We start from the raw sequence: 57,671 nt of genomic DNA, 5'->3' as shown, positions 1-57,671 counted from the left end.
TTCCACCACCTGCCCAATCCGCTGGAGGTGGTCCGCTACCACTCGCTCGCGGTCACCTCCCTCTCCTCTGCCCTCGAACCGATCGCCTGGGCCACCGACGACGGGGTGGTGATGGCTCTGCGCCACCACGAACTCCCCATGTGGGGCGTACAGTTCCACCCCGAGTCGATCGGTACCGAGGCGGGCAAGCAGCTGCTCGCGAACTTCCGCGACCTCACCGAACAGCACGGCCGCCGGCGCCGCGCCGCTCCACCGCACCCCCGTACCTCTCCCGAAGCCGACGCCGCACCGCGGCCGGACACCCGCCACCTGGCTGTCCGGACCCGGCGGATCGACACCGAGTGGGACGCCGAGACCATCTTCGACCGCGTGTTCCGCGCCGGCAGCCACCCCTTCTGGCTCGACAGCAGCCGCCCGGGCGGCCGGCTCGGGCAGATCTCCGCGATGGGCAACGCCTGCGGGCCGCTCGCCCGCGTCGCCACCGCCGACGTGCAGCGCGGCACCGTCACGGTGACGGCCGGCGGCATCACGCAGGTGCTGGAGGAGGAGTTCCTGCGCTGGCTCGACGAGGACCTGAACTCGCTGGACGTCGACGTGCCCGAGCTGCCGTTCGACTTCGCGCTCGGCTGGGTCGGCTACCTCGGCTACGAGCTCAAGGCCGAGTGCGGCGGCGAACGCGCCCACAGCTCGCCCGACCCGGACGCCGTCATGGTGTTCGCCGACCGCGCGGTCGTCGTCGACCACCACACCGGCACCACGCACCTGCTCGCCCTCACCGAGGATGGCCGGGACGCCTCCGCCCGGGCCTGGCTGGACGACACCGCCGCCCTGCTCACCGGGCCCGCCCCTCACGCCGGCCCGCCCTCGCACACCCGGCCCGACCCCTCCTCGCCCGCAGGGCGGCCCGGCCTGCAGCTGCGCCACCACCGCGAGTCCTACCTCAAGCTCATCGACGCGTGCCAGGACGAGATCGCGGCCGGCGAGACCTACGAGGTCTGCCTCACCAACATGATCGACGCCCCCGCCGATCTCGACCCCTGGCAGGCCTACCGCGCCCTGCGGCGGATCAGTCCGGCCCCGTTCGCCGCCTTCCTCGGCTTCGGCGACCTCGCCGTGCTCAGCTCCTCCCCCGAGCGCTTCCTGCGGATCGGCCCGGACGGCCTGATGGAGTCCAAGCCCATCAAGGGCACCCGGCCGCGCGGCGCCACCCCGCAGGAGGATGCCCTGCTGGTCGCCGACCTGGCCACCAGCGAGAAGGACCGGGCCGAGAACCTCATGGTCGTCGACCTCGTCCGGCACGACCTCGGGCGGTGCGCCGTGACCGGCTCCGTCGTCGCCGACCCGCTCTTCGACGTCGAGACCTACGCGACCGCCCACCAGCTCGTCAGCACCGTACGGGCCCTGCTGCGCCCCGAGTGCAGCACGGTCGACGGCGTCCGGTCGGCGTTCCCCGGCGGCTCGATGACGGGCACACCCAAGCTGCGCACCATGCAGATCATCGACCGGCTGGAGAACGGGCCGCGCGGCGTCTACTCCGGCGCGATCGGCTACTTCTCGCTCACCGACGCCGCCGATCTGAGCATCGTGATCCGCACCGCCGTGCTGAGCGGCGGCCGGCTGCGCTACGGCGTCGGCGGCGCGATCATCGCACTGTCGGACGCCGAGGCCGAGTTCGACGAGACAGTGGTCAAGGCCCGCCCGCTGCTCGCCCTGCTCGACGCCACGCTCCCGCAGGAGGAGCAGCCCACCCCGCGTCGGCGCCGTACGTCTAGGGCTTTCCCCGCCGTCTCCGGCTGAGGATGGCCTCCGCAGCCGCCCAGCAACGTCCTCGGGAGTGAACGTGCCCATCCACAGCGATGACTACGCGATCGATCCGGTCGCCGGCTCCCCCCGCGCGCTGGGCGGCCACACCCTGCCGGGGGTGTTCGCGGCGGCGGTGGCCCGCGCACCGGAGGCCGTCGCCCTGGTCGACGGCGAGCGGGAGCTGACCTGGCACCAGTGGGCGGACGACGTCGCCGCACTGGCCCGAGCGCTCCAGGAGCTGGGCGTCGTGCCGGGCGACGTGGTCGCCGTCCAGCTGCCCAACTGCCGGGAGTACCAGACCGCGCACGTCGCCGTCGCGACCGTGGGCGCGGTGCTGCTTCCGGTCCACGCCGGGCACGGCGCCGCCGACGTGCGGGCGCTGCTGGCCCGGGTGGACCCGGTGGCCGTCCTGCTCCCGCCGGAGGCGGCGGACACCGCGCCGGAACTGCTGGCTCACGTGCCGTCCCTGAGGGCGGCGCTGGTGGCCGGTCACCCGGACGAGCTGCCACGGGCGCCGCACGTCCACACGCTGGACCGGCTGACGGCCGACTGGGCGGGCCACGCACCGCACCCGGTCGAGGTGCGGCCCGAGGACCCACTAATCCTCATCCCGTCCTCCGGCACCACCTCGGCCCGGCCGAAGATCTGCCTGCACAGCCACGACGGGCTGCTCTCCAACACCGCGTCCGTCGCCCAGGAAGGCGGCGCGGCCTTCGCCGACGCGATCCTGACGGCCTGCCCTCTGACCCACCTCTTCGGGCTGCAGTCCCTGCACACCGCGCTGTTCCGGGCTTGCCGGCAGGTACTGCTGCGCGGCTGGGACCCGGAGCGCTTCCTCGCCCTCGCCCGCGCCACCGCGCCGAGCGCCGTCTTCGCCGTCCCGGCGCAACTCCACGACGTCGTCGCCACCCTGGCCCGCAGCGGGCAGCCGGCCGGCTTCCGGCCGCACCAGGTGCGCACCGCTGGGGCGGCGATCCCCGCCGCGCTGGCCGCGGACGTGCGGGCGGCGCTCGGCGGCGAGCTCGTGGTCGTCTGGGGCATGTCCGAGCTCGGCACCGGCACCCGGACCTCGGCTGCCGACCCGGCCGGCACCGCAGTGCGCAGCGTGGGCCGGCCCGCTGTCGGAGCGCGCGTGCGGATCGTCGGCGAGGGCGGACGGGAGCTGCCGCCCGGCGAGGCGGGCGAACTCCAGTACCGCAGCCCGAGCATGTTCCGCGGCTACTACCGGGATCCCGAGCTGACCCGCGCGGCGATCACACCGGACGGCTGGCTGCGCACGGGCGACCGGGCGAGCCTCGGGGAGGACGGGCTGCTGCGCTTCCACGGGCGTGCGGCGGAGCTGATCAACGTGGGCGGGCGGAAGTTCGACGCGACAGAGGTCCAGGAGCTCCTGGCGGCGATGCCGGGCATCGGCCCGCTCGCGGTGGTCGGGCGGGCCGACGCGCGCCTCGGCGAGATCCCGTGCCTGGTGCTCACCCGCGCGGCGGACCCGGCCATCGGTCTGCGGGCCGTGACCGGCTTCCTGCGGGAGCGCGAGGTCGCCGAGTACAAGATGCCGCTGGAGCTGGTGACCGTCGACGACCTCCCGCGCACCCCGGCCGGGAAGCTGCACCGGCGGTCGCTGGAGGAGCTGGTGGCCCAGGAGGCGTCCGTCCCCGGTCCGTCCGCGCTCGACTACGGCGACGCGCTGGACCTCGTGCGCTCGTGCGCGGCCGAGGTCATGGACCGCGGCCCGGACGGCGGCGAATCGATCGGCGCCGACACGGCGTTCCGCGCGTACGGGCTGGACTCGGTGCGCACCATCCGGCTGCGCAACCTGCTGGCGGAGGCGACCGGCCGTCCGCTGCCGGTGAGCCTCGGCTTCGACCACCCCACCCCGGCCGCCGTCGCGTCCCTGCTGTCGGGCGCAACGCCGGACCGACCGGACGAGGGCCCGTACGACGCCTCCGACGAGCCGGTCGCGATCGTCGGCATGGCCTGCCGCCTGCCGGGTGGGGTCTCTTCCCCCGACGACCTCTGGACACTCGTCGCCGACGGCAGCCACACCGACTCCGCGTTCCCCGCCGACCGCGGGTGGGACCTCGACGGCCTCTTCCACGACGACCCCGAGCACCCCGGGACGTCCTACGTCCGCCGGGGCGGGTTCCTGGACGGCGCAGGGCGGTTCGACGCCGCCTTCTTCGGCTTCTCCCCGCGCGAGGCCCTGGCCGCCGACCCGCAGCAGCGGCTGCTCCTGGAGACCGCCTGGGAGGCGCTGGAGCACGCCGGCATCGACCCGACCGGGCTGCGCGGAAGCCGCACCGGCGTCTTCACCGGTGCGATGTACCACGACTACGGTGCCGGCGCCCCTCCGGAGTTGGAGGGACTCCTCGGGATCGGCACCGCCGGCAGCGCGCTCGCCGGGAGGATCTCGTACTGCTTCGGCCTGGAGGGGCCGGCGCTCACCGTCGACACCGCGTGCTCCTCCTCGCTCGTCGCCCTCCACCTCGCCTGCCGCTCGCTGCGCTCGGGCGAGTCCTCGCTCGCCCTGGCCGGCGGCGTAGCGGTGATGGCCACGCCGGGGTCGTTCGTCGAGTTCTCCCGGCTGCGCGGCCTGGCCCCCGACGGCCGTTGCAAGTCCTTCTCGGACGACGCCGACGGCGCCGCGTGGGCCGAGGGCGCGGGCCTGCTCGTCCTGGAGCGGCTGAGCGACGCGCGGCGCAACGGGCACCCGGTGCTCGCCGTCGTCCGCGGCTCGGCCGTCAACCAGGACGGCGCCTCGAACGGCATCACCGCGCCCAACGGCCCCGCGCAGCAGCGCGTGATCCGCCGCGCACTGGCCGATGCGGGGCTCGCCCCCGGCGACGTCGACGCCGTCGAGGCGCACGGCACCGGAACCGCTCTAGGCGACCCGATCGAGGCGCAGGCGCTGCTCGCCGTCCACGGCGGCGCGCGCCCTGCGGACCGGCCGCTGTGGCTGGGGTCCGTCAAGTCGAACATCGGGCACGCCCAGGCGGCGGCCGGCGTGGCCGGGGTGATCAAGACGGTGCAGGCGCTGCGGCACGGCATCCTGCCGAGGACCCTGCACGTCACCGAGCCGACCACCCGGGTGGACTGGTCCTCCGGCGCAGTCCGGCTGCTGACCGAGGCGCAGCCGTGGCCCCGGGAGGACGGGCGGGCGCGGCGGGCCGGCGTGTCGTCGTTCGGGATCAGCGGGACCAACGCGCACGTCGTGCTGGAGGAGGCGCCGGCGCTGCCCGAGGCAGTCAGCGGTTCCTCCGGCGGGCCGGTGCCGCTGGTGCTCTCGGCCCGCAGCGAGCCCGCTCTGCGGGCCCAGGCCGGGCGGCTGGCCGAGCACGTCGCCACCCGGTCTTCGTACGCCCTGCCCGATCTCGCCCACGCGCTCGCCACCACCAGGGCGGTCCACGGCCACCGGGCGCTGCTGGTCGAAGCCGAACGGGGCGAACTCGTCGACGCGCTGAGGCAGTTCGCCGCCGGGCAGCCCTCGCCGGCCGTTCCGGCGGCGGGCCGGCGCGACAGCGGCGGGCGCCTCGCCTTCGTGTTCGCCGGGCAGGGCAGCCAGCGGCCCGGGATGGGGCGTGAACTCGCCGCCGCTTTCCCACAGTTCGCGGCTGCGCTGGACGAGATGTGGGCCGGCCTCGACCCGCTGCTGGAACGGCCGCTGCGCTCCGTCCTGTGGGATGTCGACGGGCACCGGCATCCCGAACCGCTCCTCGACCGGACGGAGTTCGCGCAGCCCGCGCTCTTCGCCCACGAGGTCGCCCTCTACCGGCTGCTGGAGTCCTGGGGCGTGCGGCCCGACCTGCTGGCCGGGCACTCGGTCGGCGAGATCGCCGCCGCGCACGTGGCCGGGGTCCTGTCGCTGACCGACGCGTGCGCGCTGGTCGCCGCCCGGGGACGGCTCATGCAGTCCCTCCCGGCCGGGGGCGCGATGCTCGCCGTCCGGGCTGCAGAGGACGAAGTGCGGCCTTTTCTGGGCGAGTTCGTCTCGCTCGCGGCGGTGAACGGTCCGTCGTCCGTCGTCGTCTCAGGCACCGAGGACGCCGTCGCGGCGATCGAGGCGCACTTCGCGGACCGGCGGACGACACGGCTGCGCGTGTCGCACGCCTTCCACTCGCCGCTGCTGGAGCCGATGCTGGCGGAATTCCGCGGCGTGCTGGAGGGGTTGTCGTTCGCCGCGCCCGCCGTGCCGCTGGTCTCCGGCGTGACGGGGCGCCCGCTGACCGCCGTCGAGGCCCGCGACCCCGGCCACTGGGTGCGGCAGGCCCGGGAGCCGGTCCGCTTCCGGGACGCCGTGTCGCGGCTGGAGGCGGAGCGCGTCGACGCCTACCTCGAACTCGGGCCCGCCGCCGCGCTCGCGCCCATGCTCGGTGAGTGCCTGGCCGCCGGGGACGCCGGACCGTCGGCCGCCGTCATCGCGAGCGGCGCGGCGGACCAGGCGGACGAGACGCGTGCCCTGCTCGCCGCCGCCGGTCGCCTCCACCTGCACGGCGTGCCGGTGGACTGGGACGCCGTCCTGCCCGGCGCCCGGCCCGTGCCGCTGCCGACGTACCCGTTCCAGCGGCAGACGTACTGGCTCGCGGCCGCCGCCCCGACACCGCCGGCCGTAGCCGTTGCCGACGTACCGATCTTCGACGACCGACTCGCGACAGCGAGCCCCGAGGAGCGCGACGCCCTCCTCCTCGAACTCGTCCTCGCCGAGACCGCCGCCGTAGTCGGGCGCGGCGCCGACGACCTCGATGCCGCCCACGCGTTCTCCGACCTCGGCGTCAACTCCGTCAACGCGATCGAGCTGCGCGAACGCATCGCCGCCGCCACCGGCACCGCCCTCCCTGCGACCCTCGTCTTCGACCACCCGTCCCCGGCCGCCGTCGTCCGCGCCCTCGGTGCCCGGCTCGACCGGGGAGCCGCACCGGAGCCCACCGCCGCCGACCTGGTCGACCGGCTCGCCGCGCTGCTCTCCGCCGGCACCGCCCTCGACCCGGCCACCGCCACCCGGCTGCGCGACCTCGCCCGGCGCTGCGCCGCACCCGCCGGGCCGGCCCGCCCGGGCCCAGGGCCCGACCTCGACGCGGCCACTGACGAGGAGCTCTTCCGCCTGATGGACGCCGTCGACTGACCCCGTCGGCTGACAGCCCCGCGTGCCCCTGCCGATCCCCCGTACGGAGACCCGACCATGCCCGCCCGCACCGCCCCGCCCCCGCCAGCCGCGGCCGACGACGACCTCGTGATCGAGGCGGTCGACGTCGGCATGACCTTCGGCACCGTCCGCGCCCTCGACTCGGTCAGCCTCGCCGTCCCGCGCGGCACCGTGCTCGCCCTGCTCGGCCACAACGGCGCCGGCAAGACCACCCTTGTCGGCGTCCTCACCACCGCCCTCGCGCCCACCACCGGCCGGGCCCTCGTCGCCGGGTTCGACGTCCGGCGCCGCCCCGCCGAGGTCCGCCGCCGGATCGGCCTCACCGGACAGTACGCCACCGTCGACGGGCGGCTCAGCGGGCGCGACAACCTCCTCCTGCTCGCCGGACTGCTGGGCGCCGGGCGCCGCGCCGCCCGGACCCGCGCCGACGAGCTCCTCGACCTGTTCGACCTCGGTCACGTGGCCGACCGGCCCGCCCGCGGTTACTCCGGCGGCCTGCGCCGCCGCCTCGACCTCGCCGCGAGCCTGGTCGGCCGGCCCGAGGTGGTGTTCCTCGACGAGCCGACCACCGGTCTCGACCCGGTGAGCCGGCTCGGTCTCTGGGAGATCGTCGAAGGCCTCGTTGCCGAGGGCACCACCGTCCTGCTCACCACCCAGTACCTCGACGAGGCCGATCGGCTCGCCGACGCCATCACCGTGCTCTCCGGCGGTAGCGTCGTCGCCCACGGCACCCCGGCCGAGCTCAAGGCCCGGGTCGGCCGGCGCACCGTCACCGTCGTCCTCGACGGGCCTGCCGGGAGCGACTCCGAGCGCGCCGCCGAGGCACTGCGCCGAGCCGGGCTCGCCCCCGTCACCGGCCGCGAGGGCGCAGCCCTCGTCGTCCCGATCGAGGCCACCCGGGACATCGCCGCCGTCGTCCGGGCGCTCGACGGGGTCGGGATCGAGGCCGCGGAGCTCACCTTCGGCGAGCCCGGCCTGGACGACGTCTACCTCGCCCTGGCGCACCGCGCCGACGGCGCCGACCGCCCCGCCCGCCTCGGCAGCCCGGAAGGACCCGCTCGGTGACCACCACGCTCGACACCGGCCGACCGCCCCGCACGTCGACGGCCACCGCGCCCGCCTGGCGCGGCAGTTCGCGGCTCACCCAGGTCCGCATCCTCACCGGCCGGTCGCTGCGCGCGCTCGTGACCGACCCCGCGGTGCTGCTCTTCGGCCTGCTCCAGCCCGTCATCACGCTCGTGGTGCTCTCCCAGGTGTTCAGCCGGATGGGGCTCCCGCCGCACTTCCCGCCGGACGTCACGTACCTGGACTTCGTCCTGCCGGCCGTCCTGGTCGACAACGCGGTGCAGTCCGCCGTCCAGTCCGGGGTCGGCCTCGTCGAGGACCTGCAGAACGGCATCGTCGCGCGGCTGCGCTGCCTGCCCGTCGCGCCGAGCTCGCTGCTGGTCGCCCGCAGCCTCACCACGCTGGTGCGCGCCGCCGTCCAGGCCGTGATCATCCTGCTGCTCGGCATCCTCGTGCTCGGTTACAACCCCAGGGGCGGGGCCGGCGCGGTCGTGGCCTCCATCGGGCTGACGCTGTTCATGAGCTGGGCACTCGGCTGGCTGTTCATCGCGGCGGCGGCCTGGCTGCGCCGCGCCGAGCCCATTCAGAACCTCGCGATCATCGCCGTGCTGCCCCTGATGTTCGCCTCCAGCGCCTACGTCCCGACCGCCGACCTCCCCGACTGGCTGGCCGCCGTCGCCCACGTCAACCCGCTCACGTACGCCATCGACTCCACCCGCGCCCTCGCCCTCGGCCTGCCCGGAACGAGCACCGCCGTTCCGGCGCTGCTGCTCGGCGCGGCGGTGGCAGGGGTCGGCGCGTGGCTCGCAGTGGCCGGCTTCCGGCGGCCTTTGACACCCCGCTGAACACGACCGGCCGGGTCCCCTTCCGCATCCGTGGAAGGGGACCCGGCCGTCTGCCGGTCAGGAGGAAGGCGCATCGGCCCCGGTACGGACGGCCGTCGAGTACAGCGGCCAGCCCTCGTGGTCGGGCCGGCAGGACACCTCGGGGAAACAGCCGGACTCCCGTAGCAATGCCGGAACCGTCGCGCCGTGCAGGTGGCCGTGCTCGACGACCAGCGTGCCGCCCGGCCGCAGCAGCCCCGCCGCCGCCTCCACCACCTGGCGGACGACCCGCAGGCCGTCGGCTCCGCCGAACACGGCCTGGCGGGGCTGGTAGCGGCCGAACTCGTCCGGCACGGCGGCCGCGTCCGGCATGAACGGCGGGTTCGCGAGCACCAGGTCCGCGTCGCCCGCCAGCCCGGTCAGCGCGCCCGCCCGGCCCGCCACGCCCTCGTGGACGGAGATCTCGGTGTCCCCGAGCGCGGCACGTCGGGCCGCGTTGCGGCGGGCGAAGTCCGCGGCAACCGGGTCGAACTCGACCGCGTGCACCCGGGCGTCCGGCCGGGCGTGCGCGAGGGCCAGCCCGATCGCGCCGGAGCCGGCGCACAGGTCGACCACCGTCGGCCCGGCGGTGCCCGCGAGGGCCTCCAGGCCGGCCGCCAGCACGAGCTCGCTGTGCACCCGAGGAACGAACACGCCAGGCCCGACGAGGAGTTCGAGGCCGGCGAACACGGCCCGCCCGGTCAGGTGACCGAGCGGCACGCCGTCGGCTCTTCTGCCCACCAGGTCCCGCAGCCGCCGTACCGATCTGCCGTCGACGTCCCGCCGCGGGTTCAGCCCGGTCGGATCCACTCCGAGCACCCGTGCGGCAAGTTCCTCCGCTTCCTGCCGTGCGTCCGTGCTCCGAAGTATCAGCACCGCCTCGTCGAGCAGGTCCCCAAGCACCATCGTTCCCATCCGTCGCCTCCCGGCCCGTGGTGCGGCGCCCTCGGCCGCACGATGCCGCCAACTGTGTGGCCGGGGAGGCTAGGGGAGTGCCCAGAACTGGTGTCAGAAAGGGCGGGTCGAGCCCCGGCGCCGACGGTTGGGACCGTAGAAGGGGAGGTCGCGGGAGCCCAGGGTTCGGGCTCCCGCGACCCGGGGAGGGGCGGGGCGGGTCGTCAGTCGGACAGGCCCAGTTCGTTGTCCAGGAGGTCGAACATCTCGTCGTCCGAGGCCGACTCGAAGTCGAAGACTCCGGTGCCCGGGAGTCCGTCGGCGGCAGCGGCGTTCCGGGCGGCGAGCCACTTCGAGCGCAGCACCTCCAGGCGGGCAGCCACCTGGTCGAACAGCGCCTCGTCCGATCCGTCCACCTCGGTCGTCCCGAACGCCTGCTCCAAGCGATCGAGTTCGGCCAGCAGCACGGCTGCGCCCGCGGTGGGCTCGGGCTCCAGGCCGAGCCGCTCGAACAGGTGGTCCGCCAGCTCGGCCACCGTCGGGTGGTCGAAGACCAGGGTGGCCGGGAGGCGCAGGCCCACCAGCCCACCCAGGCGGTTGCGCAGTTCGACTGCCGTGAGGGAGTCGAGGCCGAGGTCCTGGAAGGCCCGCTGCGGATCCACCCCGGATGCGTCGGTGTGGCCGAGAACCGCGGCCACCTGGCGGCGGACCGCCTCCCGCAGCGCCTCGCGCCGTTCGGTGCCCGGCAGTTCGGACAGCCGCCGCACGAACTCGGCGCCGCCGCCCGCCCCGCCGTCCGCGCCGGCGGCCGAGCCGCGCCGCACCGGCGCGCGCACCAGGCCGCGCAGGAGCGGCGGGATCTCGCCGCGCCGGCTCAGGGCGGCCGGGTCGAGGCGGAGCGGCAGGACGGCGGGTGCCGTGCCGGCCGTGGTCGCGTCGAGCAGTGCGAGGCCCAGTTCCGGCGTGAGCGGCGGCATGCCGGCCCGGGCCAGTCGTTCGGCCTCGGCCTCGGTGAGGGTGCCGGTCATGCCCCCGGCGCCGGTCCACGGACCCCACGCCAGGGAGACGGCGGGCAGGCCGAGGGAGTGGCGGTGGCGGGCGAGGGCGTCCAGGAAGGCGTTGGCCGCCGCGTAGTTGGCCTGGCCGGGGTTGCCGAGCGTGCCGGCCGCCGAGGAGAACAGGACGAAGGTCTCGACGCCTTCGGCAGCCCGGTGGAGGTTCCACGCCGCGTCCGCCTTCGGGCGCAGGACGGCGCCGATCCGCTCGGGCGTGAGCGAGCCGATCGTCCCGTCGTCCAGGACGCCCGCGGTGTGCACCACCGCGCGGACGTCGTGGCGGGCGAACAGCCCGGTGACGGCGGCCTCGTCGGCCACGTCGCAGGCCTCGACGGCCGTCTCGGCGCCGAGCCCGGCGAGTTCGGCGACCAGCTCGGCCACACCGTCGGCGGCGGCGCCGCTGCGGCTGACCAGAAGCAGGCTGCGCACGCCGTGCTCGGCGGCGAGGTGCCGGGCCACCAGGCGGCCGAGGCCGCCGGTGCCGCCGGTGATCAGCACCGTGCCCTCGGCGGGCCAGCTCGGGGCCTCGGTCGCGAGCCCCTCCCTCGCGAGGCGGGCGGCGAACAACTCGCCGTCACGCAGGAGAAGTTGCGGCTCGTCGACGGTGAGGGCGGCGGGGGTCAGCGCGGTCTCGGCGGTGGCGAGGTCGAGCAGGCCGAACCGGCCCGGCTCCTCCGAGGCTGCCGAGCGCACCAGGCCCCAGGCCGCGGCGCCCGCGAGGTCGGCGCCGGACACCGCGCCCCGCGTGACGAACACCAGACGCGAGGCGGCGAACCCGTCGTTCGCGAGCCACGTCCGGAGCATCTCCACGACGGCAGCCACCCGGTCGTACACCGACTCGGCGCCGCCGACGGGGAGTTCGGCCAGCACCACCGGCGGCACGTCGGACCGTGCAGCGAGCTCGGTCAGCGCCTGCGCGGTCGGCTCGACGGCGACGGACGCCACGTCCGCGTCGGCGGGCGCCTGCACCGGCACCCAGTCGAGGCGGAACAGCGCGTCGTGGCCCACCGGGCGGGCGGCGGCGCCGAGCTGCTCGGCGGCGATCGGCCGGACGGTGAGCGAGCCCACCGACGCGACCGGCCGGCCCCCCGTGTCGGCCGCGGCGAGCGCCAGCCCGCCGGACGCCGACGGCGCCAGCCGGACCCGCAGCGCGGACGCCCCGGAGGCGTGCAGCGCGACGTCCTCCCACGCGAACGGCACCCCGGCACCGCCCTCGCCGAGCCCGCCGCCCACGGCGAGCGTGTGCAGGCAGGCGTCGAACAGGGCCGGGTGCAGACCGTAGGCGCCGCCCTCGACGCCCTCGGGCAGGGCGACGTCCGCGAAGAGCTCGTCGCCCCGGCGCCAGACCGTCCGGAGGCCCTGGAAGGCGGGGCCGTACCCGAACCCGGCCGTCGCCAGGCCGTCGTAGAGGCCGGTCAGGTCGACCTGCTCCGCGTCGGCCGGCGGCCACACCGAGGCGTCGAACGCCGCCGGTGCCGCGCCCGTGCCGAGCACGCCGCTGGCGTGCAGGGTCCACGGGTGCAGGCCGCCCGAACCGGGCCGGGAGTGCACGGTCACAGGCCGGCGGCCCGCGTCGTCCGGCACCCCGACGGCGACCTGGAGCTGCACGGCTCCCGTCCCCGGAAGGACCAGCGGCGCCGCGAGCGTCAGCTCCTCGACGATGTCGCAGCCGACCTCGTCGCCCGCGCGCACGGCCAGCTCGACCAGCGCCGTGCCCGGCACCAACACCGAGCCCATGACGACGTGGTCCGCCGCCCACGGGTGGGACCGTGCCGACATGCGGCCGGTGAACAGGAGGCCATCGCTGTCGGCCAGCTCCAGCGAGCCGGTGAGCAGCGGGTGCTCGGCGTTCCTGAGCCCGGCGGCCTCGGCGCCGCGGCCGAGGCCGCCGGGCAGGCCGGTCGGCCAGTAGTCCCGGTGCTCGAACGGATAGGTCGGGAGCTCGCCGAGGTGCCGGCCCGCTCCGGCGAGCAGCGCCCGCCATTCGACCTTCGCGCCGTGGACGTGCAGGCTCGCGAGGGCCTGGAGGAGGCTCGCCTCCTCGGGGCGGTCCTTACGGAGCGCGGGGGTGGCCACAGTGTCGGCGTCGTCGGGCAGCGCGCTCGCGGTGAGCGCGGTGAGGACGGCGTCGGGGCCGAGTTCGAGCACGCGGCGGACGCCGGCCTCGTGGAGGGTGCGGACGCCGTCGGCGAAGCGGACGGCCTCGCGGACGTGGCGCACCCAGTAGTCGGGGGTGCGGAGGTCCTCGTCGCCGAGTTCACCGGTGAGGTTGGAGACGACCGGGATCGAAGGGGTGCTGTAGGTGATCCCGTTGAGGACCTCGCGGAAGTCCTCCAGCATCGGGTCCATCAGCGGGGAGTGGAAGGCGTGCGAGACGCGCAGGCGCGTGGTCCGGCGGTCGGAGATGTGCGCCTCGATCGCCGCGACGGCGTCTTCCGCGCCCGAGACAACGATCGAGCGCGGGCCGTTGACGGCGGCGATCGACACGAACTCGCCCAGCAGGGGCAGCACTTCGTCCTCCGTCGCCTGCACGGCGAGCATCGCACCGCCGGACGGCAGCGCCTGCATGAGACGGCCGCGGGCGGCCACCAGGGCGCAGGCGTCGGCCAGGCTGAACACTCCGGCGACGTGCGCCGCCGCGATCTCACCGATCGAGTGCCCGGCCAGGAACTCGGCGCGCACGCCGAGGGATTCGACGAGACGGTAGAGCGCCACCTCGACGGCGAACAGCCCGGCCTGGGCGTACGCGGTCTGGTTCAGCTGCTCCTCGTTCGAGCCCCACACGACGTCCCGAAGCGGAAGCTCCAGAGCCCCGCACACCTCGTCGAAGGCACCGGCGAAGACCGGGAACCGGGCGTACAACTCCCGTCCCATGCCGAGCCGTTGCGAACCCTGCCCGGAGAACAGGAACGCCGTCTTGCCGTCGGCCGCGACCCCTCGGGCCACCGCCACGCCGTCCACGAGCACCGTGCGGTGCGGCAGCGCCGACCGCCCGGCCAAGGTGAACGCCACGTCCGCGGAGGGCAGTTCCCCGGCATTCGTGAGCCGCGCGAGCTGTGCATCCAGCGCCGCCTCGGACTTGGCGGACACCACCCACGGCACCAGGCCGGGTGCGGCCTCGTTCTCCGGCTCCGCCGACTCGGGCAGCTCCAGGATGACATGCGCGTTGGTGCCGCTGATCCCGAAGGACGACACGCCCGCGCGGCGCGGTCGGTCGGTGGCCGGCCAGTCGGTGCGCTCGGTGAGCAGCTCGACGGCGCCGGCCGTCCAGTCGACGTGGGTGGAGGGCTGGTCGATGTGCAGGGACTGCGGGAGCACTCCGTGCTGCATCGCCAGCACCATCTTGATCACGCCGGCGACACCGGCCGCGGCCTGGGAGTGGCCGATGTTCGACTTGATCGAGCCCAGCAGTAGCGGGACTTCGCGGTCCTGGCCGTACGTCGCGAGGAGCGCCTGAGCCTCGATCGGGTCACCGAGCGTCGTGCCCGTGCCGTGCGCCTCGACGGCGTCCACGTCGCCGAACGACAGCCCGGCACTCGCCAGCGCCTGGCGAATCACGCGCTGCTGCGACGGACCGTTCGGCGCGGTGAGGCCGTTGGACGCACCGTCCTGGTTGACGGCACTTCCCCGCAGCACCGCGAGGACGCGGTGCCCGTTGCGGCGGGCGTCCGACAACCGTTCCAGCACCACCATGCCGACGCCCTCGCCCCAGCCCACGCCGTCCGCCGCCTCGGCGAAGGCCTTGCTGCGGCCGTCCGCGGCCAGGCCCCGCTGCCGGGAGAACTCGACGAACGTCGCCGGGGTGGACATCACCGTCACGCCGCCCGCCAGTGCCAGCGTGCACTCGCCGGTGCGCAGGGCCTGGGCGGCCAGGTGCATCGCGACGAGGGAGGAGGAGCAGGCCGTGTCGACCGTCACGGCCGGGCCCTCCAGGCCGAAGGTGTAGGACACCCGGCCCGAGGCCACGCTCCCGGCGCTGCCGCTGCCCTGGTGGCCCTCGAACTCACCGCCGCCGAGCAGGTTCGCGTAGTCGGCGTACATCACGCCCGCGAACACGCCGGTCCGGCTGCCGCGCAGGGACACCGGGTCGATGCCGGCCCGCTCGAAGGCCTCCCACGAGGTCTCCAGCAGCAGACGCTGCTGCGCGTCCGTCGCGAGCGCCTCGCGCGGGCTCATCCCGAAGAAGCCCGCGTCGAACGCCGCCGCCTCCCGCAGGAACCCGCCCGTCCGGGTGGAGGACGTGCCGCTGTGGTCCGGGTCCGGGTTGTAGAGGGTCTCGACGTCCCAGCCGCGGTCGGCCGGGAACTCCGACACCGCGTCCACGCCGTCGGCCACCAGGCGCCACAGGTCCTCGGGCGACGCCACGCCGCCGGGGTAGCGGCAGGCCATCCCGACGAGCACGATCGGATCGTCGGACGGGACGGGCAGGGCCGCCGGGAGTTCCACGGTCTCCGCAGTGCCGAACAGGCCCTCCAACAGGAAGCCGGCGAGCGCGTGGGCGGTCGGGTAGTCGAACACCACGGTCGCCGGCAGCTGGAGTCCGGTCACGGTCCGCAGCCGGTTGCGCAGTTCGACCGCCGTCAGCGAGTCGAAACCGAGGTCCTGGAAGGCCCGCGACGAGTCCACCGTCGACCGGCCCTCGTGGCCGAGCACGAGCGCGATCTGGTCGCGCACCAGGTCCAGGAGGGCCTCGCGCCGCTCCTCACCGCCCAGGCCCGACAGCTGCCGGGTCAGGTCGGTCGCGGCGGGGGCCGCGGCCGCCCGGCGCGCCGGGGTCCGGACCAGGCCGCGCAGGAGGGCGGGGACGTCGCCCCGGTCCCGCAGGGCGGGCAGGTCGAGCCGGACGGGCAGGACCGCCGGCTCGGCGCCGGTGGCGACCGCGTCGAACAGCGCCAGCCCGTGCTCCGGGTCGAGCGGCGGCACGCCGGCGCCGGTCATTCGCTCGCGCTCGGCGTCGGTGAGCGTGCCGGTCATGCCCGCCACGTCGGACCAGGGGCCCCAGGCCAGCGAGACGGCGGGCAGGCCGAGCGAGCGGCGGTGGAGCGCCAGGGCGTCGAGGTAGGCGTTGCCCGCCGCGTAGGCGGCCTGGCCCGCGCTGCCGAACGTGCCGGCCACGGAGGAGAAGAGGACGAAGACGTCGAGGTCGAGGCCTTCGGTGGCCCGGTGCAGGTTCCAGGCCGCGTCCGCCTTCGGGCGGAGGACGGCGCTCACGCGCTCGGGGGTCAGCGAAGCGACCACACCGTCGTCGAGCACGCCGGCGGTGTGCACGACCGCGCGGATGTCGTGGCGGGCGAACAGGTCGGCTATGACGGCCTCATCGGCGACGTCGCAGGCCTCGACGGCGGCGTGCGCCCCGCATTCCGCCAGCTCGGCGAGCAGCGCCTCGACGCCCTCGGCGTCCGCACCGCGACGGCTCACCAGCAGCAGGCTGCGCACGCCGTGCTCGCCCGCGAGGTGCCGGGCGACCAGACGGCCGAGGCCTCCCGTGCCGCCCGTGATCAGGACCGTGCCCTCGCTCGGCCACACGGCCGCGTCGGCCGCAGCTTCCGTCCGGACGAGCCGGGCCGCGAGAATCGCCCCGTCACGGACGAGCAGCTGCGGCTCGTCCAGGCCCAGGGCGGCGGACGGCAGCTCCGCCTCCCCCGCCAGGTCCACCAGGCCGAAGCGCCCCGGCTCCTCGGTCATCGCCGACCGCACCAGACCCCACACGGCTGCGCCCGACAGGTCCTCGCCCGCCATCGCGCCGCGCGTCACGAACACCAGCCGCGAGGTTGCGAAGCGCTCCTCCGCCAACCAGGCCTGGGCGAGCTCCAGTGCCTGCGCCGTTCGCGCGTGCACCTCGGCGGCGGCCATCTCGATCACGACCACCGGCGGGACGTCCGCCGGCACCTCCGCCAGCGAGGCGACCTCGACGAACTCCGCGGAGCCAGGAGCCTTCACCGGCACCCAGTCCAGCCGGAAGAGCTCGTCCCGGCCGACCCGCGAGCCCGCGGCCAGCTGCTCGGCGGCGATCGGGCGCACCGTCAGCGCGCCGACCGAGGCCACCGGCCTGCCGTCGGCGTCGGCCACGGCGAGCGCCAGCGCGCCGGCAGCCGACCGCGTCAGGCGCACCCGCACCGCCGACGCGCCGGAGGCGTGCAGTGCCACGTTCTCCCACGCGAACGGCACGCCGCCGCGCTCGCCGGAGCCCGCCAGGGCGAAGCCGTGGAGGCAGGCGTCGAACAGCGCGGGGTGCAGGCCGAAGCCGGTGCCCTCGGTGCCCTCGGGCAGGGCGACCTCCGCGAAGAGCTCGTCCCCGCGCCGCCAGGCCGCGCGGAGGCCCTGGAACGCCGGGCCGTACCCGAACCCGGCGTCCGCCAGGCCCTCGTACAGTCCGGTGAGGTCCAGTTGTTCGGCTTCGACCGGCGGCCACACCGAGGCGTCGAACTCCGCCGCTGCCGCGCCCGAGCCCAGCACGCCACTCGCGTGCAGGGTCCAGACCGGCTCCGGACCGGTGTCCGCCGTGGAGTGGATGCCGACGGCGCGGCGGCCGGTGTCGTCCGGCTCGGCCAGCCGCACCTGGATCCGGACGGGCCCCTCCTCGGGCAGCACGAGCGGCGCGGCCAGGGACAGTTCCTCGACCAGGTCGCAGCCGACCTCGTCGCCGGCGCGCACGGCCAGCTCGACCAGCGCCGTGCCCGGAACCAGCACCGAACCCATGACGACGTGGTCCGCCAGCCACCCGTGCGACCGGGCCGACAGCCGGCCGGTGAACACCAGCCCGGCGGAACCGGCCAGTTCGAGCGATCCGGTGAGCAGCGGGTGCTCGGCGTTCCTGAGCCCGGCGGACTCGGCCGTGGGGAAGAACGCCGAGGCGTCCGTCCAGAAGCGGCGGTGCTGGAACGCGTAAGTCGGCAGGGCGACCCGGCGGGCGCCCGTCCCGGCGTGGAAGGCGGACCAGTCCACCGGCACACCCAGCACGTGCAGGCGCGCCAGCGCCTCGACGACGGTCCGCTCCTCGTCGCGTCCGCGGCGCAGCGCCGGGGTCGCTTCGGCCTCATGGTCGGCCAGCGCGCTCGCGGTGAGGGCGGTGAGGACGGCGTCGGGGCCGAGTTCGAGGTAGCGGCGGACGCCGGCCTCGTGGAGGGTGCGGACGCCGTCGGCGAAGCGGACGGCCTCGCGGACGTGGCGCACCCAGTAGTCGGGCGACGTCAGGCCATCGGCCAGCCCGCCCGTCAGGTTGGAGATCACCGGGATCGAAGGCGCCTGGTACGTCAGCCCCGTGAGGACCTCACGGAAGTCCTCCAGCATCGGATCCATCAGCGGCGAGTGGAACGCGTGGGACACACGCAGGCGGGTCGTCTTGCGGTCCGCGAAGTGCGCCTCGATAACCGCGACAGCCTCCTCCGTGCCCGAGACGACGATCGATGTCGGGCCGTTGACGGCAGCGATCGACACGAACTCGCCCAGCAGCGGTAGGACTTCGTCCTCCATCGCCTGCACCGCTAGCATCGCGCCACCCGAAGGCAGCGCCTGCATCAGACGGCCACGGGCCGCCACCAGGGCGCAGGCGTCCTCCAGCGAGAACACCCCGGCCACGTGCGCCGCAGCCACCTCGCCGATCGAGTGCCCGGCCAAGAACTCAGGTCGCACGCCCAGCGATTCAACGAGACGGTAGAGCGCCACCTCGACGGCGAACAGCCCGGCCTGGGCGTACGCCGTCTGGTTCAGCAACTCCTCGTCCGAACCCCACACGACATCCCGGAGGGGCAGGTCGAGCCGCGAGCACACCGCGTCGAACGCCTCCGCGAACACCGGGAAACGCACGTACAACTCCCGGCCCATGCCGAGCCGTTGCGAGCCCTGCCCCGAGAAGAGAAAGGCCGTCCGGCCGCTCGTCGCGATGCCGCTCGACGCCTCGCCGTCCGCCACCGCCCGCAGGCCGGCCAGGAGTTGCTCGGTCCCGTCGCCGACCACGGCCGCGCGGTGTTCGAGCGCGGCGCGGGCCGTCGCCAGCGAGTACGCGACGTCCACCGGCCGGGCATCGTCGGCGACGACGGCGAGCAGCCGCTCGGCCTGCGCGCGTAGGGCCTCCGGGGTCGCGGCGGACAGCAGCCACGGCACGACACCGGGCTCGACCTCAGGCGACTCCGTGGGCAGGTCCGCCGTCGGAGCCTCCTCGATGATCACGTGGGCGTTGGTGCCGCTGATCCCGAAGGACGAGACGCCGGCGCGCCGCGGACGCTCGCCCGCAGCCCACGGCCGGGGCTCGGTCAGGAGCCGGACCACCCCCTCCGACCAGTCCACCTTCGAGCTCGGCTCGTCCACGTGCAGCGTCGAGGGCAGCTCGCCGTTGTGCATCGCGAGCACCATCTTGATCACGCCGGCGACACCGGCCGCGGCCTGGGTGTGGCCGAGGTTCGACTTCACCGAGCCCAGCCAGAGCGGCCGGTCCTCGGGGCGGTCCTGGCCGTAGGTGGCGAGGAGGGCCTGCGCCTCGATCGGGTCGCCCAGCGTCGTGCCCGTGCCGTGTGCCTCGACCACGTCGACCTGGTCGGCGCCGAGGCGGGCGCTGGCGAGCGCCTGCCGGATCACCCGCTGCTGCGACGGACCGTTCGGCGCCGTCAGGCCGTTCGACGCGCCGTCCTGGTTGACGGCGCTGCCGCGGACGAGCGCCAGCACCGGGTGCCCGTTGCGCAGCGCGTCCGACAGCCGCTCGACGACCAGGAAGCCCGCGCCCTCGGCGAAGCCCGTGCCGTCGGCGGCGGACGCGAAGGACTTGCACCGTCCGTCGGGGGCGAGCGCGCCCTGCCGGCCGAACTCGGCGAACACCCCGGGTGTGGCCATCACCGTCACGCCACCGGTGATCGCGAGCGAGCAGTCGCCCTGCCGCAGCGCCTGGACGGCCAGGTGCAGCGCGACCAGCGAGGACGAGCAGGCGGTGTCCACGGCGACCGCCGGACCCTCCAGGCCGAGCTTGTACGAGACACGGCCGGCCACGACGCTGCCGTTGCCGTCGCTGCCCGGGTAGTCGTGGTACATCACGCCGGTGAAGACGCCGGTGCGGGTGCCGCGCAGGCCGCTCGGGTCGATGCCGGCCCGCTCCAGGGCCTCCCAGGAGAGCTCCAGCGTGAGCCGCTGCTGCGGGTCCATCGCCAGGGCCTCGCGCGGGGAGATCCCGAAGAAGCCGGGGTCGAACTCGGCGGCTCCGTCGAGGAATCCGCCTGCGCGGGTGTAGTACGAGTCCTCGGTACGGAGCGTCGAGAGGTCCCAGCCGCGGTCGGCGGGGAACGGGGAGATCGCGTCCGCGCCGGACGTCACCAGCTGCCAGAGCTGCTCGGGCGTGGTCACCCCGCCCGGGTAGCGGCAGGCCATGCCGACGATCGCGATCGGGTCGTGGCGGACCTCCGTCGCCACCGGAACGTCCGTCTCGGCGTCGATGGAACGGACCCGGTCGTCGGCCAGGTCGAGCAGGGCGTCGACCAGGCCAGCGTCACGGAGACGGCGGGTCGGGATCGACTGCAGCGCGGCACGCAGGTCGGCCTCGGCGCGGGACGCCTCGCCGCTCGCGGCCTCCGTCCGCACGCCGAGCTCGGTGACGATGTGGTCCGTCACGGCCTCGGCGTTCGGGTGGTCGAAGGCGAGGGTCGCGGGCAGGCGCAGGCCGGTGAGGGTGTTGAGCTGGTTGCGCAGGTCGGTCGCGGCGAGGGAGTCGAAGCCGAGCTCCTGGAACGCGCGGTCCGGCTCGATCGCGTCGCCCGACTCGTGGCCGAGCAGCCCGGCCACCCGGGCCCGGACGAGTTCGAGGACGGTTCGCCGCTGCTCCGCCTCCGTCAGCCCGGCGAGCCGGGCGGCGAGACCGTCGGCCGCTGCGGCCGACGCCGGAGCGTGCGCCGCCGTGCGGCGGGCGACCGGGACGAGGGCACGCAGCAGCGCGGGGACCTCGTCGGTGCGGGCGCGCAGGGCCGCGGCGTCGACCCGGATCGGGACAACGGCCGCGCGCTCACTGCGCAGACCGGCAGCAAACAGCGCCAGACCGTCCTCGCGGGAGAGCGGCGGGACCCCCTGGGCGGCCATGCGGTTGCGATTGAGCCCCAGGAGGTGCTCGCCGAGGCCGGCGCCGACGTCCCACATGCCGTAGGCCATCGAGGTGGCGGGCAGGCCGGCAGCGCGGCGGTGGGCGGCGAGGGCGTCGAGGAAGACGTTCGCCGCGGCGTAGTTGCCCTGGCCGGCGGTCAGGACCAGACCACCGGCGGAGGAGAAGAGGACGAAGGCGGTCAGGTCGAGGTGGCCGGTCAGCTCGTGCAGGTACCACGCGCCGTCGGCCTTCGGCGCCAGGACGGCATCCACGCGCTCGGGCGTGAGCGCGCCGACCAGACCGTTGTCACCGACACCGGCGGCGTGGATGACGGCGGAGAGACCAGGGATCGCGGCGATCAGAGCGGCCACGGCCCCGCGGTCCGCCATGTCACAGGCACGGACCTCAACCACAGTGCCGAGGGCGGACAGCTCCGCCACCAGCTCCGCCGAGCCCGGCGCCTCCAGACCGCGACGGCTCGTCAGCACCAGACTCCGGACCCCGCACTCGGCAACCAGGTACCGGGCCACGACAGCACCCAGGCCACCCGTGCCTCCAGTGATCAGCACCGTGTCGTCCGCACCGACCGGCAACGGACCCTCCGGCTGCGGCAGACGGGTCAAGCGCGGGACGTGAACGGCCTCGCCACGCACGGCCGACTCCGGCTCACCGGTGACGATCACCTCCCCGTCCGTGTCCAGCAGGACGAACCGCCCCGGGTTCTCCGCCTGCGCGGACCGGACCAGACCCCACACCGGAGCCTGCGCCAGATCCACCGGCTCACCCTCCCCCACCGCCACCGCACCCCGCGTCACAACCACCAGACGCGACGCCGCGAACCGCTCCTCCGCCAGCCAGGTCTGGAGGACTGCCAGCACGGCGTGGACGCTCACGCGCACACCGCTCGGGACGTCCTCGGGGGTCGCGAAGGCAGCGCAGTCGAGGACGACCACGTCGGGCGTCGGCTCCCCGGAGTTCGACACGTCCTCCCACCGCGCCCAGGAGCTCCCTGCGGCAGGCGCGTTCGACAGCTCCGCCCACTCGATCCCGTAGAGCGGGTCGACCGAGCCCAGGTGCTCCGCCGACACCGCCCGGCCCACCATCGAGGCCACGGCCAGCACCGGACCGCCCGCCGGGTCGGCGAGGTCGAGCCGCAGCCCGCCACCGTCGAGCCGGACGATCCGCACCCGCACCGCGGAGGCGCCGACGGCGGACAGGGTCACGCCGGTCCACGCGAACGGGATCATCGTCTCCCGCTCGCCGCCGACCAGGATCGCGGCGTGCATGGCCGCGTCGAGGAGCGCCGGGTGCACACCGAAGCCGTCGGCCTCGACGCCCTCCGGCAGCACGACCTCGGCGAACAGCTCGTCGCCGCGCCGCCAGGCCGCGCGCAGGCCCTGGAAGGCGTGGCCGTAGCCGAAGCCGGACTCCGCCATGCGCTCGTACGCGCCCTCCACCGGCAGCGGCTCTGCGCCGACCGGTGGCCAGACGGCGGCGTCGAACGATCCCGCCTCGGGGGCTCCGGAAGCGGCCAGCGAACCGGCCGCGTGCTGCAGCCACCCGGCGTCCGGATCCCCGTCCGGCCGCGAGTGGATGGTGACCGCGCGCCGGTCCGAGGCGTCCGGACCACCGACCCGCACGTGCAGTTGGACGGCGCCGCGCTCGGGCAGCACCAGCGGTGCGGCCAGCGTCAGTTCCTCCACCAGTTCGCACCCGACCTCGGCCGCGGCCCGCAGCGCGAGCTCGACCAGCGCCGCGCCCGGCACCAGGACGGTGTCCAGCACCTGGTGGTCGGCCAGCCACGGGTGCAAGTCCAGCGACACCCGGCCGGTGAGGAGGAACCCGTCCGTGTGGGACAGGTCGACGGCCGCGCCGAGCAGCGGGTGCGCGAAGGCGCCCACGCCCACCGCGCCCAGGTCGCCGAGCGGGGTCGTCGCAGCGAGCCAGAAGCGGCGGCGCTGGAACGCGTAGGTGGGCAACTCCACCGTCCGGGCGCCGCTGCCGGCGAAGAGGACGGACCAGTCCACCTCGGCCCCGGCCGCATACAGCCGGCCGAGGGCGCCGATCAGGCTCGCCTCCTCATCCCGGTCCGCGTGCAGGGCGGGCACGACGCACGTGCGGGCGGAGGTCGGGTCGTCGAGGGCGCCCTGCACCAGGCCGGACAGGACGGTGTCCGGGCCCAGTTCGAGGTAGCGGCGGACGCCGGCCTCGTGGAGGGTGCGGATCCCGTCGGCGAAGCGGACGGCCTCGCGGACGTGGCGCACCCAGTAGTCGGGCGACGTCAGGCCGTCAACCAGCCCGCCGGTCAGATTGGAGACCAACGGGATCGACGGCGCGTGGTACGCCAGTCCGTTGAGGACCGTACGGAAGTCCTCCAGCATCGGGTCCATCAGCGGCGAGTGGAAGGCATGGGACACGCGAAGGCGGGTCGTCCGGCGGTCGGCGAAATGCTCCTCGATCTCCGAGACGGCCTCTTCGGCGCCCGAGACCACGACCGCCGTCGGACCGTTCACGGCCGCGATCGAGACGAACTCACCAAGCAGCGGCAGGACTTCGTCCTCCGTCGCCTGCACCGCGAGCATCGCACCACCCAAAGGCAGCGCCTGCATCAGCCGGCCACGGGCCGCCACCAGGGCGCAGGCGTCCTCCAGCGAGAACACCCCGGCGACGTGCGCCGCAGCGACCTCGCCGATCGAGTGCCCGGCCACGAACTCCGGTCGCACACCCAGCGATTCGAGGAGACGGTAGAGCGCCACCTCGACGGCGAACAGACCCGCCTGAGCGTACGCGGTCTGGTTCAGCAGCTCCGCGTCCCCGCCCCACACCACCTCGCGCACGGGAAGCCCTGTCGCCGCGCACACCGCGTCGAACGCCTCCGCGAAGACCGGGAAGCTGGCGTACAACTCCCGTCCCATGCCAAGCCGTTGCGAGCCCTGCCCGGAGAACAGGAACGCCGTCGCCCCACCCGCCCGGGCGGACGAGGTGTCCGCGCCCGGAGCGAGTTCGCCCCGGCTCAGCGCGTCCAGTCCGGCCAGCAGCTCCGCCCGGTCCGCGCCGAGCAGCACCGCGCGGTGCTCCAGCGCCGGCCGCGTCGCCACCAGCGAGTGGGCGACGTCCAGCGCGTCGAGCTCCGGCCGCGCGCCGAGGAAGGTCGCGAGCCGCTCGGCCTGCACCCGCAGGGCCTCCGGCGTCGCCGCGGCGAGCAGCCAGGGAAGCGTACCCAACTCGCCTTTTACGAACGGCATTTCGGCTACCGGCTCAGGACCCTGCTCGACGATCACGTGCGCGTTGGTCCCGCTGATCCCGAACGCGGACACGCCCGCCCGGCGCGGACGGCCGGTCGCCGGCCAGTCCCGGGCCTCGGCCAGCAGCTCGACCGCGCCCTCCGACCACTCGACGTGCGGCGAGGGCCGGTCGATGTGCAGCGACTTCGGCAGCACGCCGTGCTGCATCGCCAGCACCATCTTGATCACGCCCGCCACACCGGCCGCCGCCTGCGCGTGCCCGATGTTCGACTTGATCGAGCCCAGCAGCAGCGGGAGTTCACGGTCCTGGCCGTAGGTCGCGAGGAGCGCCTGTGCCTCGATCGGGTCGCCCAGCGTCGTCCCCGTCCCATGGGCCTCGACGGCGTCCACGTCCGCCGGGGACAGCCCGGCGCTCGCCAGTGCCTGGCGGATCACCCGCTGCTGGGACGGCCCGTTCGGCGCCGAGAAGCCGTTGCTCGCGCCGTCCTGGTTGACGGCCGTGCCGCGGATCACCGCGAGCACCCGGTGCCCGTTCCGCTCCGCGTCGGACAGCCGCTCGACGAGCAGCACCCCGACGCCCTCCGACCAGCCGACGCCGTCCGCCGCGCCCGCGAACGCCTTGCACCGGCCGTCCGCGGACAGCCCCCGCTGCCGCGAGAACTCGATGAACATGCCCGGCGTCGACATCACCGTCGCGCCGCCCGCGAGGGCCAGCGAGCACTCCCCGGTGCGCAGCGCCTGGACCGCCAGGTGCAGGGCGACCAAGGACGAGGAACAAGCCGTGTCCACGGTCACCGCCGGGCCCTCCAGGCCCAGCGTGTAGGACACGCGGCCGGAGACGACGCTGCCGCCGCTGGTGCCCGAGGGGTTCGTGTTGAGCGCGTAGTCGTGGTACATGACGCCCGCGAAGACGCCCGTCCGGCTGCCGCGCAGGGACAGTGGGTCGATGCCCGCCCGCTCCAGCGCCTCCCACGAGGTCTCCAGCAGGAGCCGCTGCTGCGGGTCCATGTAGAGGGCCTCGCGCGGGGAGATCCCGAAGAAGCCGGGGTCGAAGTCGCCGGCGTCGTGCAGGAAGCTGCCGTGTCGGGTGTAGCTGTGGCCCTCCTTGCCGGGCTCGGGGTCGTAGAGGTTCTCGATGTCCCAGCCGCGGTCGGCCGGCAGGCCGGTGACAGTGTCGACGCCGTCCACCAGCAGCCGCCACAGGTCCTCGGGCGTGGCCGCGCCGCCGGGGTAGCGGCAGGCCATGCCCACGATCGCGATCGGTTCGTCGGCGGCGTGCGAGCGGGTCTCGGCGCCGGCGGCCGGGGTCGGCTCCGTGCCCGCGCCGGCCAGGTCGAGGAGGTGCTCCGCGACGGCCCGGGCGTTGGGGAAGTCGAAGGCCAACGTGGCGGGCAGGCGCAGGCCCGTGCGCTTGTTGAGGCGGTTGCGCAGGTCGGTCGCTGCGAGGGAGTCGAAGCCGAGCTCCTGGAACGCGCGCTCGGGCGCAATCGCCTCGGCGGAGGCGTGGCCGAGCACGGCGGCGACCTCCGCGCGCACGAGCTCCAGCGCCAGGCGCCGGCCCTCGCTCTCCCCCAGCCCGGCGAGGCGCCGGACGAGCCCGGTCTCGGCCGCGCGGCCGCTCGCGGGCAGCTCGGCGCGCCTGCGCGGGGCGGCGAGGGCGCGCAGGAGCGCGGGGACCTCGTCCGTGCGGGCGCGCAGGGCGACGGCGTCGACCCGGATCGGGACGACGGCCGCGCGCTCGCTGCGCAGGGCGGTGGCGAAGAGTGCGAGGCCGGTCGCGTGGTCGAGGACGGGAACGCCCTGGGTGGCCATCCGCGCCCGGTCGACGTCCGCGAGGTCACGCCCGAGGCCTGCGCCGACGTCCCAGAGGCCGAAGGCCATCGAGGTGGCGGGCAGGCCGGCGGCGTGGCGGTGGGCGGCGAGGGCGGCGAGGAAGACATTGGCCGCGGCGTAGTTGCCCTGGCCGGCAGTCAGGACCAGGCCGCCGGCGGAGGAGAAGAGGACGAAGGCGGTCAGGTCGAGGTGGCCGGTCAGCTCGTGCAGGTACCACGCGCCGTCGGCCTTCGGCGCCAGGACGGCATCCACGCGCTCGGGCGTGAGCGCGCCGACCAGACCGTTGTCACCGACACCGGCGGCGTGGATGACGGCGGAGAGACCAGGGATCGCGGCGATCAGAGCGGCCACGGCCCCGCGGTCCGCCATGTCACAGGCACGGACCTCAACCACAGTGCCGAGGGCGGACAGCTCCGCCACCAGCTCCGCCGAGCCCGGCGCATCCAGACCGCGACGGCTCGTCAGCACCAGACTCCGGACCCCGCACTCGGCAACCAGGTACCGGGCCACGACAGCACCCAGGCCACCCGTGCCTCCAGTGATCAGCACCGTGTCGTCCGCACCGACCGGCAACGGACCCTCCGGCTGCGGCAGACGGGTCAAGCGCGGGACGTGAACGGCCTCGCCACGCACGGCCGACTCCGGCTCACCGGTGACGATCACCTCCCCGTCCGTGTCCAGCAGGACGAACCGCCCCGGGTTCTCCGCCTGCGCGGACCGGACCAGACCCCACACCGGAGCCTGCGCCAGATCCACCGGCTCACCCTCACGCACCACCACCGCACCCCGCGTCACAACCACCAGACGCGACGCCGCGAACCGCTCCTCCGCCAGCCACGCCTGCACCGCGCGCAACACGTGCCCCGTCACCTCGCGCACGGCCGCCGGAACGTCGTCGCCCGGGGCGGCCACGGCCGCGCAGTCCAGGACGACGGTCTCGGGGGCCGGGCCCTCGGTGGGCAGGGCGTCCCAAGACATCCACTCCCTGCCCACGCTCGCGGCGGCCGGCTGCTCCGACCACTCGACCACGTAGAGCGGGTCGGCCGAGCCCAGTTGCTCCGCCGAGACCGCCCGGCCCTTCACGGAGGCCACCGTCAGCACCGGACCGCCCGCCAAGTCGGCGAGGTCGAGCCGCAGCCCGCCGCCGTCGAGCCGAACCAGGCGCACCCGCACGGCCGACGCGCCGACGGCGCGCAGCGCCGCGCCCGTCCACGCGAACGGGACCACGGTGTCGTCGCTCCCGGCGTCCACGATGGCGACGTGCATGGCCGCGTCGAGGAGCGCCGGGTGCACGCCGAAGCCGTCGGCCTCGACGTCCTCGGGGAGCTCGATGTCCGCGAACAGCTCGTTCCCGCGCCTCCAGGCCGCACGGAGGCCCTGGAAGGCGTGGCCGTAGCCGAAGCCGGACTCCGCCATGCGCTCGTACACGCCCTCCACCGACAGTTGCTCGGCATCGGCCGGCGGCCAGACGTCGAACGACTCCGCCTCGACGGCTCCGGAGGCGGCCAGCGAACCGGCCGCGTGCTGCACCCACCCGGCGTCCGGATCCCCGTCCGGCCGCGAGTGGATCGTGAGCCCCCGGCGGCCGACGGCGTCCGGCGCTCCGACGCGGAGCTGGAGCTGGAGCGCGCCGTGCTCGGGCAGCACCAGCGGTGCCGCCAGGGTCAGTTCCTCCACCTGCTCGCAGCCCACCTCGGCGGCGGCGCGCAGCGCGAGTTCGAGCAGACCGGCGCCGGGGACCAGGACCGTGCCCTGGACCGTGTGGTCGACCAGCCACGGGAAGGCGGCCGTCGACAGGCGACCGGTGAGCACCAACCCGTCCTCGTCGGCCAGTTCGACGGCCGCGCCGAGCATCGGGTGCGTGGTGGCACCAAGGCCGGCGGAGCGGACGTCACCGCCGCGGGCGGCCAGGGGCGCGGGCCAGAAGCGGCGGCGCTGGAAGGCGTACGTCGGCAGGTCGATGTGCCGGGCGCCGGTGGCGGCGAGCAGGGCGGCCCAGTCCACCGTGGCGCCGTGGACGTGGAGACGGGCGAGGGCGTCGACGAGGGTGTGCTCCTCGGCCCGGTTGCGGCGGAGCGCCGGGATCGCTTCGGCCTCACCGTCGGGCAGAGCGCTCGCGGTGAGGGCGGTGAGGACGGCGTCGGGGCCGAGTTCGAGGAAGCGGTCGACACCGGCGGCGTGGAGGGTGCGGATGCCGTCGGCGAAGCGGACGGCCTCGCGGACGTGGCGCACCCAGTAGTCGGGCGTCTGAAGGCCTTCGGCCGGTGCGCCGGTCAGGTTGGAGATCACCGGGATCGACGGCGCGCCGTAGGTGAGCCCGTTGAGGACCTCGCGGAAGTCCTCCAGCATCGGGTCCATCAGCGGCGAGTGGAACGCGTGCGAGACGCGCAGCCGGTTCGTCCTGCGGTCGGCGAAGTGCGCCTCGATCGCCGCGACGGCCTCCTCCGCCCCCGAGACCACGACCGAGCGCGGACCGTTCACGGCAGCGATCGACACGAACTCACCAAGCAGCGGCAGGACTTCGTCCTCCGTCGCCTGCACCGCCAGCATCGCGCCGCCCGAAGGCAGCGCCTGCATCAGCCGACCACGAGCGGCCACCAGCTTGCAGGCGTCCGCCAGCGAGAACACCCCGGCGACGTACGCGGCCGCGACCTCACCGATCGAGTGCCCCGCCACGAACTCGGCGCGGACGCCGAGCGATTCGACGAGACGGAACAGGGCCACCTCGACGGCGAACAACCCTGCCTGGGCATACGCGGTCCGGTTCAGCAGCTCCTCGTCCGCGCCCCACACGACGCCGCGAAGGGGTTGGTCGAGGTGCTCGTCCAGCGCCGCGCAGACGGCGTCGAACGCGTCGACGAACACCGGGAAGCGGGCGTACAACTCCTCTCCCATGCCGAGGCGTTGCGAGCCCTGGCCGGAGAAGAGGAACGCGCTCTTGCCCGCCGACGCGACTCCTCGAGCCACCTCGGTCCCGTCGACGACCACCGCGCGGTGCGGGAGGAGCGACCGCCCGGCCAGGGTGAACGCCACGTCGGCAGCGGGAAGTTCGTCGAGCTCCGTCAGCCGCGCGATCTGAGCGTCCAGCGCCGCTTCGGACTTGGCGGATACCACCCAGGGCATCGCCCCCGCCGTCACCGCAGCGTCCCGCGCGGCCTCGGGTTCGGCCTGCTCCAGGATCACGTGGGCGTTGGTGCCGCTGATCCCGAAGGACGACACGCCCGCGCGGCGCGGGTGGCCGGTGGCCGGCCACTCGGTGCGCTCGGTGAGCAGCTCGACCGCACCGGCCGTCCAGTCGACGTGCGAGGAGGGCGCGTCCACGTGCAGGGTGCGCGGCAGCAGGCCGTGCTGCATCGCGAGCACCATCTTGATCACGCCGGCCACGCCGGCCGCGGCCTGGGAGTGGCCGATGTTCGACTTGATCGAGCCCAGCAGCAGGGGCAGTTCGCGGTCCTGGCCGTAGGTGGCGATCAGGGCCTGGGCCTCGATCGGGTCGCCCAGCGTCGTCCCGGTGCCGTGCGCCTCGACAGCGTCCACATCGGCCGTCGAGAGCCCGGCGCTCGCGAGAGCCTGCCGGATCACCCGCTGCTGCGACGGGCCGTTCGGTGCCGTCAGACCGTTGGAGGCACCGTCCTGGTTGACGGCGCTCCCCCGCAGAACTGCCAGCACTCGATGGCCGTTCCGGCGGGCGTCCGACAGGCGCTCCAGTACCACCATGCCGACGCCCTCGCCCCAGCCCACGCCGTCGGCCGCCTCCGCGAACGAACGGCACCGGCCGTCGGCCGAAAGGCCGCCCTGGCGCGAGAACTCCACGAAGGTGTTCGGCGTCGACATCACCGTGACGCCACCGGCCAGCGCCAGCGAGCACTCACCGCCCCGCAGCGCCTGGGCGGCCAGGTGCATGGCCACAAGCGACGACGAGCACGCCGTGTCCACCGTCACCGCCGGACCCTCCAGGCCCAACGTGTAGGAGACGCGGCCCGAGGCCACACTTCCCGCGCTGCCGCTGCCCTGGTAACCCTCGAACTCGCCACCGCCCAGCAGGCTCGCGTAGTCGGCGTACATCACACCCGCGAAGACGCCGGTCCGGCTGCCGCGCAGCGTCACCGGGTCGATGCCGGCCCGCTCGAAGGCCTCCCACGAGGTCTCCAGCAACAGACGCTGCTGTGCGTCCGTCGCCAGCGCCTCGCGCGGGCTCATGCCGAAGAACTCGTGGTCGAACTCCCCGGCCTCGTACAGGAATCCGCCGGAGCGCGTGTAGGACGTCCCGGCGTGCTCCGGGTCCGGGTTGTAGAGGGCCTCGACGTCCCAGCCGCGGTTCGTCGGGAAGCCGGAGACCGCGTCCACGCCGTCGGCCACCAGCCGCCACAGGTTCTCGGGCGACTCGACGCCACCCGGGTAGCGGCAGGCCATCCCGACGATCACGATCGGGTCGTCCGACAGCGACGGCATCGCCTCGGGGACGTGGACGGTGCTCTCGGTGCCGAACAGGCCCTCCAGCAGGAAGCCGGCCAGCGCGCTCGCCGTCGGGTAGTCGAACACAACGGTGGCCGGCAGCTGGAGACCGGACACCGACCGCAGCCGGTTGCGCAGCTCGACCGCCGTCAGCGAGTCGAAGCCGAGGTCCTGGAACGCCTTCGACGGATCGACCGCCGAGCCGGCGTCGTGGCCCAGCACGAGCGCGATCTGGTCGCGCACCAGGTCCAGGACGGCCGCACGCCGCTCGTCGCCGCCCAGGCCCGACAGTCGCTGCGCCAGGCCCGCCGACACAGCCGACCCGGCGACGACGGCGCGTCGCACGCGGCCCCGCACCAAGCCGCGCAGCAGAGCGGGCACCTCACCGTGCGCGGCCATCGCCGCCAGGTCGAGGCGGACCGGCAGCACGGTCGGGTGTCCGGTGGCGATGGCCGCGTCGAAAAGCGCGACACCCTGCTCCGGGGCGATGGCCGGAAGGCCGAGCCGGGCGATGCGCTCGGCCTCGGCGTCGGTGAGCGTGCCGGTCATGCCGGCCACGTCCGACCAGGGACCCCAGGCGAGTGAGACGGCGGGCAGACCGAGCGAGCGGCGGTGGACCGCCAGGGCGTCCAGGTAGGCGTTGCCCGCCGCGTAGGCGGCCTGGCCCGCGCTGCCGAGCGTGCCGGCGACGGAGGAGAAGAGGACGAAGGTCTCGACGTTCTCGGCGGCCCGGTGCAGGTTCCACGCCGCGTCCGCCTTCGGACGGAGGACGGCGGAGACGCGCTCGGGAGTGAGGGAACCGATCACGCCGTCGTCGAGGACACCGGCGGTGTGGACGACCCCGCGGATCTCGTGGCGGGCGAACAGGTCTGCCACGGCGGCCTCGTCGGCCACGTCACAGGCCTCGACGACCGCCTCCGCGCCGAGCTCGGCCAGCCCGGCGAGCAGCGCCTCGACGCCCTCGGCGTCCGCGCCGCGACGGCTGACCAGCAGCAGGCTGCGCACGCCGTGCCCGGCCGCCAGGTGCCGGGCCACGACCTTGCCGAGGCCGCCGGTTCCGCCAGTGACCAGGACCGTGCCCTCACTCGGCCACGCCACCCCTTCGGCCATGGCCTTCGTCCGAATCAGCCGGGCCGCGAGGACCTCCCCGTCGCGGACGAGCACTTGCGGCTCGTCCAAGCCCAGGGCGGCGGCCGGCAGTTCTTCCGAACCCGCCAGATCCACCAGGCCGAACCGGCCCGGCTCCTCCGACATCGCCGACCGCACCAGACCCCACGCCGCAGCACCCGACAGGTCCTCGCCCGCCACCACGCCGCGCGTCACGAACACCAGCCGCGAGGCCGCGAACCGCTCCTCCGCCAACCAACCCTGCACCAGCTCCAGCACCCGCGCCGTCCGCGCCTGCACCTCGCCGTCGGCCGGTCGGATCACCACCACCGGCGGAACCTCCGACGGCACCTCCGCCAGCGACTCCACCTCCACGAACTCCGGAGCAGCCGCGCTCTTCACCGGCACCCAGTCCACCCGGAACAACGCGTCCCGGCCGACCGGGCCCGCCTCGCCCGCCGCCACCGGGCGCACGACCAGCGACCCGACGGTCGCCACCGGGCGCCCCTCCGTGTCGGCGATCGCGAGCGACACCCCGCCGCCCGCCGACGGCGTCAGCCGCACCCGGACCGCCGACGCGCCGGAGGCGTGCAGCGCCACGTCCTCCCACGCGAACGGCACGCCGCGCTCGTCGGACCCGGTCAGCGCGAACGCGTGGAGGCAGGCGTCGAACAGCGCCGGGTGCAGGCCGAAGCCGCTCCCGTCGGTGCCCTCGGGCAGGACGACCTCCGCGAAGACCTCGTCCCCGCGCCGCCAGGCCGCGCCGAGCCCCCGGAACGCCGGGCCGTACCCGAACCCGGCCTCCGCCAGGCCCTCGTACAGCCCGGTCAGGTCGACCGCCTCGGCACCGGCCGGCGGCCAGACGGACGCCTCGAACGGCGCCGGCGCCGCACCCGTCCCCAGCACACCGGTGGCGTGGAGGGTCCAGTCCGTCCCGTCCGCGTCGTCCGGCCGGGCGTGCACGGTGAGCGCGCGCCGCCCGGACGCGTCCGGCTCGCCGACCCACACCTGCACCCGCACGCCGCCCCGCTCGGGCAGGACGAGCGGCGCGGCGAGCGTCAGCTCCTCGACCAGGTCGCAGCCGACCTCGTCCCCGGCGCGCACGGCCAGCTCCATCAGCGCCGTCCCCGGCACCAGCACCGAACCCATGACGACGTGGTCCGCCAGCCACCCGTGCGACCCGGCCGACAGCCGGCCGGTGAACAGGTAGCCGTCCGTGTTGACGAGCTCGACGGCCGCGCCCAGCAGCGGGTGCTCGGCGGTACCGAGGCCCGCGAGCCGGACGTCGCCGCCGCGCGCGAGCGTGACCGCCGGCCAGTAGTGCCGGTGCTGGAACGCGTACGTGGGCACGTCCACGGTGCGGGCACCGGTCCCGGCGAAGAGGACGGCCCAGTCGACGCGCGCGCCGGTGACGTACAGGCGCGCGAGGGCAGTCAGGACGGTCGCATCCTCAGCCTGGTCCTTCCGGAGGACGGGGGCCAGGACGGCGTCGCCGGAGAGGGAGGCGGCCGCGAGCGCGGTGAGGACGCCGTCGGGGCCGAGCTCCAGGAAGCGCGTGACGCCTGCGGCTTCCAGCGTGCGGATCCCGTCGGCGAAGCGGACGGCCTCGCGGACGTGGCGAACCCAGTAGTCGGGCGAGCAGAGCTGCTCGGGCGTGGCTGTCTCGCCCGTCAGGTTGGAGACCACCGGGATCGAAGGAGCAGCGTAGGTCAGCCCGTTGAGGACGGCGCGGAAGTCCGCCAGCATCGGGTCCATCAGTGGCGAGTGGAACGCGTGCGAGACGCGAAGACGCGTCGTCTTGCGGTCGGCGAAGTGCGCACGGATCGCATCCACGGCCTCCTCGGTGCCGGAGACGACGACGGAGGTCGGGCCGTTGACGGCGGCGATCGACACGAACTCGCCGAGCAGCGGCAGGACTTCGTCCTCCGTCGCCTGCACCGCCAGCATCGCGCCACCCGCCGGCAGCGCCTGCATCAGCCGACCGCGAGCGGCCACCAGCTTGCAGGCGTCCTCCAGCGAGAACACCCCGGCCACGTGCGCGGCCGCCACCTCGCCGATCGAGTGCCCGGCCACGAACTCCGCCCGCACGCCGAACGATTCGAGCAGCCGGTAGAGCGCCACCTCGACCGCGAACAGCCCGGCCTGGGCGTACTCCGTCCGGTTCAGCAGCTCCGCGTCCGAGCCCCAGACGACATCCCGAAGCGGCAGATCCACCGCCGCGCACACCTCGTCGAACGCCTCCGCGAACGCCGGGAACCGGTCGTACAACTCCCGCCCCATCCCCAGCCGCTGCGAGCCCTGCCCGGAGAACAGGACCGCCGTCCCGCCCTCACCCGTGACGCCCCGGGCCGCCTCGACGCCGTCGACGAGCACCGCCCGGTACGGGAAGGCCGTCCGCCCGGCCAGGGTCAGGCCGACGTCGAGCGCCGACCGCCCGTCGAGGTCAGCGAGCCGCGCCACCTGCGCGTCCAGCGCCGCCTCGGACCTGGCCGACACCACCCAGGGCATCGCCCCGGCCGTGGCCACGCCCTCCTGCACGACCTCGGGCTCGCCCTCCTCCAGGATCACGTGCGCGTTGGTGCCGCTGATCCCGAACGACGACACGCCCGCCCGGCGGAGCCGACCGGCCTGCGGCCAGTCCTGGGCCTCGGCGAGCAGCTCGACCGCGCCCGCCGTCCAGTCGACGTGCGAGGAAGGCGCGTCCACGTGCAGCGTGCGCGGCAGCAGGCCGTGCTGCATCGCCAGCACCATCTTGATCACGCCCGCGACGCCGGCCGCCGCCTGGGCGTGCCCGATGTTCGACTTGATCGAGCCCAGCAGCAGCGGCAGTTCGCGGTCCTGCCCGTACGTCGCGAGCAGCGCCTGCGCCTCGATCGGGTCGCCCAGCGTCGTCCCGGTGCCGTGCGCCTCCACCGCGTCCACGTCGCCGAACGACAGCCCGGCGCTCGCCAGGGCCTGCCGGATCACCCGCTGCTGCGACGGACCGTTCGGTGCCGTCAGGCCGTTGGAGGCACCGTCCTGGTTGACGGCGCTCCCTCGCAGAACTGCCAGCACTCGATGGCCGTTCCGGCGGGCGTCCGACAGGCGCTCCAGCACGACCATGCCGACGCCCTCGCCCCAGCCCACGCCGTCGGCCGCCTCCGCGAACGAACGGCACCGGCCGTCGGCCGAAAGGCCGCCCTGGCGCGAGAACTCCACGAACGTCCCCGGCGTCGACATCACCGTCACACCGCCGGCCAGCGCCAGCGAGCACTCACCGCCGCGCAGCGCCTGCGCCGCCAGGTGCATCGCCACGAGCGAGGACGAGCACGCCGTGTCCACCGTGACCGCCGGACCCTCGAAGCCGAAGGTGTAGGACACCCGACCGGAGGCGACGCTGGGAGCGCTGCCGTTGCCCCGGAAGCCCTCGAACTCCTCGCCGTCCAGCAGCGAGCGGTAGTCGGTGTACATGATGCCCGCGAAGACGCCGGTCCGGCTGCCGCGCAGCGTCACCGGGTCGATGCCGGCCCGCTCGAACGCCTCCCACGACGTCTCCAGCAGCAGGCGCTGCTGCGCGTCCGTCGCCAGCGCCTCGCGCGGGCTCATGCCGAAGAACTCGGGGTCGAACTCACCGGCGTCGTGCAGGAACGCGCCCCGCCGAGTGTACGACGTGCCCGGCACGGACCGGTCCTCGCTGTAGAGCGAGTCGACGTCCCAGCCGCGGTTCGTCGGGAAGTCCGACACCGCGTCCACACCGTCGGCCACCAGCCGCCACAGGTCCTCGGGTGACTCGACGCCGCCCGGGTACCGGCATGCCATGCCGACGATGACCACCGGGTCGTCGGACAACACGGGCAGCACGGAGGCGAGTTCCGCCACCTCCTCGGCGCCGAACAGCCCCTCCAGCACGAAGCCCGCCAGCGCGCTCGCCGTCGGGTAGTCGAACACCACCGTGGCCGGCAGCTGGAGACCCGTCACCGACTTCAGCCGGTTGCGAAGCTCGACCGCCGTCAGCGAGTCGAAGCCGAGGTCCTGGAACGCCCGCGACGGGTCGACGACCGAGCCGCCCTCGTGGCCCAGCACCGCGGCGATCTGGTCGCGCACCAGCTCCAGGACGGCCGCCCGCCGCTCGTCGACACCAAGACCGGACAGTCGCTGCGCGAGGCCCGCCGAGGCGGCCGAGCCCGCGACCACCGCGCGCCGGACCCGGCCGCGCACCAGGCCGCGCAGCAGGGCGGGCACCGAGCCCTGGGCCCGCAGCACCGCGAGGTCCAGGCGCACAGGCAGGATCGCGGGCTCGCCGGCGGCGAGCGAGGCGTCGAAGAGCGCGGCGCCCTCGGCGGGGGTGAGCTCCGGCATGCCCGAGCGGGCGATCCGGTGCAGGTCGACGTCGGCGAGCGTGCCGATCATGCCGCCGTCGCGGGTCCACGGGCCCCACGCCTGCGAGACGGCGGGCAGGCCGAGCGAACGGCGGTGGAGCGCCAGGGCGTCCAGGTAGGCGTTGCCCGCCGCGTAGGCGGCCTGGCCCGGGCCCCCAAAGACGCCGGAGACGGAGGAGAACAGGACGAAGGCCGCCAACTCTCGGTCCTTCGTGGCCTCGTGCAGGTGCCAGGCGGCGTCCGCCTTCGGGCGCAGGACGGTACTGACGCGCTCGGCGGTCAGGGAGCCGATCACGCCGTCGTCGATCACGCCGGCCGTGTGGACGACCGCGCGGATCTCGTGCCGGGCGAACAGGTCCGCCACCGCCGCCGGATCGGCGACGTCGCACGCCTCCACGACGGCCTCCGCGCCGGCCGCCGCCAGCTCGGCGAGCAGGTCGTCCGTGCCCTCGGCGTCGGCGCCCCGGCGGCTGACCAGCAGCAGGTGCCGCACGCCGTGCTCGACGGCCAGGTGCCGGGCCATGACCCGGCCCAGGCCGCCCGTGCCGCCGGTGATCAGGACCGTGCCCTCCCCGGCCCACACGACCGGCTCGCCCGCCGATTCGGCGCGCACGAGCCGGGCCGCGAGGACCTCCCCGTCGCGGACGAGCAGCTGCGGCTCGTCCAAGCCCAGGGCGGCGGCCGGCAGTTCTTCCGAACCCGCCAGATCCACCAGGCCGAACCGGCCCGGCTCCTCCGACATCGCCGACCGCACCAGACCCCACGCCGCAGCACCCGACAGGTCCTCGCCCGCCACCACGCCGCGCGTCACGAACACCAGACGCGAGGCCGCGAAACGCTCCTCCGCCAACCAACCCTGCACCAGCTCCAGCACCCGCGCCGTCCGCGCCTGCACCTCGCCGTCGGCCGGTCGGATCACCACCACCGGCGGAACCTCCGACGGCACCTCCGCCAGCGACTCCACCTCCACGAACTCCGGAGCAGCCGCGCTCTTCACCGGCACCCAGTCCACCCGGAACAGCCCGTCCCGAGCCGCTGCCGACTCGCCGCTCGACACCGCGCGCAGGGCCAGCGACCCAATGGACGCCACCGGCAAGCCCTCGGCGTCGGCGACCGCCACCGCGACGGACTCCTCGCCGGTCCGGGTGACGCGCACGCGCACCGAGGACGCCCCGGAGGCGTGCAGCGACACGTCCTCCCACGAGAACGGCACGACGCCGTGCGGCATCCCGTTGACGGCCGTGACGTGCAGGGCGGCGTCGAGCAGCGCCGGGTGCAGACCGTAACCGGCGCCCTCGGTGCCGTCCGGCAGGGCGACATCGGCGAAGACCTCGTCGCCGCGCCGCCAGGCCGCCCGCAGGCCCTGGAACACCGGGCCGTACGCGTAGCCGCCGTCGGCCATGCCCTCGTACAGCCCGGTCAGGTCGACCGCCTCGGCACCGGCCGGCGGCCACACGGACGTGTCGAACGCGGTGCGCCTCTCCCCCACGCCCAGGACGCCGCTCGCGTGCTGGTCCCAGGCACGGCCGTCGCCCTCGGGCCGGGAGGCGATGGTGAAGGTGCGGCGGCCGTTCTCGTCGGCCGCGCCGACCCGCAGTTGCATCTGGACGCCCTCACGCTCGGGCAGGACGAGCGGCGCGGCCAGGGTCAGTTCCTCGACGCGGTCGCACCCGGCCTCGTCACCGGCGCGGCCGGCCAGTTCGAGGAACGCGGTGCCGGGCAGCAGGACGTTGCCGCGCACCTCGTGGTCGGCGAGCCAGGGGTGGGACTGCCTGGAGAGCCGGGACGTGAACAACAGGCCGTCGTCGTCGGAGAGTTCGAGCGAGGCGGTGAGCAGCGGGTGGTCAGCGGTGTCGAGGCCGGCGGCGCCGAGGTCGCCGGCGGTCGCGGGGGCGGTGGGCGGCCAGTAGCGGCGGTGCTGGAAGGCGTAGGTCGGCAGGTCGACCGGGCGGACGGCGGTGCCGGCGAAGAGCGCGGCCCAGTCGACGGGCGCGCCGGTGACGTGCAGGCGCGCGAGCGCGGTCAGGACGGTCGTGTCCTCGTTTTGGTCCTTGCGGAGGAAGGAGGCCAGCACGGCCTCGTCGGAAAGAGAGGAGGCCGCCAGCGCCGTCAGGACGCCGTCGGGGCCGAGCTCCAGGAAGCGGGTGACGCCGGCGGACTCCAACGCGCGCAGGCCGTCGGCGAAGCGGACGGCTTCGCGGACGTGGCGCACCCAGTAGTCCGCCGAGCACAGCTGCTCGGGAGCGGCTGTCTCCCCCGTCAGGTTGGAGATGATCGGGATCGAAGGAGTAGCGTACGTCAGCCCGTTGAGGACGGCGCGGAAGTCCTCCAGCATCGGGTCCATCAGTGGCGAGTGGAACGCGTGCGAGACGCGCAGCCGGGTCGTCTTGCGGTCGGCGAAGTGCGCGCGGACCTCCTCGACGGCCTCCTCCGTACCGGAAACGACCACCGACGAAGGCCCGTTCACGGCGGCGATCGACACGAACTCACCCACCAACGGCAGGACTTCGTCCTCCGTCGCCTGCACCGCCAGCATCGCGCCACCCGAAGGCAGCGCCTGCATCAGCCGGCCACGGGCGCTCACCAGCGCGCACGCGTCGGCGAGCGAGAACACCCCGGCCACGTGCGCGGCCGCCACCTCACCGATCGAGTGCCCGGCCACGAACTCCGGCCGCACGCCCAACGATTCGACCAGCCGGTACAGCGCCACCTCGACGGCGAAGAGCGCCACCTGGGCGAACTCCGTCCGGTTCAGCAGCTCCTCGTCCGACTCCCAGACGACATCCCGAAGCGGGAGGTCCACCGCCCCGCACACCTCGTCGAAGGCCCGAGCGAACACCGGGAAGCGTTCATACAACTCCCGCCCCATCCCCAGCCGCTGCGACCCCTGCCCGGAGAACAGGAACGCCGTCCCACCGCCCCGGACCGCGCCCTCGACGACCCCGCCCGAGCCCGCCGCCAGCGCGTCGAGCCCGCGCAGCAGCGCATCCCGGTCCGAACCGACCACCACGGCCCGGTGGTTGAGCATCGACCGGCTCGTGGCCAGCGCCGCCGCGACGTCCGCGACCGGCAGGTCCGCCGCGGCCTCGCGCAGCCGGGCGGCCTGGGCGCGCAGCGCGTCCGGCGTCCGGCCGCTCAGCACCCACGGCACGACGGCCGGGACCGGGGCAGCCTCCGCAGGCTCCTCAGCCACAACCTCGTCCGCCTGCTCCAGGACCACGTGCGCGTTGGTCCCGCTGATGCCGAACGCCGAGACGCCCGCACGGCGCGGACGCCCGGTCCGCGGCCAGTCGCGGGCCTGCGTCAGCAGCTCGACGGCGCCCGCCGTCCAGTCCACGTGCGAGGACGGCTCGTCGACGTGCAGGGTGGCCGGCAGCACCCCGGCGCGCAACGCCATGACCGTCTTGATGACACCCGCGACGCCGGCCGCCGCCTGGGCGTGGCCGATGTTCGACTTGACGCCGCCGAGGTAGAGCGGCCGGTCCGCGGGCCGGTCCTGCCCGTAGGTCGCGAGCAGGGCCTGGGCCTCGATCGGGTCGCCCAACGTGGTACCCGTGCCGTGGGCCTCGACCGCGTCGACCTGGTCGGGGGTGAGGCGGGCGTTGGCGAGCGCGGCCTGGATGACGCGCTGCTGCGAAGGGCCGTTGGGGGCGGTCAGGCGGCTGCTGGCGCCGTCCTGGTTGACGGCGGTGCCCCGGACGACGGCGAGGACCTCGTGGCCCAGGCGCCGGGCGTCCGAGAGCCGCTCGACGAGCAGGACGCCGACGCCCTCCGCCCAGGAGGTGCCGTCCGCGGCCTCCGCGAAGGGCTTGCAGCGCCCGTCGGGGGCGAGGCCGCGCTGGCGGGAGAACTCGGTGAACAGGCGGGTGGTCGGCATGACGGCGACGCCGCCGGCGACGGCCATCGAGCACTCGCCGGCGCGCAGCGCGCGGACCGCGAGGTGGAGGGCGACGAGGGCGGAGGAGCACGCGGTGTCGACGGTGACGGCCGGGCCCTCCAGCCCGAGGGTGTAGGCGATGCGGCCGGAGAGGACGCTGACGGCTCCGCCGGTGAGGAGGTGGCCCTCGGTCTCCTCGGTCCGGCGGGCGAGGGAGCCGTAGTCGGTGTCGGCGCCGCCGATGAACACGCCGGTGTCGCTGCCGCGCAGGGCGGCGGGGGCGATGCGGGCGCGCTCGATGGCCTCCCAGGCGGATTCGAGGAGGAGCCGCTGCTGCGGGTCCATGGCGAGGGCCTCGCGGGGGGCGATGCCGAACAGCTCGGCGTCGAAGTCGGCGACGCCGTCGAGGAATCCGCCGTGGCGCACGTAGCTCTTGCCGGGGGTGCCGGGGGTGGGGTCGTAGAGGCCACCGGTGTCCCACCCGCGGTCCTCCGGGAGGTCGCCGATGGCGTCGGCGCCGTCGGCGACGAGCCGCCAGAGGTCCTCTGGGGTGCGGACGCCGCCGGGGTAGCGGCAGGCCATCCCGATGATCGCGATCGGCTCGGCGTCCCTCGCCTCGACGGACTCCAGGCGCTGCTTCGTGCGCCGCAGGTCCGCGATGACCTTCTTGAGGTAGTCGCGGAGCTTGTCCTCGGAGGTGCTGGCCATGGGTGGGAATCCTCGCAGTTCGGAAGGGTGGCACGGGTCCGTGGGACGGCCCCGGGGCGGACGGCCCCGGGGCCGGTCCTCAGGCGAGTCCGAGCTCGCGGTCGATCAGGTCGAACATCTCGTCGTCCGTGGTGTCGTCGAGCGCGTCGTCCGGCCCGGCGGCGGCCGCAGGCGACTCGGTCGCTTCGCCGTCGAGCCGCCACTGGAGGCTCTTGAGGCGGGCGAGGAGGCGGGTCCGGGAGTCGGCGTCCAGTTCGGTGGCGCCGAGCGCGCTCTCCAGCTCGTCGAGTTCGGCGAAGACGGGCCGGTCGGGCGCCGCGGTGCCGGTGGGCGCGCCGACCAGGTCGCGCAGGCGCCCGGCGAGGGCGGTGGGCGACGGATGGTCGAAGATCGTCGTGGTGGGCAGCCGCAGGCCGAGTTCGGCGTTGAGGCGGTTGCGCAGCTCGACGGCGGTCAGGGAGGACATGCCGAGGTCGAGGAAGCCGCGCTCGGGTTCGACGGCCTGGGGCGAGGCGTGGCCCAGGACGGCGGCGAGGTGTCCGACGACGACGTCCAGCAGCAGCTTCTCCTGCTGGGCGGCGGCGAGGCCGGGCAGCCGGTCCAGGACACCTCGCTCACCGGTCGCCGTGCTCCCGGCCGGGCCTGCGGCCGTGCGCCGGACGGCGCGGCGGGGAGCGAGCTCGGCGAAGAGCGGCGGAGCCCCGGCCATGGCGAGGGCGTGCCGGTCGAGCCGGATCGGGGCCAGGTGCGGTCGGTCGACGCCGCTCGCGGCGTCGAGCAGGGCGAGGCCCTGGACGGCCGTGAGGGGCAGCATGCCGGAGCGCGCGAAGCGGGCGATGTCCACGGCGTCCAGCGTGGACGTCATTCCACTCGATTCTCCCCAGTATCCCCACGCGAGGGAGACGGCCGGGCGGCCTTCGGCGCGGCGGTGGTGGGCGAGGGCGTCGAGGAAGGCGTTGGCGGCGGCGTAGTTGGCCTGGCCGGGGCCGCCGGCCGTGGCGGCGAAGGAGGAGAACAGGACGAAGGCGGAGAGGTCGAGGTGACTGGTCGCCTCGTGGAGGTTCCACCCGGCGTCGACCTTGGGGCGCAGCACCTCGGTGAGCTGGTCGTCCGTCAGGCTTTCGAGCAGTCCGTCGTGCAGGACGCCGGCGGCGTGGACGACGCCGGTGAGCGGGTGCTCGGCGGGGACGGTGGCGAGGAGCGCGTCGAGGGCGGCGCGGTCGGCGGTGTCGCAGGCGGCGACGCGGGCGTCGGCACCGAGGGCCGCGAGGTCGGCGAGGAGTTCGGCGACGCCGGGGGCGTCGGGGCCTCGGCGGCCGGTGAGCAGGAGGTGGCGCACGCCGTGTTCGGCGGCGAGGTGGCGGGCGACGAAGGCGCCGAGGGTGCCGGTGCCGCCGGTGATCAGGACGGTGCCCGCGGGGTTCCAGGACCACGCTCGGCCTCCCCCGGGGGCCAGGGGGCGCAGCCGAGGTGCCGTCACCTCGCCGCCACGGACGGCCAGGCGTGGCTCGTCGGGGACGGCGAGGGCGGTGGGCAGGGCGGCGTCGGAGGCCGGGGCGCCGTCGAGGTCGACGAGGAGGAAACGGCCGGGGTTCTCGGACTGGGCGGAGCGGATGAGTCCGTGGGCCGCCGCCTGGGCGAGGACGGTGGCCTCGGTGGCGGGGGCTGCGGCCTCGGCGCCGTGGGTGAGCAGGGCGAGGCGGGCGTCGGCGAGCCGGGGTTCGCCGAGCCAGGCGCGGGCGAGGCCGTGGGCGGCCCGGACGGCGCGGTGCGCGGCGGTGACGGGGACGCCGTCGTCGGCCGTGGTGAGGCGGTGGACGACGGTGGCGGGTGCGGGTTCTCCGGCGTCGAGGGCGGCGGTGAGGTCGGTGAGGTCGGCGTAGGCGCGGGCGCCGAGGGCGGCGGCGAGCGCGTCGTCGCCGAGGACGGCCGTGTCCCCGAGGTCAGCGGCAGGGACCCCGCTCCTGGGTGTCGGGGCCCACTCGACCGCGTAGAGCGGGTCGGCCGCCGGGGCGAGGTGCTCGGCCGCGATCGGGCGGACGGTGACGGCCTCGGCGGTGAGCACGGAGGCGCCGTCGGCGTCGGCGGCGGTGAGCGCGTGGCTGCCGCCGGCGGCCGGCGTGAGCCGGACGCGGAGCAGGGCGGCGCCGGTGGCGTGGACGGTGACGCCGCGCCAGTCGGTGGGCTGGGCGGGGTCGGTGCCGCCCGGGAGGGCGGCGAGCAGGGACTGGAGCAGCCCGGGGTGGACGCGGAAGCCGGCCGTCTCGGTGCGGTGCTCCTCGGGCAGGGCGACCTCGGCGAACAGCTCGTCGCCGCGCTGCCAGCGCGCGACGACGGTGCGGAAGCGCTCGCCGTACTCGGTGCCGTCCGGCTCGGCGGCCAGCGCGCGGGCACCGGCGGGGGGCCATTCGGTCAGGGCCGTGCCGTCGGCGCCGCCAGTGGTCGGAGTGCCAGTGGTCAGGGTGCCGGTGGCGTGGCGGGTCCACGGGGTGTCGTCGGGCGCGCCGGTCGGGCGGGCGTGGACGGTGAGGGCCCGTCGGCCGTCGGCGTCGGCGGGTCCCGCGGTGAGTTGGAGGTCGACGGTGCCGTGGTCGGGCAGGGTCAGCGGGGTGAGCTCGGCGAGCTCGGCGACCGTCGGGCAGCCCGCCTCGTCGCCGGCCCGGACGGCCCAGTCGAGCAGCGCGGTGCCCGGCACGACGGCGGTGCCGCGCACCCGGTGGTCGGCCGTCCACGGGTGCGTCGTGGTGCCGATCCGGCCGGTGAGCAACACGGTGTCGGCGTCCGCGAGGCGGACGGCGCGGTCCAGCCCGCAGGGTTCGAGGGGCGCGCCGGTGCGGGCGGCGTCCTGGGCGAGCCAGTAGCGGCGGCGCTGGAAGGCGTAGGTGGGCATGTCGACGGGCCGGCCGCCGGCGAGGGCGGGGCGCCAGTCGATCCGCACGCCGCGCACGTGGGCCTCGGCGAGGGAGGTCAGCAGCCGGGCCGGGCCGCCGTCCTCGCGCCGGACGGTGCCGAGCACGACGGCCTGGGCGCCCGCGTCGGCCGCGGTGTCCTCGACGGCCATGGCGAGCACGGGGTGCGGGCTGCATTCGAGGAAGGCGTCGTGGCCCTGGGCGAGCAGGGCGCGGACGGACTCCTCCAGGCGGACGGTCTGCCGCAGGTTCCGGTACCAGTAGCCGGCGTCGAGCGGGGTGTCGCCGAGCCAGTCGGCGGTGACGGTGGAGAAGAACGGGATGCGGGCCTCGCGCGTGGTCAGTCCGGCGAGTTCGGTGAGGAGGGTCTCCTCGATCCGCTCGACCTGGGCGGAGTGGGAGGCGTAGTCGACGGGGATGCGCTTGGCCCGGACGCCGTCGCGGGCGCAGCCGGCCAGGAGGTCGTCGAGGGCGGCGGTCTCGCCGGAGACGACGACGCCGGACGGGCCGTTGGCGGCGGCCACCGAGATCCGGCCGCCGTAGGGCTCGATGCGGGCGAGGACGTCGGCGTGGGACTGCGGCACCGACACCATGCCGCCGTGGCCGGAGAGGCCGCGGGCGATGGCCTGGCTGCGCAGGGCGACGACCTTCGCGCCGTCCTCCAGGGAGAGCGCGCCGGCCACGCAGGCGGCCGCGATCTCGCCCTGGGAGTGGCCGAGGACGGCGGCGGGGGTGACGCCGTGGGCCTGCCAGCAGGCGCCGAGCGCGATCATGGTGGCCCACAGGACGGGCTGGGCGACGTCGACGCGGTCGAGTGACGGCGCTTCGACTTCGCCGCGAAGGACGGCTTCGAGGGACCAGTCCGTCCAGGGGGCGAGGGCCTGTCCGCAGGCGGCGATCCGCTCGGCGAACTCCGGTGAGGCGTCGAGCAGTTCGGCGCCCATGCCGGCCCACTGGGAGCCCTGGCCGGGGAAGACGAGGACGACCCGGCGGTCGCGCCCGACGCCGTGCCGGCCGGTGACGACGCCCGGGGCGGGCGTTCCGTCGGCGAGCGCGGCGAGGCCGGCCCGCAGGTCCTCGGTGCCCGTGCCGACGACAGCGGCGCGGTGCTCCAGCAGGGCGCGGCCGGTGGCGAGGGAGTGGGCGAGGTCGAGCGGCGCGGCGGCGCTGACGTCGAGGTGGTCGAGCAGCGCACGGGCCTGGCCTCGCAGGGCCTCGGCGCTGCGGGCGGAGAGCAGCCAGGGCAGGGCGGGGCGCTCGGTCGCGGGGGCGACCTCGGGCTCCTGGTCCGGGGCCTGTTCGAGGATCACGTGGGCGTTGGTGCCGCTGAGGCCGAAGGACGAGACGCCGGCGCGGCGGGGCCGTCCGGTGGCGGGCCAGTCGCGGGCCTCGGTGAGCAGGCCGACGGCGCCCTCCGTCCAGTCGACGTGCGTGGTGGGCCGGTCGATGTGGAGGCTCTGCGGGAGGGCGGCGTGCCGCAGGGCGAGGACGGTACGCATGACGCCGGCGACGCCCGCGGCGGCCTGGGTGTGGCCGAGGTTGGACTTCACCGAGCCGACGAGGAGCGGGTGTTCACGCTCCTGGCCGTAGGTGGCGAGGAGCGCCTGGGCCTCGATCGGGTCGCCGAGGCGGGTGCCGGTGCCGTGCGCCTCGACGGCGTCGACCTCGGCGGGCGTCAGGCCCGCGTCGGCCAGCGCGGCCCGGATCACCCGCTGCTGGGACGGGCCGTTCGGGGCGCTGAGCCCGTTGCTGGCGCCGTCCTGGTTGACGGCCGAGCCGCGCACGACGGCGAGGACGGGGTGCCCGTTGCGCTGCGCGTCCGAGAGCCGCTCGACGAGCAGCACGCCGACGCCCTCGGAGAAGCCGGTGCCGTCGGCGGCGTCGGCGAAGGGCTTGCAGCGGCCGTCGGCGGCCAGGCCGCGCTGGCGGGCGAAGTCGACCGGGATCATCGGCGTCGACATCACGGTGACACCGCCCGCGAGGGCGAGCGTGCACTCGCCGCCGCGCAGCGCGCGGACCGCGAGGTGGAGCGCCACCAGGGACGACGAGCAGGCGGTGTCGACGGTGACCGCCGGGCCCTCCAGGCCGAGGGTGTAGGCGACGCGGCCGGAGATCACGCTCGCGGCGTTGCCGGTGCTGACGTACGGCGCGGCCTCGTCGGGGATGCGGGCGACCCGGTCGAGGTAGTCGCTGGAGGACAGGCCGGCGAAGACGCCGGTGCGGCTGCCACGCAGCGTGCCGGGGTCGATTCCGGCGCGTTCCAGGGCCTCCCACGAGGTCTCCAGGAGGAGCCGCTGCTGCGGGTCCATCGCGAGGGCCTCGTTGGGGCTGACGCCGAAGAAGGCGGCGTCGAAGCCGGCGGCGTCGGCGAGGAAGCCGCCCTCGCGGGTGCGGGAGGAGTCGGGGTGGTCGGGGATGCCGTCGTAGAGGCGGTCGAGGTCCCAGCCGCGGTCGGCCGGGAAGGGGGCGATGGCGTCGGCGCCGTCGGACAGCAGGGTCCACAGGTCGTCGGGGGTCGCGACGCCGCCGGGGAAGCGGCAGGCCATGCCGACGATCGCGATCGGCTCGTCGGCGGTCTGGAGGGCCGCACCGGCCGCGGTCGCCCCGCCGGTGCCGGTGAGGCCGTCGGCCAGGTGCCCGGCGAGGGCCCCCGGGGTGGGGTGGTCGAACACGAGGGTCGCGGGCAGCCGCAGGCCGGTCGCGGTGTTGAGGCGGTTGCGCAGTTCCACGGCGGTCAGGGAGTCGAGGCCGAGGTCGCGGAACGGCCTCGTGGCGTGGACCTGGTCGGCCGAGGAGTGGCCGAGGGCGGCCGCGGTGCAGCCGCTCACCAGGTCGAGCAGCGCCGCGGCGCGGTCGGCCGGGGTGAGCCCGGCGAGGCGGGCGCGCAGCCCGTCGGCGGCCTGGGCGCCCTGCGCGGTGCGGCGGGCCGGGGTGCCCCCAGGAGAAAAGCGCAGCAGGGAGCGCAGCAGGGCGGGGAGTTCCGCCGCGCCGCGCGCGCGCAGGGCGGCGGTGTCGAGGCGGACGGGGACGAGCAGGGCGCGGTGGTCGGCGAGGGCGGCGTCGAACAGGGCGAGGCCGTCCGGGGTGCTGAGGGTGAGCGCGCCGGACTGCTCGGCGCGCGCCCGGTCGGTGGCGCCGAGGTGGGAGGTCATGGTGCTGGCCTGTGCCCACAGGCCCCAGGCGAGGGCGGTGGTGGGCAGGCCTGCGACGCGGCGGTGCTGGGCGAGGGCGTCGAGCCAGGCGTTGGCGGCGGCGTAGTTGCCCTGGCCGGGCGAGCCGAAGACGCCGGCGGCGGAGGAGAACAGGACGAGGTCGGCGAGGTCGAGTCCGCGAGTGAGCTCGTGCAGGTGGCGCGCGGCGTCGGCCTTGGGGCGCAGCACGGCGGCGAGCCGGTCGGCCGTCAGGCCTTCGACGACGCCGTCGTCGAGGACGCCGGCCGCGTGGACGACGGCGGTGAGCGGGTGCTCGGCGGGCACGGCGGCCAGCAGGGCCGCCAGGGCGTCGCGGTCGGCGGTGTCGCAGGCGACGACGGTGACCTCGGCGCCGAGGGCGGTCAGCTCCTCGGCGAGGGCGGCCGCGCCGGGGGCGCCGGGGCCGCTGCGGCCGGCGAGCAGCAGGCGCCGCACGCCGCGCGCCGTGACCAGGTGGCGGGCGAGTTCGGCGCCGAGGGTGCCGGTGCCGCCGGTGATCAGGACGGTGCCGTCGGCGTCCCAGGGGCGCGGGACGGTGAGCACGATCTTGCCGGTGTGCCGGGCCTGGGCCATGTACCGGAAGGCCTCGCGGGCGCGGGTGACGTCCCAGCAGGTGAGCGGGAGGGGGCGCAGGGCGCCCCGCTCGAACAGCTCGACCAGGTCGGCGAGCATCTGGCCGATCCGCTCGGGCCCGGCCTCCTGGAGGACGAAGGCCCGGTAGCGGGCGCCGTCGTGGGTGGCGGCGACCTCGGCGGGGTCGCGGACGTCGGTGCGGCCCATCTCGATCAGCCGTCCGCCGGGTCCGAGGAGGCGCAGCGAGGCGTCGACGTACTCCCCCGCGAGGGAGTTGAGGACGACGTCCACGCCTTCGCCGCCGGTGGCGGTGCGGAAGCGCTCCTCGAAGTCGAGGGTTCGGGAGGAGGCGACGGCGGTGTCGGGCAGGCCGTCCGCGCGCAGCAGGTGCTGCTTGGCCTCGCTCGCGGTGCCGTAGACCTCGGCGCCCCAGAGGCGGCCGAGCTGGGTGGCGGCCATGCCGACGCCGCCGGTCGCGGCGTGGACGAGGAGGCGTTCGCCGGGCTGGAGGTCCGCGAGGTCGCGCAGGGCGTAGTAGGCGGTGAGGAAGACGACGGGGACCGAGGCGGCCTGGGCGAAGGTCCAGCCCTGCGGGACGCGGGCGAGCAGGCGGTGATCGGTGACGGCGAGCGGGCCGAACCCGCCCGGGACCATGCCCATCACGCGGTCGCCGATGGCGAGTCCGGTGACGCCGGGGCCGAGTTCGCGTACGACGCCGGCCGCCTCGGAGCCGAGGAAGCGGGCGCCGCCCGGGTACATGTCGAGGGCGTTGAGGACGTCGCGGAAGTTGAGGCCGGCGGCGCGGATCTCGATGCGGACCTCGCCCTCGGCGAGCGGCGCGGCCGCGTCGGGACTCGGCAGGAGTTCCAGGTTGTCGACGGTGCCCTTGGTGCGGATGTCGAGGCGCCACGGACCGTCGGGCACGGGCAGCGGCTCGGCGGTGTGGGCGCGGGCCAGGCGGGGGGCGTGGGCGGTGCCGTGGCGCAGGGCGAGCCGGGGTTCCCCGGTGGCGAGCGCGGCGGGCAGGGCGCGCCAGGAGGCGGGGTCGTCGTCCAGGTCGGCGAGGACGATGCGGCCGGGGTGCTCGCTCTGGGCGGAGCGGACCAGGCCGTGGACGGCGGCGGCGGGCAGGTCGTGGACGTCCTCGGCGGGGTCGGCGGCGACGGCGCGGCGGGTGGTCACGAGCAGGGTGGCGTCGGGGCGGTCGTCGGCGAGCCACGTCTGGAGGACGGCGAGGGCGCGGTCGAGGGCGTCGAGCGGCTCGTCGCCGCTGAGTTCGACGAGCGTGACGTCCGCGTCGGCGCCGAGGGTGACGCCCGCCTCGGCGAGGGCCGCCGCGTGGGCGGGCGGTTCGCCGAGGACGGTCCAGCCGGCGGGGGCCGGCCCCGGCTCGGGGAGGGTCAGGGCCGGCCAGTCCAGGTGGAAGAGCGCCTCGCGCGCCACCCGGGCGGCCGGGTCGAAGGCGCCCTCGGCGAGCGGGCGCACGGCCAGGGCCTCGATGGCGGCCACCGGGCGGCCGGCCGGGTCGGTCATCGCGACGGACACCGTGTCGGGCCCGGCCGGGGTCAGCGTCACCCGCAGCGCGGTGGCCCCGGCGGCGTGGAGCGTGACGCCGGTCCAGGCGAACGGCAGCCCGGGGCGGCCCGCCAGCGGGCCGAGCCCGGCCGGGTGCAGGGCGGCGTCGAGGAGGGCGGGGTGCAGGCCGTAGCGGGCGGCGTCGGCGCGGGCCGGCGCGGGCAGCTCGACCTCCGCGTGGACGACGGCGCCGAGGCGCCAGGCCGCGCGGACGCCCTGGAACACCGGGCCGTAGCCGTAACCCTGCTCGCGCAGGCCCGGGTAGAAGCCGCCGACGTCGATCGGCTCGGCGCCGACGGGCGGCCAGGCGGCGGACGCCGGCGCGGGCTCGGCCCCGGCGGGGGCGACGCTGCCGTCGGCGTGCCGGGTCCAGCCCTCGGCCGCCTCCGGGGCGGCCGGGCGGGTGTGCAGGGCGACCGGGCGCCGGCCCGTGTCGTCCGGGGCGCCGACCTCGATCTGCACCTGGAGCGCACCGCGCTCGGGCAGCAGGACGGGCGCGTGCAGGGTCAGTTCCTCGATGCGCCCGCAGCCGAGCTCGTCGCCGGCCCGGACGACCGCCTCGACCAGCGCGGCGCCGGGCACCACGACGGTGCCCGCGACGGCGTGGTCGGCGAGCCACGGGTGGGTGTGCAGCGACCAGCGGGCGGTGGCCACCAGCCCGCCGCCCTGGGCGAGTTCGACGGCGGCGCCGAGCAGCGGGTGCTCCGGCGCGGCCAGCCCCGCCGTGGTGACGTCGCCACCCGTCCCGCCCGGGCGCGGCCAGTAGCGCTGCCGCTGGAACGGGTACGTCGGCAGTTCCGTGGCGCGCGCGCCGGTGCCGGCGAACAGGAGGTCCCAGTCCACCCGGGCGCCGTGGTTGCGCGCGTCGGCGAAGGCGAGCAGGAAGCGGCCGGGGCCGCCCTCGTCGCGGCGCAGCGTGCCGAGGGCGGCGGCGGGCAGGCCGCTGTCCTCGATCGTCTCCTGGACACCGGTGGTCACCACGGGGTGCGGGCTGACCTCGACGAACACCCGGTGACCGGCGGCCAGCAGGGTGCGGGTGGCCTGCTCGAACTCCACGGTGTGGCGCAGGTTGCGGTACCAGTACGCGGCGTCCAGCCCGGCGGTGTCGATCACGGCGCCGGTGACGGTCGAGCAGAACGGGACGTCGGCGCCGCGCGGGGCGATCGGCGCGAGGAGGTCGAGCAGCTCGTGCTCGATGCGCTCGACGTGCGCGGAGTGCGAGGCGTAGTCGACGGGGACGCGGCGGGCCCGCACGCCGGTCCGCTCGCAGTCGGCGATCAGCTCCGCCAGGGCCTCGGGGTCACCCGAGACCACCACCGAGCCGGGTCCGTTGACGGCGGCGACGGAGATGCGCTCGTCCCAGCGCATGAGGCGCTCACGGACGGCGGCGACCGGCTCGGCCACCGAGACCATGCCGCCGAGGCCCGCGAGCCGCCGGATCGCTCGGCTGCGCAGGGCGACGACGCGGGCGGCGTCGTCGAGGGAGAGCGCGCCGGCCACGCAGGCGGCGGCGATCTCGCCCTGCGAGTGGCCGAGCACGGCGGCCGGTTCGACGCCGTGCGCGCGCCACAGTCCGGCCAGCGACACCATGACGGCGAAGAGCACGGGCTGCACGACGTCGACCCGGTCGAAGCCGGGTGCACCGGGCTGGCCACGCAGGACGTCCGTCGCCGACCAGTCGGTGTACGGCTCCAGCGCCGCCGCGCACTCGGCGAAGCGCTGTGCGAACACCGGCGCGGTGTCGAGGAGTTCGACCGCCATACCGACCCACTGGGAGCCCTGGCCGGGGAAGACGAACACCGGTGCTCCCTCCCCTGCGGCCTGGCCCTCCAGGACGGCGGGGGTGGCGCGGCCTTCGGCGAGTGCGTCCAGACCGTCCAACAGCCCGGCCCGGTCGGGCGCGACGACGGCGGCCCGGTGCTCCAGGGCGGTGCGGGTCGTGACGAGGGAACGGGCGACGTCGTCGAGGGCGGGCTCGGCGGCACGGACATGGGCGGCGAGGCGGCGGGCCTGCCCGCGCACGGCCTCGGGGGTCCGGGCGGACAGCAGCCAGGGCAGCGGGCGGGCGGCGGCCGGGCGCTCGGGCGGCGGCTCGGGCGTGGGGGCCGCTTCGAGGATCACGTGGGCGTTGGTGCCGCTGACGCCGAACGAGGAGACGCCGGCGCGCGGCGGCCGTCCGGTCTCGGGCCAGGACCGGGCCTCGCTCAGCAGTTCGACGGCGCCGGCGGTCCAGTCGACCTGCGCGGTCGGCTCGTCGATGTGCAGGGACTTCGGGAGCTCGCCGTGCTGCATCGCGAGCACGGTCTTCATCACGCCGGCGACCCCGGCGGCGGCCTGGGTGTGGCCGATGTTGGACTTCACCGAGCCCAGGAGCAGCGGGAGTTCGCGGTCCTGGCCGTAGGCGGCGAGGAGTGCCTGGGCCTCGATCGGGTCGCCGAGGCGGGTGCCGGTGCCGTGCGCCTCGACGGCGTCGACCTCGGCGGGCGTCAGACCGGCGTCGGCCAGCGCCGCCCGGATCACCCGCTGCTGCGACGGGCCGTTGGGCGCCGTCAGCCCGTTCGAGGCGCCGTCCTGGTTGACGGCGGAGCCGCGCACGACGGCGAGGACGGGATGCCCGTTGCGCCGTGCGTCCGAGAGCCGCTCGACGAGCAGCACGCCGACGCCCTCGGCCCAGCCCGTCCCGTCCGCGGCGGCGGCGAACGGCTTGCAGCGGCCGTCGGGGGCCAGGCCGCGCTGGCGTGAGAACTCGACGAACACCTGCGGCGTGGACATCACCGTCACGCCGCCCGCGAGCGCCAGCGAGCACTCGCCCCGGCGCAGCGCCTGGGCGGCCAGGTGCAGGGCGACCAGCGAGGACGAGCACGCGGTGTCGACGGTGACGGCCGGGCCCTCCAGGCCGAGGGTGTAGGCGACGCGGCCGGAGATCACGCTCGCGGCGTTGCCCGTCATCACGTGCCCGGCGACCCCCTCCCGGGCCGCGTCCAGCAGCACCTGGTAGTCCTGGAAGTTGGAGCCGACGAACACGCCGGTCCGCGAGCCGTGCAGCGCCCCGGGGTCGATGCCGGAGCGCTCGACGGCCTCCCAGACCGTCTCCAGCAGGAGCCGCTGCTGCGGGTCCATCGCGAGGGCCTCGCGCGGGGAGATCCCGAAGAAGGCGGCGTCGAAGTCGGCCGGGGCGGTGAGGAACGCGCCCTCGGCGACGTAGCTGGTGCCCTCGTGGTCAGGGTCCGGGTGGTGCAGGCGGTCGGTGTCCCAGCCCCGGTCGGCCGGGAACGGGCCCACCGCGTCGCGGCCCTCGGCGAGCAGTCGCCAGAGGTCCTCCGGCGACTCGATGCCGCCGGGGAAGCGGCAGGCCATCGCGACGATCGCGATCGGCTCGTCGGCGGCGACGGCAGGGGCCGCGAACGTCTCGCCCGCGGCCGTGCCGGCCAGCTCGGCGCGCAGGTGCGCGGCGACGGCGGCCGGGGTCGGCTGGTCGAACAGCAGAGTGGCGGGCAGGCGCAGACCGGTCGCGGCGGTGAGGCGGTTGCGCAGCTCGACGGCGGTCAGCGAGTCGAAGCCGAGGTCCCGGAACGCCCGGGCGGCGTCGACGGTCGCGGTGGAGGCGTGCCCGAGGACGGCGGCGGCCTCGGTGCGGACGAGCTCCAGCAGCAGGCGCTCCTGCTCGTGGGCACTGCGGCCGCGCAGCTGATCGGCCGGCGGGGAGTCGGTGGTCGTCGTGGCGACGCCCTGGTGGACCGCGCGACGCACCTCGGGCAGGTCCGCGATCAGCGCGCTCGGACGGGCGGCGGTGAGCACGGGGGCGAGCGCGCTCCAGTCCACGTCGGCCACGGTGAGGCCGGAGGCATCCGCGAGCAGGGCCCGACGCAGCGCGGCGACCGCCCGCTCCGGGTCCATCGGGGCGAGCCCGCTGCGCCGCATCCGCCCGGTGAGGCCCGGGTGGTCCCCCGCCATGCCGGCCCCGGCCCAGGGGCCCCAGGCGACGGCGGTGGCGGGCAGCCCGGCGGCGCGGCGGTGCTCGGCGAGGGAGTCGAGGTAGGCGTTGGCGGCGGCGTAGTTGGCCTGGCCGGGGTTGCCGAGGACGCCGGTGATCGAGGCGAACAGGACGAACAGGGCGAGGTCGTGCCCGGCCGTCAGCTCGTGGAGGTTGCGGGCGGAGACGGCCTTGGCGCGGAGCACGGCGTCGAAGCGGTCGGCCGTGAGGCTCTCCAGCACGCCGTCGTCGAGGACACCGGCGGCGTGGACGACGCCGGCGAGCGGGTACTCGGCGGGGACGGCGGCGAGGAGGGCGGCGAGCGCGTCGCGGTCGGCGACGTCGCAGGCGGCGAGGGTGACGCGGGCACCGAGGGCGGTCAGCTCGTCGCTCAGCTGCTGCGCGCCGGGGGCCTCGGGGCCACGGCGGCCGACGAGGACCAGGTGCTCGGCACCGGCCTGGGCCAGCCAGCGGGCGACGTGGGCACCGAGGGCGCCGGTGCCGCCGGTGACGAGGACGGTGCCTCGGGGCGCGGTCCAGCCGTCGGGGGCGTCCGACGCGGGCGCCGTGCCCGGAGCGCCCGGCCGCACCCCGCCACCCGCGTCGGCGACCGGCACGGCCTGGCCTGCGGCCACGGGCTCCGCGCCCACCGTCGCTCGTCCCTCCGGCGCGGACGACGGCGGCGCCGCCGCGCGGCCGGGCACCGGCGGGAGGTGGCGGCGCGTCAGGCGGCGGGCGTAGGCGCCGGAGCCGCGCAGGGCGAGCTGGTCCTCGGCGGTCTGGGCGAGGAGGCCGGCCAGGCGGACGGCGGTGCGGGCGTCGGGGGCAGCGGGCAGGTCGATCAGGCCGCCCCAGCGCTGCGGGTGCTCCAGCGCAGCCACCCGGCCGAGGCCCCACAGCTGCGCCTGCTCGGGCTCGCTCACGCGGTCCGCGCCCTCGGCCGCGACGGCTCCCCGGGTGAGGCACCAGAGCCTCGCCGGACCGCCCGCGGCCTCCAGGGTGTGCAGCGACTCGACGGTCGCGGGCAGGTAGCGGGGGACGAGGTGGTGGTCGGGGTGCGGGCGGCCGTCGGCGGCGAGGAAGGAGAGGACGCCGGCGAGCGGCTCGCCGGAGCCGTCCGCAAGCAGCGAGGCCAGGGCCTCGGTCCCCGCCACCCGCTCGATCCGCAGGCCGCGCTCGGCGAGGGCGTCGAGGACGGCCTCGGGCCATTCCTCCTCCGCGCCCTCCGGGACGACGGCAAGCCAGCGGCCCGGCGGTACGGCGTCGGTGAGGCCGCGTACGGGCACCCAGCTCGTCCCGTACGTCCACCCGTCCAGCGCGCCGAGCAGGCGCCGCTGCCCGCGCCAGGAGGCCAGGACGGGCAGCAGGTGGTCGAGCGAGGCCTCCGCGGCCTCCTCCGCGATCCCGAGGACGGCCGACGCCTCCCGGAGGTCGCCGGCCTCGACGGCCGTCCAGAACGCGTCCTCGACCAGGTCGGCGGAGGGCGCTCCCGCGTCACGGTGCTGGAGCTCGGGCAGCCAGTAGCGCTGCCGCTGGAACGCATACGTGGGCAGGTCGACGCGACGGCCGCCGGACCCGGCGAGCACCGCCGCCCAGTCCGGGCCCGCGCCGCGCACGTGCAGGCGGGCAAGTGCTTCCAGGAGGGCCAGCCCCTCGGGACGGTCCTTGCGGAGCACGGCGGCGGGGGCCGCGTCGGCGGGCAGCGACTCGGCCGCCATCGCGGTGAGGACGCCGTCCGGGCCGAGTTCGAGGAAACGGGTGGCTCCGGCCTCGTGCAGCGTGCGGATGCCGTCGCCGAAGCGGACGGCCTCGCGGACGTGGCGCACCCAGTAGTCGGGCGAGGTCAGGCCCTCCGCCAGTTCGCCGGTCAGGTTGGAGACCAGCGGGATCGACGGCGCGCTGTAGCTCAGCCCGTTGAGGACGGAACGGAAGTCCTCCAGCATCGGGTCCATCAGCGGCGAGTGGAACGCGTGCGAGACGCGCAGCCGGGTCGTCTTGCGGTCGGCGAAGTGCGCGCGGATCGCCTCGACGGCCTCCTCCGTGCCGGAAACGACGACAGAGGTCGGGCCGTTCACGGCGGCGATCGACACCAACTCGCCCAGCAACGGCAGGACTTCGTCCTCCGTCGCCTGCACCGCCAGCATGGCGCCACCCGAGGGCAGCGCCTGCATCAGCCGGCCGCGAGCGCTCACCAGCGCGCAGGCGTCCTGCAGGGAGAACACCCCGGCGACGTGCGCGGCCGCCACCTCACCGATCGAGTGCCCGGCCACGAACTCCGGCCGCACACCCAGGGATTCCATCAGCCGGTACAGCGCCACCTCGACGGCGAAGAGCGCCACCTGGGCGTACTCCGTCCGGTTCAGCAGTTCCTCGTCCGATCCCCAGACGACGTCCCGCAGCGGCAGATCCACCGCCCCGCACACCTCGTCGAAGGCCTGAGCGAACGCCGGGAACCGGCCGTACAACTCCCGCCCCATCCCCAGCCGCTGCGACCCCTGACCCGAGAACAGGAACGCCGTCGCCCCCTTCTCCGCGACGCCCGTCACGCGGCCCGCTCCCCCGCCCCCGGCGGCCAGGGCGTCCAGGGCGCGCAGGCGCTCCTCCGGGTCGGCCGAGACGACGACGGCCCGGTGGGCCATGGCCGTCCGGCCGGTCGCCAGGGAATACGCGACGTCGGCCGGGTCGAGCGGTCCGCGCGTCCGGAGGTGGGTGGCCAGACGTCCGGCCTGGGCCCGCAGGGCCGTCTCGTCGTGCGCCGACAACACCCACGGCAGCACCGCCTCGGGCGCGGCCTCGGGCGCGACGTCAACGGCGGGCTCCGCCGGCGCCGCCTCCAGCACGACGTGCGCGTTGGTACCGCTCACGCCGAAGGAGGAGACCGCCGCGCGCCGGGGCCACGCGTTGGCGGGCCACTCCCGGGCCTCGCCCAGCAGTTCGGCGGTGGCGGCGGTCCAGTCGACGTGCGGGGTCGGGGCGTCGAGGTGCAGGGTGCGCGGCAGCAGGCCGTGCCGCATCGCGAGCACCGTCTTGATCACCCCGGCCACGCCGGAGGCGGCCTGGGTGTGGCCGGTGTTGGACTTCAACGCGCCTATGAGCAACGGCTGTTCGCGGTCCTGACCGTACGTCGCGAGCAGGGCCTGCGCCTCGATCGGGTCGCCGAGCCGCGTGCCCGTGCCGTGCGCCTCGACGACGTCCACCTCAGCGGGCGTCAGACCGGCGTCGGCCAGCGCCGCCCGGATCACGCGCTGCTGCGACGGCCCGTTGGGCGCCGTCAGCCCGTTCGAGGCGCCGTCCTGGTTGACGGCCGAGCCGCGCACTACGGCCAGCACCGGGTGGCCGAGGCGCTGCGCGTCGGAGAGCCGCTCGACCAGGAGGACGGCCGCGCCCTCGCTCCACGCGGTGCCGTCGGCCGCCGCCGCGAAGGGCTTGCACCGGCCGTCGGCGGCGAGGCCGCCCTGCCGGGAGAACTCGGTGAACATCTGCGGGCTCGACATCACCGTCACGCCGCCCGCGAGCGCGAGCGTGCACTCGCCACGGCGCAGCGACTGGACGGCGAGGTGCAGGGCGACGAGGGAGGAGGAGCACGCGGTGTCGACCGTGATGGCCGGGCCTTCGAGGCCGAGGACGTAGGAGACGCGGCCGGAGGCGACGCTGACGGTGTTACCGGTCAGCAGGTGTCCGGCGGCGGTCTCGGCGACCTGGCCCGCGGTGGTGGAGGCGCTGTCGTAGCCGCCGTGTCCGGCGCCGACGAACACACCGGTCGGCGTGCCGGTCAGCGTCCCGGGGTCGATACCGGCCCGTTCGACGGCCTCCCACGCGGTCTCCAGAAGGATCCGCTGCTGGGGGTCCATGGCGAGGGCCTCGCGCGGGGAGATGCCGAAGAACCCGGCGTCGAACTCGCCCGCGTCGTGCAGGAATCCGCTCTCGCGAGAGGTGACGGCGCCCTCGGGCAGGTCCCAGCCGCGGTCGGTGGGGAAGGCGGAGACGGCGTCGACGCCGTCGCACACCAGGTCCCAGAGCTCCTCCGGGGAGGTGACCCCACCCGGCAGTCGGCAGGCCATGCCGACCACGGCGATCGGCTCCCGGTGCTGCTCGGTCGCCTCGCGGAGCTGTTCGCGGGCCTCGTGGAGGTCCGCGATCGCCCGCTTCAGGTAGTCGCGGAGCTTGTCTTCGTTCGACATCGGGACGTCAACCTCTCCGGGGGTCGCCAGGAACGCGGTGCGGGCGGCCCTGTCGTGCGGGCCCGTCCCGGCAGGCCCGTTCCGGGGGCCGGCCGCAGGCTCCTGACGTCAGGTCCGACCCGTCGCCCGCCCAGTCTCGCCATGGACGGCTCCGGTTTTCCCTAGAGGCGTGGACGCGCTGAGAAGCACGGACGGGCGTGCCCGGCACCCGTGGGTACCGTGCACGCCCGTCCGGCCTGCGGCTACTCCTGGCCGCGCAGCCACGCCTCCACGATCTCAGCGGTGAGAGCCGAGTCCTCGCGGATCATCGACAGGTGGTCGGCGTCGACACCGACCACCCGGGCGCCCGGCACGAGCGGCTCGGCCTGGGCGCGCTGCTCGATGGGGGCCTCGTCGACGCCGGTCAGGGCGCGTTCGCAGGTGACAAGCAGGACGGGGGCCGTGGTGTGGTGGACCTCCAGGCGGTTGAGGAGGACCATCCAGCGGCCCATCGCGGACAGGCGGGAGTTGGTCAGCCGCACCGGCGAGTCGGCGCCGGTGAAGTTGAGCCGCATCATGCCGGTGTAGTCGGTGCCCTCGTCGGCGTTGTGCTGGAAGCTCAGCGTGTCGAAGAGGACGACGCCCGCCGGGCGGATGCCCCACGTGTGCTCCAGCAGGCCGGCCGCGGCGTAGGCGAAGGAGCCGCCGGAGGAGTGGCCGGCGAGGACGAACGGGTGGCCGTCGCTGGCGCGCAGGGCGCTCTCGGCGATCACCCGGGTGGCGACCTCGGCGGTGGCGGGCAGCCGCTCGCCGGTGGCGAAGCCCACCAG

At 75.5% G+C, this 57,671-nt stretch carries 8 protein-coding genes (2 of these 8 cut by a window edge); 4 read left to right on the top strand and 4 right to left on the bottom strand.

The features are described from left to right. The 4 genes in view from pabB to ACH4E7_RS30430 are tightly spaced (at most 57 nt apart) and all read left to right on the top strand, a layout consistent with a single transcriptional unit that may run on beyond the window. Positions 1-1,797 carry the 3' portion of an aminodeoxychorismate synthase component I gene (gene pabB, locus ACH4E7_RS30445; protein WP_396252355.1) on the top strand. It extends 351 nt beyond the left edge of the window, so only the last 1,797 of its 2,148 coding nucleotides appear in the window; its start codon lies off the left edge, out of view; the stop codon is at positions 1,795-1,797. Between the two features lie 43 nt (positions 1,798-1,840). Next, positions 1,841-6,922, top strand: coding sequence for a beta-ketoacyl synthase N-terminal-like domain-containing protein (locus tag ACH4E7_RS30440; protein WP_396252354.1), 5,082 nt, complete (start codon positions 1,841-1,843; stop codon positions 6,920-6,922). A 57-nt stretch (positions 6,923-6,979) separates the two neighbouring features. Beyond that, entirely contained in the window at positions 6,980-8,008 is a 1,029-nt protein-coding gene (locus tag ACH4E7_RS30435) for an ATP-binding cassette domain-containing protein (RefSeq protein WP_396252353.1), read from the top strand. Next, complete coding sequence (locus tag ACH4E7_RS30430) at positions 8,005-8,853, top strand: ABC transporter permease (RefSeq protein ID WP_396252352.1); 849 nt, start codon at positions 8,005-8,007, stop codon at positions 8,851-8,853. The genes ACH4E7_RS30435 and ACH4E7_RS30430 overlap by 4 nt, the downstream gene beginning before the upstream one ends. Before the next feature lie 57 nt (positions 8,854-8,910). Here ACH4E7_RS30430 and ACH4E7_RS30425 read toward each other — a convergent pair whose 3' ends face one another. The 4 genes from ACH4E7_RS30425 to ACH4E7_RS30410 all read right to left on the bottom strand — a co-directional run. After that, positions 8,911-9,777 carry a N5-glutamine methyltransferase family protein gene (locus ACH4E7_RS30425; protein WP_396252351.1) on the bottom strand — a complete coding sequence of 289 codons (867 nt, stop codon included), beginning with the start codon at positions 9,775-9,777 and terminating at the stop codon, positions 8,911-8,913. A 212-nt stretch (positions 9,778-9,989) separates the two neighbouring features. Then, a complete protein-coding gene (locus ACH4E7_RS30420) occupies positions 9,990-40,460 on the bottom strand; it encodes an SDR family NAD(P)-dependent oxidoreductase (RefSeq protein WP_396252350.1) in 30,471 nt (10,156 codons plus the stop codon). Positions 40,461-40,539: 79 nt separating this feature from the next. Further along, positions 40,540-56,862: an SDR family NAD(P)-dependent oxidoreductase gene (locus tag ACH4E7_RS30415; protein ID WP_396252349.1), complete on the bottom strand. Its 16,323-nt coding sequence runs from the start codon at positions 56,860-56,862 to the stop codon at positions 40,540-40,542. A gap of 242 nt (positions 56,863-57,104) precedes the next feature. Beyond that, positions 57,105-57,671, bottom strand: partial view of a type I polyketide synthase gene (locus tag ACH4E7_RS30410; RefSeq protein ID WP_396252348.1) — the 3' portion only. The gene runs 15,687 nt beyond the window's last position; only the last 567 of its 16,254 coding nucleotides appear in the window; its start codon lies beyond the right edge, outside the window; it ends in the stop codon at positions 57,105-57,107.

Origin of the sequence: Kitasatospora sp. NPDC018058, assembly GCF_044327205.1 — a bacterium.
In the GTDB taxonomy this organism is placed as follows: Bacteria; Actinomycetota; Actinomycetes; order Streptomycetales; family Streptomycetaceae; genus Kitasatospora.
The sequence above is the reverse complement of the archived record's forward strand: the minus strand, read 5'-3'. Positions and strand labels throughout refer to the sequence as shown.

Bases quoted from the DNA above. Each gene is read 5' to 3' on its own strand.
- ACH4E7_RS30435 (WP_396252353.1), top strand. From the start codon at position 6,980: ATGCCCGCCCGCACCGCCCCGCCCCCGCCAGCCGCGGCCGACGACGAC.
- ACH4E7_RS30425 (WP_396252351.1), bottom strand. From the start codon at position 9,777: ATGGTGCTTGGGGACCTGCTCGACGAGGCGGTGCTGATACTTCGGAGC.
- ACH4E7_RS30420 (WP_396252350.1), bottom strand. From the start codon at position 40,460: ATGGCCAGCACCTCCGAGGACAAGCTCCGCGACTACCTCAAGAAGGTC.
- ACH4E7_RS30415 (WP_396252349.1), bottom strand. From the start codon at position 56,862: ATGTCGAACGAAGACAAGCTCCGCGACTACCTGAAGCGGGCGATCGCG.